At 57.0% G+C, this 55,858-nt stretch carries 52 protein-coding genes and 1 tRNA gene (1 of these 53 cut by a window edge); 29 read left to right on the forward strand and 24 right to left on the reverse strand.

Annotation, left to right across the window (positions count from 1 at the left end; genetic code table 11):
* Window positions 1-339: 339 nt before the first annotated feature.
* Window positions 340-2,541, reverse strand: a complete 2,202-nt coding sequence (gene katG, locus AC2FH2_RS18110) for a catalase/peroxidase HPI (RefSeq protein WP_496714252.1) — start codon at window positions 2,539-2,541, stop codon at window positions 340-342.
* Window positions 2,542-2,969: 428 nt separating this feature from the next.
* Here katG and AC2FH2_RS18115 point away from each other — a divergent pair, with 428 nt between their 5' ends.
* Complete coding sequence (locus AC2FH2_RS18115) at window positions 2,970-4,589, forward strand: GMC family oxidoreductase (RefSeq protein WP_496824713.1); 1,620 nt, start codon at window positions 2,970-2,972, stop codon at window positions 4,587-4,589.
* Between the two features lie 4 nt (window positions 4,590-4,593).
* On the opposite strand, the gene AC2FH2_RS18120 is transcribed toward AC2FH2_RS18115, so the two are convergent.
* Window positions 4,594-5,439, reverse strand: a complete 846-nt coding sequence (locus AC2FH2_RS18120; protein WP_496690498.1) for an SDR family oxidoreductase — start codon at window positions 5,437-5,439, stop codon at window positions 4,594-4,596.
* 89 nt (window positions 5,440-5,528) lie between these two features.
* Between AC2FH2_RS18120 and AC2FH2_RS18125 the strand changes: the two genes are divergently transcribed.
* Window positions 5,529-6,161, forward strand: a complete 633-nt coding sequence (locus AC2FH2_RS18125) for a class I SAM-dependent DNA methyltransferase (RefSeq protein ID WP_496824715.1) — start codon at window positions 5,529-5,531, stop codon at window positions 6,159-6,161.
* A gap of 6 nt (window positions 6,162-6,167) precedes the next feature.
* On the opposite strand, the gene AC2FH2_RS18130 is transcribed toward AC2FH2_RS18125, so the two are convergent.
* Genes AC2FH2_RS18130 through AC2FH2_RS18140 form a run of 3 tightly spaced genes read right to left on the reverse strand, consistent with a single transcriptional unit; the run spans window position 6,168 to window position 10,119 of the window.
* Window positions 6,168-6,947: a carnitinyl-CoA dehydratase gene (locus tag AC2FH2_RS18130; RefSeq protein ID WP_271952585.1), complete on the reverse strand. Its 780-nt coding sequence runs from the start codon at window positions 6,945-6,947 to the stop codon at window positions 6,168-6,170.
* Complete coding sequence (locus AC2FH2_RS18135) at window positions 6,944-8,962, reverse strand: acetate--CoA ligase family protein (protein WP_496824717.1); 2,019 nt, start codon at window positions 8,960-8,962, stop codon at window positions 6,944-6,946. The genes AC2FH2_RS18130 and AC2FH2_RS18135 overlap by 4 nt, the downstream gene beginning before the upstream one ends.
* Entirely contained in the window at window positions 8,959-10,119 is a 1,161-nt protein-coding gene (locus tag AC2FH2_RS18140) for an acyl-CoA dehydrogenase family protein (RefSeq protein ID WP_496690501.1), read from the reverse strand. The genes AC2FH2_RS18135 and AC2FH2_RS18140 overlap by 4 nt, the downstream gene beginning before the upstream one ends.
* Window positions 10,120-10,196: 77 nt before the next feature.
* Here AC2FH2_RS18140 and AC2FH2_RS18145 point away from each other — a divergent pair, with 77 nt between their 5' ends.
* On the forward strand, window positions 10,197-11,138 hold the full coding sequence (locus tag AC2FH2_RS18145) for a GlxA family transcriptional regulator (protein ID WP_496690502.1): 942 nt from the start codon (window positions 10,197-10,199) through the stop codon (window positions 11,136-11,138).
* Here the strand turns inward: AC2FH2_RS18145 and AC2FH2_RS18150 are convergent.
* Both AC2FH2_RS18150 and AC2FH2_RS18155 read right to left on the reverse strand, forming a co-directional pair.
* A complete protein-coding gene (locus AC2FH2_RS18150; protein ID WP_271952593.1) occupies window positions 11,135-12,124 on the reverse strand; it encodes a sterol desaturase family protein in 990 nt (329 codons plus the stop codon). The genes AC2FH2_RS18145 and AC2FH2_RS18150 overlap by 4 nt on opposite strands.
* A gap of 12 nt (window positions 12,125-12,136) precedes the next feature.
* The gene (locus AC2FH2_RS18155) at window positions 12,137-12,892 is read right to left on the reverse strand and encodes a class II aldolase and adducin N-terminal domain-containing protein (RefSeq protein ID WP_271952596.1); all 756 of its coding nucleotides are present in this window, start codon (window positions 12,890-12,892) and stop codon (window positions 12,137-12,139) included.
* Between the two features lie 116 nt (window positions 12,893-13,008).
* Between AC2FH2_RS18155 and AC2FH2_RS18160 the strand changes: the two genes are divergently transcribed.
* The 4 genes from AC2FH2_RS18160 (at window position 13,009) to AC2FH2_RS18175 (ending at window position 17,708) form a co-directional block, all read left to right on the forward strand.
* The gene (locus tag AC2FH2_RS18160) at window positions 13,009-13,884 is read left to right on the forward strand and encodes a LysR family transcriptional regulator (RefSeq protein ID WP_496693079.1); all 876 of its coding nucleotides are present in this window, start codon (window positions 13,009-13,011) and stop codon (window positions 13,882-13,884) included.
* A 143-nt stretch (window positions 13,885-14,027) separates the two neighbouring features.
* Window positions 14,028-15,830 (forward strand): adenine deaminase, encoded by a 1,803-nt coding sequence (gene ade / locus AC2FH2_RS18165; RefSeq protein WP_282027927.1) that lies wholly within the window; start codon window positions 14,028-14,030, stop codon window positions 15,828-15,830.
* Window positions 15,827-17,290, forward strand: a complete 1,464-nt coding sequence (locus tag AC2FH2_RS18170) for an AMP nucleosidase (protein WP_496679274.1) — start codon at window positions 15,827-15,829, stop codon at window positions 17,288-17,290. Before ade ends, AC2FH2_RS18170 begins: the two co-directional genes overlap by 4 nt.
* A gap of 130 nt (window positions 17,291-17,420) precedes the next feature.
* Entirely contained in the window at window positions 17,421-17,708 is a 288-nt protein-coding gene (locus AC2FH2_RS18175; RefSeq protein ID WP_142637567.1) for an HU family DNA-binding protein, read from the forward strand.
* A 492-nt stretch (window positions 17,709-18,200) separates the two neighbouring features.
* Here AC2FH2_RS18175 and AC2FH2_RS18180 read toward each other — a convergent pair whose 3' ends face one another.
* The gene (locus AC2FH2_RS18180; protein WP_496814509.1) at window positions 18,201-19,295 is read right to left on the reverse strand and encodes a tyrosine-type recombinase/integrase; all 1,095 of its coding nucleotides are present in this window, start codon (window positions 19,293-19,295) and stop codon (window positions 18,201-18,203) included.
* Between the two features lie 367 nt (window positions 19,296-19,662).
* Here AC2FH2_RS18180 and AC2FH2_RS18185 point away from each other — a divergent pair, with 367 nt between their 5' ends.
* The 3 genes from AC2FH2_RS18185 to AC2FH2_RS18195 are packed head-to-tail and all read left to right on the forward strand — an operon-like array spanning window position 19,663 to window position 21,290.
* On the forward strand, window positions 19,663-20,085 hold the full coding sequence (locus AC2FH2_RS18185) for a helix-turn-helix domain-containing protein (protein ID WP_496814507.1): 423 nt from the start codon (window positions 19,663-19,665) through the stop codon (window positions 20,083-20,085).
* Between the two features lie 4 nt (window positions 20,086-20,089).
* The gene (locus tag AC2FH2_RS18190; RefSeq protein WP_039966215.1) at window positions 20,090-20,386 is read left to right on the forward strand and encodes a hypothetical protein; all 297 of its coding nucleotides are present in this window, start codon (window positions 20,090-20,092) and stop codon (window positions 20,384-20,386) included.
* Between the two features lie 4 nt (window positions 20,387-20,390).
* Window positions 20,391-21,290, forward strand: a complete 900-nt coding sequence (locus tag AC2FH2_RS18195) for an HNH endonuclease (protein WP_496814504.1) — start codon at window positions 20,391-20,393, stop codon at window positions 21,288-21,290.
* A 523-nt stretch (window positions 21,291-21,813) separates the two neighbouring features.
* Here the strand turns inward: AC2FH2_RS18195 and AC2FH2_RS18200 are convergent.
* Window positions 21,814-22,734, reverse strand: coding sequence for a helix-turn-helix domain-containing protein (locus AC2FH2_RS18200; RefSeq protein WP_496814503.1), 921 nt, complete (start codon window positions 22,732-22,734; stop codon window positions 21,814-21,816).
* 146 nt (window positions 22,735-22,880) lie between these two features.
* On the opposite strand from AC2FH2_RS18200, the gene AC2FH2_RS18205 reads away from it, so the two are divergent.
* From AC2FH2_RS18205 to AC2FH2_RS18220, 4 genes are all read left to right on the forward strand, one after another.
* Window positions 22,881-23,843, forward strand: a complete 963-nt coding sequence (locus AC2FH2_RS18205; RefSeq protein WP_496814502.1) for an alpha/beta fold hydrolase — start codon at window positions 22,881-22,883, stop codon at window positions 23,841-23,843.
* Window positions 23,844-23,888: 45 nt separating this feature from the next.
* Window positions 23,889-25,436: an arylsulfatase gene (locus AC2FH2_RS18210; RefSeq protein WP_496814500.1), complete on the forward strand. Its 1,548-nt coding sequence runs from the start codon at window positions 23,889-23,891 to the stop codon at window positions 25,434-25,436.
* A gap of 90 nt (window positions 25,437-25,526) precedes the next feature.
* Complete coding sequence (locus AC2FH2_RS18215; RefSeq protein WP_145975742.1) at window positions 25,527-25,976, forward strand: hypothetical protein; 450 nt, start codon at window positions 25,527-25,529, stop codon at window positions 25,974-25,976.
* Window positions 25,969-27,204: an HlyD family secretion protein gene (locus AC2FH2_RS18220; RefSeq protein ID WP_496824721.1), complete on the forward strand. Its 1,236-nt coding sequence runs from the start codon at window positions 25,969-25,971 to the stop codon at window positions 27,202-27,204. Before AC2FH2_RS18215 ends, AC2FH2_RS18220 begins: the two co-directional genes overlap by 8 nt.
* 387 nt (window positions 27,205-27,591) lie before the next feature.
* Here the strand turns inward: AC2FH2_RS18220 and AC2FH2_RS18225 are convergent, their stop codons facing one another.
* Window positions 27,592-28,008 (reverse strand): MerR family transcriptional regulator, encoded by a 417-nt coding sequence (locus AC2FH2_RS18225; RefSeq protein ID WP_496814496.1) that lies wholly within the window; start codon window positions 28,006-28,008, stop codon window positions 27,592-27,594.
* A 70-nt stretch (window positions 28,009-28,078) separates the two neighbouring features.
* Between AC2FH2_RS18225 and AC2FH2_RS18230 the strand changes: the two genes are divergently transcribed.
* From AC2FH2_RS18230 to AC2FH2_RS18245, 4 genes are all read left to right on the forward strand, one after another.
* Window positions 28,079-28,849, forward strand: a complete 771-nt coding sequence (locus AC2FH2_RS18230; RefSeq protein ID WP_496814494.1) for a transglutaminase-like domain-containing protein — start codon at window positions 28,079-28,081, stop codon at window positions 28,847-28,849.
* Window positions 28,849-29,478, forward strand: coding sequence for a cation efflux transmembrane domain-containing protein (locus tag AC2FH2_RS18235; protein WP_496824723.1), 630 nt, complete (start codon window positions 28,849-28,851; stop codon window positions 29,476-29,478). The genes AC2FH2_RS18230 and AC2FH2_RS18235 overlap by 1 nt, the downstream gene beginning before the upstream one ends.
* 78 nt (window positions 29,479-29,556) lie before the next feature.
* Window positions 29,557-30,024, forward strand: coding sequence for a DUF411 domain-containing protein (locus tag AC2FH2_RS18240; protein ID WP_496814492.1), 468 nt, complete (start codon window positions 29,557-29,559; stop codon window positions 30,022-30,024).
* A 38-nt stretch (window positions 30,025-30,062) separates the two neighbouring features.
* The gene (locus AC2FH2_RS18245; protein WP_496814490.1) at window positions 30,063-30,611 is read left to right on the forward strand and encodes a c-type cytochrome; all 549 of its coding nucleotides are present in this window, start codon (window positions 30,063-30,065) and stop codon (window positions 30,609-30,611) included.
* Between the two features lie 302 nt (window positions 30,612-30,913).
* On the opposite strand, the gene AC2FH2_RS18250 is transcribed toward AC2FH2_RS18245, so the two are convergent.
* From AC2FH2_RS18250 to AC2FH2_RS18265, 4 genes are all read right to left on the reverse strand, one after another.
* Window positions 30,914-32,482: a relaxase family protein gene (locus AC2FH2_RS18250; protein ID WP_496814488.1), complete on the reverse strand. Its 1,569-nt coding sequence runs from the start codon at window positions 32,480-32,482 to the stop codon at window positions 30,914-30,916.
* Window positions 32,482-32,949 (reverse strand): plasmid mobilization protein, encoded by a 468-nt coding sequence (locus AC2FH2_RS18255; protein ID WP_496814486.1) that lies wholly within the window; start codon window positions 32,947-32,949, stop codon window positions 32,482-32,484. The genes AC2FH2_RS18250 and AC2FH2_RS18255 overlap by 1 nt, the downstream gene beginning before the upstream one ends.
* Window positions 32,946-33,803: a hypothetical protein gene (locus AC2FH2_RS18260; protein WP_496814484.1), complete on the reverse strand. Its 858-nt coding sequence runs from the start codon at window positions 33,801-33,803 to the stop codon at window positions 32,946-32,948. Before AC2FH2_RS18260 ends, AC2FH2_RS18255 begins: the two co-directional genes overlap by 4 nt.
* A 155-nt stretch (window positions 33,804-33,958) precedes the next feature.
* Window positions 33,959-34,035: transfer RNA gene (locus AC2FH2_RS18265), tRNA-Arg, on the reverse strand.
* A gap of 115 nt (window positions 34,036-34,150) precedes the next feature.
* Here AC2FH2_RS18265 and AC2FH2_RS18270 point away from each other — a divergent pair.
* Both AC2FH2_RS18270 and AC2FH2_RS18275 read left to right on the forward strand, forming a co-directional pair.
* Window positions 34,151-35,176: a LacI family DNA-binding transcriptional regulator gene (locus tag AC2FH2_RS18270; RefSeq protein WP_496690504.1), complete on the forward strand. Its 1,026-nt coding sequence runs from the start codon at window positions 34,151-34,153 to the stop codon at window positions 35,174-35,176.
* Window positions 35,177-35,179: 3 nt separating this feature from the next.
* Window positions 35,180-36,394 carry a winged helix-turn-helix domain-containing protein gene (locus tag AC2FH2_RS18275; RefSeq protein WP_496824725.1) on the forward strand — a complete coding sequence of 405 codons (1,215 nt, stop codon included), beginning with the start codon at window positions 35,180-35,182 and terminating at the stop codon, window positions 36,392-36,394.
* On the opposite strand, the gene AC2FH2_RS18280 is transcribed toward AC2FH2_RS18275, so the two are convergent.
* Together AC2FH2_RS18280 and hpaR are read right to left on the reverse strand one after the other, a co-directional pair.
* The gene (locus AC2FH2_RS18280; RefSeq protein WP_496824727.1) at window positions 36,387-37,085 is read right to left on the reverse strand and encodes a fumarylacetoacetate hydrolase family protein; all 699 of its coding nucleotides are present in this window, start codon (window positions 37,083-37,085) and stop codon (window positions 36,387-36,389) included. The two genes, AC2FH2_RS18275 and AC2FH2_RS18280, sit on opposite strands and share 8 nt — an antisense overlap.
* Window positions 37,086-37,701: 616 nt before the next feature.
* Entirely contained in the window at window positions 37,702-38,154 is a 453-nt protein-coding gene (gene hpaR / locus AC2FH2_RS18285; protein WP_496714264.1) for a homoprotocatechuate degradation operon regulator HpaR, read from the reverse strand.
* 228 nt (window positions 38,155-38,382) lie between these two features.
* Between hpaR and AC2FH2_RS18290 the strand changes: the two genes are divergently transcribed.
* Both AC2FH2_RS18290 and AC2FH2_RS18295 read left to right on the forward strand, forming a co-directional pair.
* A complete protein-coding gene (locus AC2FH2_RS18290; RefSeq protein ID WP_496714266.1) occupies window positions 38,383-39,795 on the forward strand; it encodes a pyridoxal phosphate-dependent decarboxylase family protein in 1,413 nt (470 codons plus the stop codon).
* Between the two features lie 9 nt (window positions 39,796-39,804).
* The gene (locus tag AC2FH2_RS18295) at window positions 39,805-40,572 is read left to right on the forward strand and encodes an HpcH/HpaI aldolase family protein (protein ID WP_496714268.1); all 768 of its coding nucleotides are present in this window, start codon (window positions 39,805-39,807) and stop codon (window positions 40,570-40,572) included.
* On the opposite strand, the gene AC2FH2_RS18300 is transcribed toward AC2FH2_RS18295, so the two are convergent.
* Window positions 40,569-41,711 carry a DUF3095 domain-containing protein gene (locus AC2FH2_RS18300; protein ID WP_496824729.1) on the reverse strand — a complete coding sequence of 381 codons (1,143 nt, stop codon included), beginning with the start codon at window positions 41,709-41,711 and terminating at the stop codon, window positions 40,569-40,571. The two genes, AC2FH2_RS18295 and AC2FH2_RS18300, sit on opposite strands and share 4 nt — an antisense overlap.
* Before the next feature lie 141 nt (window positions 41,712-41,852).
* Between AC2FH2_RS18300 and AC2FH2_RS18305 the strand changes: the two genes are divergently transcribed.
* The 4 genes from AC2FH2_RS18305 to AC2FH2_RS18320 all read left to right on the forward strand — a co-directional run bounded on the left by AC2FH2_RS18305 (window position 41,853) and on the right by AC2FH2_RS18320 (window position 46,737).
* The gene (locus tag AC2FH2_RS18305) at window positions 41,853-43,025 is read left to right on the forward strand and encodes an MFS transporter (protein ID WP_496694574.1); all 1,173 of its coding nucleotides are present in this window, start codon (window positions 41,853-41,855) and stop codon (window positions 43,023-43,025) included.
* Between the two features lie 23 nt (window positions 43,026-43,048).
* Window positions 43,049-44,083 (forward strand): glycosyltransferase family 4 protein, encoded by a 1,035-nt coding sequence (locus tag AC2FH2_RS18310; protein ID WP_142637552.1) that lies wholly within the window; start codon window positions 43,049-43,051, stop codon window positions 44,081-44,083.
* Between the two features lie 111 nt (window positions 44,084-44,194).
* Entirely contained in the window at window positions 44,195-45,217 is a 1,023-nt protein-coding gene (locus AC2FH2_RS18315; RefSeq protein WP_496690511.1) for an aspartate-semialdehyde dehydrogenase, read from the forward strand.
* 182 nt (window positions 45,218-45,399) lie between these two features.
* Window positions 45,400-46,737, forward strand: a complete 1,338-nt coding sequence (locus AC2FH2_RS18320; protein WP_496824731.1) for a metal-dependent hydrolase family protein — start codon at window positions 45,400-45,402, stop codon at window positions 46,735-46,737.
* 92 nt (window positions 46,738-46,829) lie between these two features.
* Here AC2FH2_RS18320 and AC2FH2_RS18325 read toward each other — a convergent pair whose 3' ends face one another.
* Together AC2FH2_RS18325 and AC2FH2_RS18330 are read right to left on the reverse strand one after the other, a co-directional pair.
* The gene (locus AC2FH2_RS18325; protein WP_496824733.1) at window positions 46,830-47,366 is read right to left on the reverse strand and encodes an SRPBCC family protein; all 537 of its coding nucleotides are present in this window, start codon (window positions 47,364-47,366) and stop codon (window positions 46,830-46,832) included.
* Between the two features lie 104 nt (window positions 47,367-47,470).
* Complete coding sequence (locus AC2FH2_RS18330) at window positions 47,471-48,121, reverse strand: carbonic anhydrase (protein ID WP_142637545.1); 651 nt, start codon at window positions 48,119-48,121, stop codon at window positions 47,471-47,473.
* A gap of 144 nt (window positions 48,122-48,265) precedes the next feature.
* On the opposite strand from AC2FH2_RS18330, the gene AC2FH2_RS18335 reads away from it, so the two are divergent.
* From AC2FH2_RS18335 to AC2FH2_RS18345, 3 genes are all read left to right on the forward strand, one after another.
* Window positions 48,266-48,655 carry a hypothetical protein gene (locus AC2FH2_RS18335; RefSeq protein ID WP_496690522.1) on the forward strand — a complete coding sequence of 130 codons (390 nt, stop codon included), beginning with the start codon at window positions 48,266-48,268 and terminating at the stop codon, window positions 48,653-48,655.
* A 63-nt stretch (window positions 48,656-48,718) separates the two neighbouring features.
* Complete coding sequence (locus AC2FH2_RS18340; protein WP_496824735.1) at window positions 48,719-50,101, forward strand: leucyl aminopeptidase family protein; 1,383 nt, start codon at window positions 48,719-48,721, stop codon at window positions 50,099-50,101.
* Window positions 50,098-50,835 carry a C40 family peptidase gene (locus tag AC2FH2_RS18345; RefSeq protein ID WP_496824737.1) on the forward strand — a complete coding sequence of 246 codons (738 nt, stop codon included), beginning with the start codon at window positions 50,098-50,100 and terminating at the stop codon, window positions 50,833-50,835. The genes AC2FH2_RS18340 and AC2FH2_RS18345 overlap by 4 nt, the downstream gene beginning before the upstream one ends.
* Here AC2FH2_RS18345 and AC2FH2_RS18350 read toward each other — a convergent pair.
* The 5 genes from AC2FH2_RS18350 to AC2FH2_RS18370 all read right to left on the reverse strand — a co-directional run.
* Complete coding sequence (locus tag AC2FH2_RS18350; protein ID WP_271950694.1) at window positions 50,832-51,182, reverse strand: DUF2794 domain-containing protein; 351 nt, start codon at window positions 51,180-51,182, stop codon at window positions 50,832-50,834. The genes AC2FH2_RS18345 and AC2FH2_RS18350 overlap by 4 nt on opposite strands.
* 71 nt (window positions 51,183-51,253) lie before the next feature.
* Complete coding sequence (locus AC2FH2_RS18355) at window positions 51,254-52,921, reverse strand: ABC transporter permease (RefSeq protein ID WP_271950692.1); 1,668 nt, start codon at window positions 52,919-52,921, stop codon at window positions 51,254-51,256.
* Window positions 52,922-53,040: 119 nt separating this feature from the next.
* Window positions 53,041-54,261 (reverse strand): phenylacetate--CoA ligase family protein, encoded by a 1,221-nt coding sequence (locus AC2FH2_RS18360; protein WP_496824739.1) that lies wholly within the window; start codon window positions 54,259-54,261, stop codon window positions 53,041-53,043.
* 19 nt (window positions 54,262-54,280) lie between these two features.
* A complete protein-coding gene (locus AC2FH2_RS18365; RefSeq protein WP_496824741.1) occupies window positions 54,281-55,114 on the reverse strand; it encodes an ABC transporter ATP-binding protein in 834 nt (277 codons plus the stop codon).
* Between the two features lie 108 nt (window positions 55,115-55,222).
* Window positions 55,223-55,858, reverse strand: the 3' end of a protein-coding gene (locus AC2FH2_RS18370; RefSeq protein ID WP_142637531.1) for an ABC transporter substrate-binding protein. It continues 648 nt past the right edge of the window; 636 of the gene's 1,284 nt are visible here — the last part of the coding sequence; its start codon lies off the right edge, out of view; it ends in the stop codon at window positions 55,223-55,225.

The raw sequence follows: 55,858 nt of genomic DNA on the forward strand, positions 1-55,858 counted from the left end.
GCGTCCGGCCGTCTCTCCAACCCGTCCCACCGTCTCTCCAGTGTGTCACAAGCGCCTCAGCAGCGCCGGTGAAGGGGTATTTACGGATTAGGTCTGGGACCTGCAACCCCCAATCTGAAAAAACTTTGCATTTCTTAACAGAAACTTCTCTATGTTAATAAAAACAAAATGTTAGCTTAATAATTCTCTCTTCCGAGTCGGTAACGGACCGCATGGAACAGCGGAAAGAACAGCCCCTGGGCGGAATCGTACCCATTGCTGGGTATGCGCCCGGAACCGGGGCAAGGAAACGCCGCCCGAGTCTCCTCGGACGGCGCAAATTCTGCGAAGGTCACAGGCTTACTTCAGATCGAACCTGTCTGCATTCATGACCTTGTTCCAGGCCGAGACGAAGTCGCAGACAAATTTGCCTTCTGCGCCTGCCTGACCGTAGACCTCGACCAGAGCCCGCAGCTGCGAGTTGGAGCCGAAGACCAGATCGACGCGGGTACCGGTCCACTTGACCTCACCGCTGGCGCGGTCCCGACCTTCATAGACGCCTTTGCCCGCGGGTTTCCATTCGGTGCCCATGTCCAGCAGGTTGGTGAAGAAGTCGGTGCTGAGCGTGCCGACGCGGTCGGTCAACACACCATGCTTGGTGTCACCAAAATTGGCGCCGATCACGCGCAGACCGCCAACCAGCGCGGTCATTTCAGGCGCCGACAGCGTCAGCAGCTGGGCTTTGTCGACCAGAAGCTCTTCGGGCGAAACCGAATAATCCGTCTTCTGATAGTTGCGGAAGCCGTCGGCCTCGGGCTCGAGCACGGCAAAGCTGTCCACATCGGTTTGATCTTGCGTCGCATCGGTACGGCCCGGGGTGAACGGAACCTCAACCTCCTGACCGCCGGCCTTGGCGGCCTGTTCGACACCCACATTACCGGCCAGAACGATCACGTCGGCCAGAGACACTTTCTTGCCCCCGGATTGTGCGCCGTTGAACACCGCCTGAACGCCCTCAAGCGCGGTCAGTGCCTTGGCCAGCTTCATCGGTTCGTTCGCGTCCCAGTCTTTCTGCGGAGCAAGACGGATACGTGCGCCATTGGCACCGCCGCGCTTGTCCGAGCCGCGGAAGGTCGAGGCCGAAGCCCATGCGGTCGAAACCAGCTCGGACACCGAGAGGCCAGTGGCCGCGATCTTAGCCTTCAGCTCGGCCACATCCGCGTCACCGATCAGCTCGTGATCCACGGCGGGGACATTGTCTTGCCACAGCAGTTCCTCGGCCGGAAATTCCTCGCCGATGTAATTCGAACGCGGGCCCATGTCGCGGTGGGTCAGTTTGAACCATGCGCGGGCGAAAGCGTCAGCGAATTCTTCCGGGTTCTCGTGAAAACGCTTTGAGATCGGACCATAGATCGGGTCCATGCGCATCGCCATGTCGGCGGTGGTCATCATGGTTTTGACCTTCTTCGACGCGTCATGCGCCGCCGGGGCCATGTCTTCTTCTTTGACATTCACCGGTTCCCAAATCCACGCGCCCGAGGGGCTTTTGGTCAGGTTCCAGTCATATCCGAACAGCAGGTCGAAATAGCCGTTATCCCATTGGATCGGATTTGCGGTCCAGGCGCCTTCGATCCCTGATGTCGTGGTATCGTCACCCTTGCCGGACCCAAACTTGTTGATCCAACCAAAGCCCATCTCTTCGATCGGGGCGGCTTCGGGTTCGGGGCCGACCAGATCGGGATCGCCCGCGCCATGCGCCTTGCCGAAAGTGTGACCACCAGCAACCAGAGCAACGGTTTCCTCGTCATTCATTGCCATCCGGCCAAAAGTGTCGCGGATGTCACGACCCGAAGCCAGAACGTTGGGCTCTCCGTCCGGACCTTCAGGGTTTACATAGATCAGGCCCATCTGCACTGCGGCCAGAGGGTTTTCCAGATCGCGCTCACCGGAATACCGGCTCTGCGGATTGTCGGTCGGGGCCAGCCATTCTGTCTCGGTTCCCCAATAGATGTCTTCTTCGGGGGCCCAGATATCGGCACGGCCGCCGGCAAAACCAAAGGTTTTGCCACCCATGGATTCGATGGCGCAGTTACCTGCCAGGATCATCAGATCAGCCCAGGAAATCTGGTTTCCGTATTTTTGCTTGATCGGCCACAGCAGACGACGCGCCTTGTCGAGGTTACCGTTGTCCGGCCAACTGTTGAGCGGCGCAAAACGCTGGTTCCCGGTCGAGGCCCCGCCACGGCCATCTGCCGTCCGGTAGGTGCCTGCACTATGCCAGGCCATCCGAATGAACAGACCGCCGTAATGGCCATAATCCGCCGGCCACCACTCCTGTGAATCGGTCATCAGCGCATATAGGTCTTCTTTCAGCGCCTTCATATCCAGCTTTTTGAACTCTTCGGCATAGTCGAAATCCGAACCCAGAGGGTTCGAAGCCGCTCCGTGCTGGTGCAGGATCGACAGGTTTAGCTGGTTCGGCCACCAATCCCGGTTGGAACGGGTTCCAGCGCCGTGCATCACAGGGCATCCGCCTGCTTTGGGGTTATCACTTCCGTCCATATCGGTCTCCAATCCTAGCTAATATCCGGCGATCTTGCGCAGTGAAATTCGTGGTAATCAAGAACACAGATTCAAGACACGTCTTCCCCATCCAAATACGCTGAGCATCTGGCAAGGGTATCGGTATTCCTGAAGTCCTGACCTAGTCAGAAATAGCAAATTGCATTCATGCATAAAAGTTTTGTTTAATGATGAAAACCATAGGAAATAATTATGAAGAGAACATCCCCGGATCCCGTGCAATCGGAGCAATTTTCAAATCCCTGAATAACCTTGGGTCACATATAGACCACAGCCCTTGTTTTTCATCCGTATGCGACCACTGTCTTTATGAACGACATGAGCGCGGGTTCTTTTGTTCGGATCCGCGCCTAATACAGATTGACCGGCGTATTTGACTGCCGGTTCCGAAAATTTTTGGAGTCTGAATGCAATTTGATTATGTAATTGTCGGCGCAGGATCCGCCGGTTCGGTTCTTGCCGGTCGCCTGAGCGAAGATCCTGGAATACGTGTCTGCCTTCTTGAAGCCGGAAACGGCGGCAACGGCATGCTTACCAGATTGCCCGCGGCAACAGTGGCCTCGCTGCCGGGGCGGCCGAAAATCAACAACTGGGCATTTGAAACCGCGGCCCAACCGGGGCTGAACGGCCGCAAAGGATATCAGCCGCGCGGCAAAACGGTGGGCGGGTCCAGCGCGATTAACGCAATGTTGTACGTCCGGGGTCAGCGTCAGGACTATGATGGCTGGGCTGAACTGGGCTGTGCCGGTTGGGACTGGGACAGCGTCCTTCCCTATTTCAAGATGTCCGAACATAACGAAGATGGCGCCGACGACCATCACGGCGACAGCGGCCCTCTGCACGTGTCAAACCAGAAAGAGCCGCGCCCGATCACGCGTGCCTTTATTGAAGCTGCCGAACAGATGCAGCACCGCCGAAGCCAGGACTTCAACCGGGGCGATAACGAGGGCGTTGGTCTGTATCAGGTCACACAGTTTCACGACCCGTCGAAGAATGGCGAGCGATGCTCGGCAGCGGCGGCCTATGTCTTTCCGGTCATGGACCGCCCGAACCTGACGGTCATTACCGACGCCCATGCCAAAGAGCTGACCTTTGAAGGAAAGCGGGCCACCGGCGTGGTGTACAGGAAAAAGGCCAAAGGTGCGGATATCACTGTCTCCGCCAGGCGCGAGGTTCTGGTTTGCGCCGGTGCACTTCAAACTCCGCAGTTGTTGCAGCTATCCGGGATTGGTGCCGCTGATGATCTGGTCAAACATGGGATCGAGGTGCGGCACGACCTGCCGGGCGTTGGCAAGAACCTGCAGGACCATCTGGATTTCACGCTGCTCTATAAAACCCGGGACACCAACACATTCGGCATCGGTGTCGCTGCCGCATTGAATTTGGCAGGGCATATTTGGCGCTGGCGTAAGACCGGTAAGTCGATGGCGGCCACGCCATTTGCCGAGGGCGCCGCGTTTCTGAAAACCTCCCCGGCTTTGGATCGCCCCGACATCCAGCTGCACTTTGTCATTTCCTTGGCCGATGATCATGCAAGGAAGCTGCATTATGGCTATGGGTTCGGCTGCCATGTGTGCAAATTGCGCCCCGAAAGCCGTGGCACGGTCGGGCTGCACAGCGCCGATCCCTTTGCCGCTCCGGCCATTGATCCGGCTTACCTGTCCGATGACCGCGATCTGGACACGCTGATCAAGGGCGCGCGTATAACCAAAGACATTCTGCACGCGCCGGCCTTCAGTAGATTCCGGCACAAAGCGATGTACGGCATAGATGACGCTCAAACCGATGCGGATTGGGAGCACCATATTCGCGCTCGCGCAGATACGATCTATCACCCGGTCGGAACCTGCAAAATGGGTGTGGATGCGATGGCCGTGGTTGACCCCGAACTGCGTGTGCGCGGGATCGAGGGGCTGCGCGTGGTCGATGCATCGGTCATGCCTACTCTGGTTTCGGGAAACACCAACGCCCCAACCATCATGATCGCCGAGAAAGCCGCGGACCTGATCAAAGCCACCGCCCGATAAGGGCTCAGCCGTCCTTCATCAGGGCCTGCAGTCCAGCGCGGTAATCCGGATACAAAAGCCGGATACCCAGTTCATCCTTGATCCGGTCATTCCTGACCCGCTTGTTTTCATTATAGAAACTTCGGGCCATCGGGGACATATCGGCCTGGTCGAACGGAACCGCAGCGGGCAGAGGCAGGCCTTGCAGTTCAGCCGCATAGGCGATGACATCCTGTGGCGGCACCGGCTCATCGTCACAGACATTGTAAATCGCACCTGGGTTCGGCGATGCCATCGACGCCGCAAGCACCTGCGCGATGTCCGCCACATGGATGCGCGAGAACACCTGCCCCGGTTTGATTATGCGGCGCATTCCCACCCGTTTAAGTTTGGAAAATGGGCCGCGCCCGGGGCCATATATCCCGGCAAGGCGAAAGATGTGGACGGGCAGGCCCGTAATGTCTTGCCATTGTGTCTCGGCCCGGACGCGCCACCTGCCGCGCTCGGCCATTGGTGAAGGAAGGGTCGCCTCGTCCACCCAACCGCCTTTGTGGTCCCCATAGACTGCGGTTGTGGAAAGGTATCCGACCCAATCGAACTGACCTGCGCGGTCAGCGATTTTGTCGCCAAGCGCCGCCAGCACCGGATCTCCGCCCGCATTCGGCGCGGTCGAAATCAACAGATGTGTTACCCCGTCCAAATCAACCGTCTGACCGGGCCAGATCACCGGTTCGGCACCGGATGCGCGGACCGCACCCGATTGCGCCGGATCGCGCGTAGTTCCGAATACGCGCCAACCCGCCGGTTCAATGTGCCGCGACAGGGCCTGCGCCGAATATCCGTGACCGAATGAAAAGAGTGTCTTAACCATATCCTTCTTGATGATCGCCAATGGTCCAAGATGCAAGCACCCGCTACTGGATACTTGATTCGAATCCCCACATACGCCTTTCATGAGTCATGAGTACAAAATCGCCAGACCTGCATGCAGCTTATGCGCTAGACAGCCCCGAGGACCACAAACGGCTTTATGCCGAATGGGCCGGCGACTATGATGACGGTTTTGCGGCGCGCGAGGACTATCAGTTGCATATCCACACCGCGCGCGCCTTTGTCTGCGCCGGGGGACAGGGTCCGGTTTTGGATGTCGGTGCAGGCACCGGGCTTTGCGGTGCGGTACTGGCCGGGTTGGGCGTTGGTCCGATCGACGCCACCGATATCAGCGCCGAGATGCTGGATCAGGCCCTGCGCAAAGACATCTACCGCGACGCGATTGAGGCTGACCTGAACCAGGGCATCCCGGTGCCGCGCGACAGCTATTCGGGCATTGTGTCCTCGGGCACATTTACCCATGGCCATCTCGGCCCCGAGGCCCTGCCTGCGCTGTTGAACGTGGCCCGGTCAGGCGCGCAATTCGCTCTGTCGATTAACGCGAAACACTACGAATCTCTGGGATTTGCTGACGCACTGCACCAGCTTGCCCATGGGCAGATACAAAACCTGTCCCTGCCCGAAGTTCGAATCTACGGCGACCTGGCTGCCGGACCCAACCGGGACGATACCGCCCTTATGGCAATGTTCGAGAAAATCTGAACCCGCTCAGCGCCCTTTCCAGACCGGGTCGCGTTTCTCGGCAAAGGCGCGCGCGCCTTCGAGGTTGTCTTCAGAACCATATAGAATGTCCACCGTCGGCAACTGCCGCCCGGTGATCCGGTTCATGGCATCCTGAAACTTGGAATCTTCGGCGTCGCGCACGATCTCTTTGATCGCCGCGTAAACCAGCGGGGGGCCGCTGGCCAGTAAACGGGCCAGTTCCCATGCCCGGTCTAAAAGCTGATCACCTGGGACGATCTCGTTGATCAGGCCCCACCCTTTTGCCTCAACCGGATCGAACCAGCGGCCAGTCAGCAGCAGTTCCATCGCGATATGGTAGGGGATGCGTTTTGGCAGCTTTACACTGGCCGCATCGGCCACGGTGCCCGACCGGATTTCGGGCAGGGCAAAGCTGGCATGCTCTGCAGCGATGATCATATCCGCACTCAGCGCCAGTTCCAGCCCGCCACCACAGGCAATCCCGTTCACCGCGGCGATGACAGGCTTGTTCATATCCCGCAATTCCTGCAGCCCGCCAAAACCGCCGACTCCATAATCTCCGTCCACGGCGTCTCCGTCCGCGGCGGCCTTCAGGTCCCACCCCGGGCAAAAGAACTTTTCGCCACCACCGGTCAGGATGGCCACGCGCAACTCAGGATCATCGCGGAATTCGCGGAACACTTCACCCATGATCCGGCTGGTGGCCAGATCAATGGCGTTTGCCTTGGGTCGGTCCAGAGTGACCTGCAGAATCGCGCCATCGCGCATGGTTTTAACCGGGTTCATATACGTGCCTTTCGGATCAGAGCATCCACGGCCACAGCGCCATCGGGATTGCAGATGAGTGGATTGATTTCAACTTCGCTGACATGGGCTGCATTGGCAATAACATAGGCTTGCACAGCCTCGGCTGCATTCAGGATCGCCTCGGTATCCGCCGCCGGTTTACCGCGATACCCCGCAAGCAACGGCGCACAGTTCAGCTTGCCCAGCGCCTGACGGACCACGTCCCGGGATGACGGGATCAGCACTGAAACACTGTCGCGCAGAATTTCGGTCAGCACGCCTCCAGCCCCTAGCGTCAGAACATAGCCATGGGCCGGATCACGGGTGACGCCGATCAATAACTCGGCAACACCGCCTTGGGCCATCTCTTCGATCAGAACTTCGTCGGTTCCAAGCTCGGTCGCAACCGCGCTCAGATCGTCCAAGCCGACGCCAAGGCGCACCGCACCGTGTTCGGATTTATGCGCAAGCCCGACGCCCTTGACCGCGAAAGGCGCGGTCAGATTCGATGCAGCATGCGCAGCCTTGTCCGGACGCGTCACTACGGATTGAGGAATCCGCAGACCATGATCTGCCAGCGCCCGTTTGGCCTCTGCTTCGGTCAAGACATGGTCTGCCTCAGCCTGCGAGGGCAACAGTACCGGATCAGCCGGTGCCGCAACCGGCCGCGCAGCGGCCTCAACCGCAGCCAAGGCTTCATGCAGACCGGCAAAGGGCACCACACCGCCGTCCAGCAGGCGCTGCGCCACATCCTCTGGCAAAAGTTCGGGTAGGGTCGCGGCAACGGCAAAAGGTCGCCCGGTTTGGGCGGCGCAGTTCAACGCCGCTTGGGTGGCACATTCCCAATCCGATGCGTCGGTGTGAGGATAGTCCACAATCGCAATGGTAATGGCCTGTTCCGGCCCGGTCATCGCCGACCACGCGCGGGTCATCGCTTCGGTATCGCGCCATATATAGGTGTGGTAGTCCAGCGGGTTCGCCAACGCCACCATGGGCCCCAAAGCTGCGCGCAGGTCAGCTTGCTGTACCTTGGTCAATGGCGGGAAATGCAGATCGCGTCCCTCGGACATATCTGCGGCTAGGCTGGCCTCACCGCCCGAGCAGCTGATGGTACCCAACCCGCTGCCGCGCAATCGCCCCGTAACATGCAACAGCTTGAGACATTCCAAAAAGCTGGGAATGTCGCCCAACCGTGCGATTCCCAACCGGTCCAAAAAAGCCTGCGCGCCCGCATCACCACCTGCCAAAGACGCCGTATGGGATATCGTCGCCGCCTGCGCATGGGAGGAGCGGCCCATTTTCAAAGCAACAACCGATACGCCCCGTCTGCGTGCCTTGTCGGCCAAAGCCTCCCATTTTCGCAGATCGCCAAACCCTTCGATATGAACACCGATAGCGGTGATCCGGTCGTCGTCCAGAAGTGTTGAGGCAACGTCAGCCTGATGTGTCTGCGCCTGATTCCCGCAGGTCAGCATGAACGCCAGCGGCAGGGCCCGGCGTTGCATGGTCATGTTGATTGCAATATTCGAACTTTGCGTCAGGATCGCTACGCCTCGTTCCACCGGTTGCATCCCGTGCTGATCCGGCCAGACTGCGACTTGATCCAGCCCGTTGACGAAACCATAGCAGTTGGGACCCAGAACAGGCATTTCGCCGGCGGCTGCAATCAACTGGTCCTGCAGATCGGCGCCCAGATCATCCTCGGCTCGCGCCTCGGTGAACCCCGACGCGAAACAAACCGCACCCCCTGCCCCGATCGCTGCCAGCGCCTGAACCGCCTCGATTGTTGCATGACGATTGATGCCCACAAAGGCCACATCCGGGGCCGTGGGCAAATCCTCGAGCCGCGCAAAGACGCGCTCTCCGGCCACCTCAGAGGCTTTGGGATGGACCGGCCAGATATCGCCCTGAAACCCGAACTTGCGTGCCTGTTGAATGACTGACGCGCACCAAGCCCCACCACCGATCACGGCAATGGAGCTGGGGTTCAACGCCCGTGCCAGCGCCGTTGTCATGCGCCAAGTGCCCGCAACAGCTCACGACTGATGATGTGACGCTGAATCTCGCTGGTACCGTCCCAGATGCGTTCGACGCGCGCATCGCGCCAGAACCGTTCCAGCGGGTAATCGTCCATCAGCCCCATGCCACCATGCACCTGAATCGCGGCGTCAGTCACCCGTGCCAGCATTTCGGACGCATAGAGCTTGGCCGAGGCAATCTCGCGGTTTGCAGGCAGCCCCTTGTCCAGCCGGTCGGCCGCTGCCAGCGTCAACAGGTCAGCGGCATCGATTTCGGTGATCATATCGGCGATCTGGAATGACACGCCCTGGAACTTGCCGATTTTCTGACCGAATTGTTCACGCGTGGCTGCATAGTCCAGCGCATAGTCAAAGGCGCGACGTGCGCGTCCGACCGACATGGTCGCCACGGTGATGCGGGTGGCATATAGCCAGGTATTCATCACCTCGAACCCGCCATCGACCTCGCCCAACACCTGACTGTCGGGCAGGCGACAATCGTCAAAATCCAGGACCATGTTCTTATAGCCCCGGTGGCTGACCGATTTATACCCGTCCCGGATGGTGAATCCCGGCGTGCCGCGATCCACAAGAAAGGCTGTGATCCGTTTCTTTGGACCTTTTGGCGTCTGATCTTCACCCGTCGCGATGAAAACGATGATGAAATCGGCATGCTCCGCGCCCGAGATGAAATGTTTGGTCCCGTTGACGACCCAATCTCCGCCGTCTCGAACTGCGGCACATTTCATACCACGCACATCCGAACCTGCACCTGGTTCGGTCATCGCCAGTGCATCCATCCTTTCGCCCCGAACTGCGGGCATCAGATAGCGTTCGACTTGCTCGCCCTCGCAGGCCATCAGGATGTTTTGCGGACGGCCAAAGAAGTGGTTCAAGGCCATCGATCCCCGGCCCAGTTCGCGCTCGACCAGTGCAAATTCCCGATGGTTCAGCCCGGCACATCCGACGCTTTCGGGAAAATTGCAGGCATAGAAACCCAATTCAATTGTCTTGCGCTTGATCTCATCCGCTATTTCCTGCGGAACCTCGCCGGTACGTTCAACCAGCTCTTCATGTGGATAGATCTCTTTCTCGACGAAACTGCGAACAGTCGCGGCGATCATCTCTTGCTCGTCGGTCAGGCCATATTGCATCTGCGGTCTCCACATCTAGGGCTTGCGATATCGTGGCCCGGGTTGCAAAGTTCATCGTGCAGAAATAGACGTTAACCATGCGAAGATGGACAAAATCGCCTGCCGCGATGCAGCAATTCGGGGTTCTGCTTTTTGATGGGTTTTCAAACCATTGCCTTGCCAACACCGTCGAACCCCTGCGCGCGGCCAATTCGCTGGCTGGACGAAAACTGTATGACTGGGAATTCCTGTCGCTGACAGAAGGGCCGGTCACATCATCCTCGGGGTTGCAGGTTACGCCGCACGCAAGACTGCAATCTGCCCGCGGCGGTACATTGATGGTGATGCCATCATATGGGTTTCGCGCGCATGGCGGCTGGCCGACGCTGACCGGATTGCGATCCGCCGCAAATCGCTATGACGTTCTGGCTGGGCTGGACACCGGAAGCTGGCTGCTGGCGCTGGCCGGACTGCTGGACGGGTATCGCGCCACCATCCATTGGGAAGAGCTGACCGGCTTTACCGAGCGGTTCCCCGAGATCGACGCCCGGCGCGAGCGGTATGTCTTAGACCGGAATCGCATTACCTGTTCCGGCGCCATGGCAGCTTTCGATCTTGTGTTGCATCTGATCGGTCATGACCACGGGCAGGCACTGGCACTGGAAGTCGCGCAGTTGTTCATGACCCGTGATTCAGCTCGGTCGCATTCCGGAGGGGCTGGGGCGACTACCGGCTATGTAAACAAGGCTCTGGCGCTGATGCAGGAGAATCTTGAAACTCCGCTGCCCATTACGGATATCGCCCGACAGGTCGGACGCTCGCACAAGGCATTGTCCACAAGGATGCAATCCGAACTGGGTGCGGGTCCGGCCCAGGTCTATCGCCGCTTGCGCCTGAATTTAGCGCGGAAGCTGGTGGCAGAAACCGACCTGACTGTCAGCGAGATCGCCCTGCGGGCCGGATACGATGATCCCAGCGCCCTGACCCGCGCCTTCCGAGCCGAATTCGGGATCACCCCCCGTGCCCTACGGGTCGGCTAGGTATACATCTGCTTTTTATAAGCCCGCGTGCGCGTCGTCGCCTCGGCTGAGCCGTCATGATAGGTGCCAAACCACTTGTCGAACGGGATCTCTGAGGTGCCATAGTTGCACTCGAAATACCGGTGATGCAGCTGGTGGAAAAAATCGCCTGCGCGGGCGGCCTCGGTCTCCCCGGCTTTCAGCTTTTCGAACCCGGAATGGGACAGAACCGGGCTGACCTGCTGGAAATAGGCGTGGAATAACAAATGTATCGGGTGCGACGGCACGATCAGGTGGATGAAATAGGTGGTGAAGTACAACAGGTTCTCAAACCAGTGATTTGATATCCCCGACCACGGCCCGATATTGACGTTGCGGTGATGCACGGCGTGGACATGTTTATAGAGCTTGGGGTGATGTTCCAGCCGATGCACCCAATAGAAATGCAGCCCCGACCACATGGGGATTAGCGACATCCAGATCACAAACCAGACCGGTGCGGCGGACCATGTGACCGTGGGGACATAGCCATTTGCCATCGCCCAATAGATCCCCCATTGGTAAATCGTGGCGACACTCATGGCGCTGCCCAGGGTCCACCAGATATTGTCCCAGACCTGATTGCGAAAGGTGAAGGTCCCGTTGTCCCGGGTCAGATCCCGGCGGTCGAACTTCTTGTACATGCCCTGCCCTTTGCGCATGTACAGCCACCAATGCAGCCCGCCCGCGACCAGAATCTGAGGCACCATGTTCAGCAACCAGATTCGGAACATCCAGCCGGGCTGGAAGGTCTTCATCGTCTCTAAACCCGGGAAAAACAGCACATAGGCCACCACCGCAAGCCCCAGGCACAGGGTCAGGGCAGTGACCTGAAGCCATGCACCACCATACCATTTCAACACTGCAGACAGGCGGGGCGGCCAGTTAAACAGCGGGTTCAAAGCCACAGGCCCATCGGGGTGGTAATTCCAGCGGGCGGCCTCGGGATTTTGGTCAGTGTCCGGCATCACGGTCTCTCGTCAGCTTGCGTAATCCGAGCCTTCGGCATCCAACAGGGCCTTGATCTCACGCAAATGTGCCTCGGCCTGATCGGGATATTCTTCCAGTTCCTGAGCTGTCTTTTCCGCAATCTCGTCTGACAAAACGCGCAGGGGTTGGCCCGTCTGTAAGGCACGGATATACGTTTCAGCAGCGCGTTCGAAATAGTAGAGTCTATTAAAGGCATCTGCCGGGTTACTGCCCAAAATCAAAACCCCATGATTACCCATGATCATGACTTTCTTTTTTGGGTCTGCCAGCATGGTTGCGCAACGTTCCCCCTCGCTTTCGAAAGCAAGTCCACCAAATTCGTGATCGACCACATAACGGTTGTAAAACGTAGTGGTGTTCTGATCGATCGGCGGCAATGTGCTGTCGGCCAACGAGGCCAGAACCGTGGCAAAGATGGAATGCACATGCATTACACAGCGGGCATGAGGACAGTGCCGGTGAATCGAACCATGCAGGCCCCAGGCAGTTGGGTCCGGTGCGCCGGGTTGGGTCATGACATCAGCGTCTTTGGCATCCAGAAATAGCAGGTTCGATGCTTTGACTCGTGCAAAATGCATCTGATTGGCGTTCATCAAGAATTGCGTGCCGTCCTGATTCACCGCCAAGCTAAAATGGTTTGCGACCCCTTCGTGCATATTCAGACGTTCAGCCCATCGAAATGTGGCCGCCAAATCCACACGTTCAGGCCAATGGTCAATATTGGGGCGCAAGCTGGCAACGCTCATTTCCGTCTCCTGTCAGCGGATTGCTTGATTGGAAAATCGTGCCCGCAGTAGAAAAAATTGACCAACGAAAAAATCGCGCCTATTTCATAAGCTGAACTAATGGCCAGGTTATGCCCATGCAAAAACAGCTGCCCCCGTTGGGTTGGCTTCGGACTTTCGAGGCCGCGGCCCGCCACCTGTCCTTTACCGCTGCAGCGCGCGACCTGAACATGACACAAAGTGCAGTCAGCCAGCAAATCAAGTCGCTTGAGGCCTATCTTGGCCAACCGCTTTTCCTGCGCCGTCCCCGCGCACTTGAATTGACCGGGGCCGGGATCAGCTATCTCCCTGTCGTGCGTGAGGCATTTCGCACATTACTGCGCGGAACGCGGGCCGTGACCGGGGCCCAGCAGAACGCAGTGCAGGTACAATGCAACATCACTTTTGCGGTCAACTGGCTGGCCCCCCGCCTTCCAATGTTTCAGGCCGAACACCCGTCTGTACAGCTGAACATATTCACCGAGTTGTGGGAGCCCCGGGAAATGGCGGAGGGGGCTGCGGTAGAAATTCGATTTTCGCTTAGACCTTCGGACACGGTGCGAACCGAACTGCTGCGATCCGATCATTATTATCCGGTTTGCGCGCCGGGCTATGAGGTGTCGCTGGATACACTACAGCGAACCCCCTTGTATGACTGCTCAAACCTGCTGTCGAACTGGCAGAATTGGATCGAAGATCAGGGGCTAATTTGGGAAAATCCTCCGATCACATATTCCACCACCTATCTGGTCAGCCTGTCGGTTGCGATGGCCGGGGGTGGCTTGTGCCTGACGCATGACACAATCGCGCGCGACTTGATTGATGAAGGTCGATTGGTTGCACCATTCGAATATCGCGCAGTTGTACCAGAGGCTTATTACCTGTTGCTGTCGCCTCAGGCAGAAGAGTCACCAGGAGCGATTGCCTTTGCCGAATGGGTCCGGCGCGAGATTGCGAAAACGTTCCCTGGCTAGGCCGTGGCTCTCCTGCCTAGCATAGCGGCTCTTACGGGACCTTCACGGGGCTAGGCACAACACCGCTGACGCGCTGCATGACGGAATCATGATAACTGCCGAGCAGGGGTTGCACCTTTCCGTGCGTTCGGGAAAGTTGGGCCATGGAATTCACACCTTTCCCAAGCTGGCCCGATACCGCCCCCCGTTTGATCGCTGTCGCCGCAGGGCGTCAAGCCGCTGACCTTGTTGTCCGCAGCGGGATCTGGGTTAACGTGCACAGCCGCGAAGCCCTGCCCGATCATGACATCGCGATTGTCGATGGACGTATCGCCTATGTTGGCCCCGATGCTTCGCACTGCGTCGGCCCGAACACCCGGATCATCGAGGCAGAGGGGCGGTATATGCTGCCCGGCCTGTGCGACGGGCATATGCATATCGAATCAGGAATGCTGACCCCGGCCGAATTTGCGGGGGCCGTTATCCCTCATGGCACGACAAGCATGTTCACTGACCCGCACGAAATAGCCAACGTCCTGGGGCTGGACGGCGTTCGTATGATGCATGACGAGGCACTGATGCAGCCCGTTAACATTTTCACCCAGATGCCCTCTTGCGCGCCATCGGCGCCGGGGCTTGAGACCACCGGTTATGAGATCACCGCCGAGGACGTTGCCGAAGCAATGAGCTGGCCGGGCATCATCGGGCTGGGTGAGATGATGAATTTCCCTGGGGTGATCAATGGTGATCCCGTGATGCTGGCCGAGATTGCCGCGACCCAACGGGCAGGGAAAACCGTTGGCGGGCACTATGCTTCGCCTGATTTAGGGCCTGATTTCGCAGCTTATGTCGCAGGCGGCCCTGCCGACGACCACGAAGGCACCTGCGAGGCCGATGCCATCGCGCGGGTGCGTCAAGGGATGCGGTCGATGATGCGATTGGGATCGGCCTGGTATGACGTGGAAACTCAGATCACCGCCATCACCGAGAAAGGGCTGGATCCGCGCAACTTCATCCTGTGCACGGATGATTGCCATTCTGGTACCCTGGTCAATGAAGGGCATATGAACCGCGTGGTGCGCCATGCGATTGCCTGCGGCTGTGATCCGTTGATCGCGTTGCAGATGGCGACCATCAACACAGCCACGCATTTCGGGTTGGAACGCGATATCGGCTCGATCACGCCCGGGCGCCGGGCGGATATCATCCTCAGCTCGGACCTGAAGGACCTGCCCATCGAGCTTGTCATAGCGCGCGGCCAAATCGTGGCTGAGGACGGCAAGATCACCGCGGACTGCCCGCATCTGAATTGGCCTGCTGCCGCTCGAAACACCGTGCATCTGGGCCATGCCCTGACCAGCGCGGATTTTCAGATCGAGGCCCCTAAGGGGGCGAACCGCGTTCAGGCCAATGTGATTGGTGTGGTCGAAAACCAGGCCCCGACCAAAGCGCTAAAGGCCGAACTGCCCATCATTGGCGGCCTGGTTGAAGCCGAGGGTGAGGTCTGCCAGATTGCGCTTGTCGAACGCCACCGCGCAACGGGCGGGGTCACAAATGCCTTTGTCTCGGGGTTTGGATATCAGGGGCGCATGGCAATGGCTTCGACCGTGGCCCATGACAGTCACCATATGATTGTTGTTGGGACCGACCGCGAACAGATGGCCCTTGCCGCAAATCGGCTGGCCGAGATCGGCGGTGGCATCACCATTTTCCGAGACGGTGAGGAACTGGCGCTGGTGGAATTGCCCATCGCTGGACTGATGTCTGATAGCCCGGCAGCCGAAGTGGCCGCCAAGGCCGAACAAATGGTTCGGGCGATGCAGGCCTGTGGCTGTAAACTGAACAACGCCTATATGCAGCACTCATTGCTGGCCCTGGTGGTGATCCCTGAATTGCGGATCTCGGATGTCGGGCTGGTGGATGTGCGCAAATTTGAAAAGATCGATCTTTTGGAACCCCTTGCATGACAATAATACGAGCACCTAAGGCCCCCGCGCCCGAGAACTTCACCGATCCCGCAGCCGCGGTCGCAAGGTTGGAAGAACTGTACGAGCAAGCCACCAGCTTCCTGTGCGAGAACTTTGCCAATGTGATCGAGCACGGAGCACCAACTGAACGCTTCAGAGCCTATTACCCGGAAATTCGCATCAAAACCTCCTCCTATGCGCGGGTCGACAGCCGGCTAAGTTTTGGTCACGTCTCGGAACCGGGCATCCACTCGACCACTGTAACGCGGCCAGATCTGTTCCGGTCCTATTTGACCCAACAGATTGCCCTGTTGATCAGAAACCATGACCAGCCGGTCACGATCGGGGCTTCGGATACACCCATTCCGGTTCATTTCGCCGTGGCCAACAATCCTGATCTGATCGTTCCGCATCAGGGCGCCGCCGGATTTACCCTGCGCGATGTATTCGACGTACCGGACCTGACAACCACCCATGACGACATCGTCAATGGCGTCCATGACCACGAGGAAGAAGACGGCCCGCTGTCTTTGTTTACTGCGCAAAGGGTCGACTATTCACTGGCCCGGCTGGCGCATTACACTGCGACTGATCCCAGTCATTTCCAGAACCATGTGCTGTTCACCAACTATCAGTTCTACGTCTCGGAATTCGAAAACTATGCACGCGCGCAGCTGGCTGAACCAGACAGTGGCTATACCAGCTTTGTCTCGACTGGAAATGTAGAGATCACCACCGAAGGCGGAGTGCTGGAACAACCCCTAAAGCTGCCGCAGATGCCGACCTATCACCTAAAGCGGGCGGATGGATCGGGTATCACGCTGGTCAACATCGGCGTCGGTCCGTCGAACGCCAAAACCGCGACCGATCATATCGCCGTGCTACGCCCGCATGCCTGGCTGATGGTTGGCCACTGCGCCGGGCTGCGCAACACACAGGCATTGGGCGATTTTGTTCTGGCCCATGCCTATCTGCGCGAAGACAAGGTTCTGGATGATGACCTGCCGGTCTGGGTGCCGATTCCGCCTTTGGCCGAGGTTCAGGTTGCGCTGGAACAGGCTGTAGCCGAGGTCACCGAGCTGGAAGGTTATGAGCTGAAACGGGTCATGCGCACAGGCACAGTTGCTTCGGTCGATAACCGCAACTGGGAACTGCGCGACCAGTCCGGCCCGGTACAGCGGCTCAGCCAATCACGGGCAATCGCGCTGGATATGGAAAGCGCGACCATTGCCGCCAACGGCTATCGGTTCCGTGTTCCCTATGGCACGTTGCTCTGTGTTTCAGACAAGCCGCTGCACGGCGAATTAAAGCTTCCTGGCATGGCCTCTGCCTTCTATACCACACAGGTTAGCCGCCATCTCGCGATCGGAATTCGTGCGATGGAGCACCTGAGGGGCATGCCGCTAGAGCGCCTGCACAGCCGGAAATTGCGTTCCTTTGATGAAACGGCCTTTCTCTGAAGCAAAAAAGCAACGAATTCCCCCTATTTTTAGGGTTTTCGACGCTACTATTCGTTGTGTTCACCTACAATATCCCGTTACAGTTACGCGGTGAGGCCCTATTTATCGGGCACGTTAAGGAGACCAAGAAATGGCAAAGCCTATGACAAAGACTCAGCTGGTTGCTGCTCTCGCTGAGGAAATGGGAACCGACAAGAAAGCTGCGAACACTGCGCTGGAGGCCATGACCGGCCTGATCACCCGCGAAGTGTCGGCGGGCGGCGCGGTGACCCTGCCTGGTGTCGGCAAAATCTACTGTCGCGAGCGCCCCGAGCGCATGGTGCGTAACCCTGCCACCGGCGAGCAGTTCAAGAAAGAAGCCGACAAAGTGGTCAAAATGACCATTGCGAAGGCGCTGAAGGACAGCGTGAACGGCTGATCCAGCTTTCACTGCAAAACGATCAAGGGCCGCCGCTTGGGGGCCCTTTTTCTTTTACCCCCCTATTGAAGCCAGTTTTTTGTAAGGCTTTGGGAGGCCGGCCGTGGTCAGCCTGGTGTTATGCAATCTGAGATCGGCGAAGAATAAATCTAGCGCCGCGCTCATTAGCTGGGTGCGCAACAGGACCGGTGGCCTAAGCTGGCGAATGCCACAAATTCGCGAGGCTGGCCCCGTCACAGAACAAGAACGGACAATATCCGGTCGACTTTCGGACCAGTAATTTGTTTTGCCGCACTCGCCCCAAAAAGAAATTCATTCTCGGCGATGGATATTTTGATTGGCTCATCCGAACCAATTTTTAGTCATGTGTCACCTTTCGAAGCGAGTGAACTGTCTAAAGTATGGAAAATAAATGATTTCATTAGATATCTTGGCGACCCCGGCAGGATTCGAACCTGCAACCTGCCCCTTAGGAGGGATGCGTTCATAGCGCTATTCCTTTTGTGATTTCTTACTGTTGGGTGTTTGTACAGCGTCATCCTGTACGTGGTTTGTACGAAAACGGGCCCTGATGTCGGCCTCGTCGGTCTCCGCGTGAGCATAGATTCGCATGGGCAAATTGGGGTCTGACCAGCGGCCAGCTTTGGCTGCAGTAACCGGATCGACGCCCTGACGGACGACCAATTCGGTGAAGAACCCGTGCCGCCCTGCTGGGTGGGCTGAAAGATACGGGATGCCCGCGCGCTTGCAGATCGTCTTCCAGCGCGTGTTGTAACCGGTGGAACTGCCATAGCCAAAAACGCGCGCCTTCATGAGCTTGCCGGTCTTGCGATTTTTGGGGCGTTTAGGCGGCAGTGCAAGCAGCTCGTCCATCATCTGAGGTGAGACGGTGATCCAACTTTCCGGATGGCCCTTCTGCGCTTTCACTCGGACTTTGTTCTCGTGCGGCCTTAGGTCATCAGGCTCCAACGAAACGGCCTGATCAATTCGCGCAGCCGTCTCAAACATAAAACGGACCAGCGCGGCGTTATACGGATCTGCGGCACGGCAAAACGCCTCGATCCATACCTTGTCAGCCGGTGTGCGCTCGACGCGGCTGAGTTTCCCGCGCCGCTTGTCCTGCGCGATCCGCTCGAACTTGTCGTAGGGCTTAACGCGGATCAGCGGCGTGCCTTCCAGCTCGTGCGCGTTGTTGATCACCGCACTCGCGGGCGTCACGATTTCGCGCCACCAAGTATCGGTCGATGCTTTAGGTTTCAGCTTTGGTCCAAGGCTCTTCAATAGCGCACCAGAAATCGCGCCTAGCGACAGATCGCCGATTGCTTCGACAATCGGGATCAACTGCTTCGCCGCTTTGGGGGACGCGTTGTAGAGCATGATTGCATCAGAGAACGTCTTGCTCGGTTCGTCGCCCACGACATAGCGACGGATCTGCCGTTCAGTCTCATGGTTTATCCAGTCCCGTGCGCCCTCTTCTGTAGATGCCTTAGTGCTTCGCCGGTATGGGCCGGCGATTGGCCTGCCGTTGTATTCAATCCACCCCTTGGCCCAGTAGACACGGCCCCTCTTGTAAATTTGGAGCGGCATGACTGGCCTCCTTCAAAAATCGTATCAATTTGCGCGGGCGTGATGAGCATAGTCCGCCCAAGGCGATAAAAGGCGCCGGTCTCATTGGCGCGTTCACGCAAAGTGCGTTCTGAAATATTGATCCCCATCCCGGCCATAACTTCGACCCACTGCGCGGGTGTTTTTCCAAGCCCCAGGATCTGAGAGCTTTCTGAATAGTTGGTCTCTGCCATTTCAGTTGTCCTTGTCCGCGTAAGTTGAATCGGCGACACGCATGGAATCGCTTGTTCTGCACCTTCTGACGTGGTCAGATGGATCAAACCGTAAATATGCGTCATTTTGTGCTATGTTTATACAAAATTGCGCACTCGTCAATTGGGAAACTTGCATGGTGCGAGATGATGCTGAATTGTTTGCAGAGATTGGCGCTCGCCTCGCGATCTGTCGCAATGAGATAGGCGTCTCGCAGGCCGCTATGGCTGAAGCTATTGGCGTGTCACATCGTGCCTATCACAGCTACGAAAAGGGCAAACGCGGCGTCCCGGTCGAGGCCCTCGTCAAGATGCAAAGCCGCTACGATGTTGACGTCGCTTGGCTACTGCTCGGCACCAAATCCATTCGGGCTGGACATGATTTCGAGGCCCTCAAGCACATCGAAAGCTTGCTGGATAAGCACCTCACCGATGAGGGCATAAAAATCAAAAGCGAAAAGCGCGGGGCCATTGTCGCGCGCTGGTATCAATCGCATGTCGAAGGTCGTGAAGTGACGGATGATGACGTGCACACATGGATCGAGTTGGTAAGGGAGTAATCTGGTGAACAAGGCAAGCAAACGCTGGAACATGTTGCGGCATTCGGTCTTGGAGCGCACTCGCCGTGAGGTGATCGAACCCTTTGGGCCGCTTTACCTGATCTTCCTGGGAACCAGCGTGTTCTACCTGATTGGCTTGGGTCGACTATCACTGGCACAACAGACCGCCGAATACTCGGTTTTGGCCACCATCATGATTTTCGCAATCGCTGCAGCGGGCTTGGCACTTCCATTTTTGACAGGCGCGGTGCTGACCCTACGCGCGGCCGATCGAAAATTGGAACGCCTACAACGCAGGTGATCCGATGGCTTTCGGCATCTTCATCCATCGCAGCGACTCGATCTACGACGACATTCCCTCTGAGCGGTATCAGTTTCCCAAGCAATACCTCTCTCGCGCCCAACAGTGCGAAGGGGATTGGATCGTCTACCTGGAGCCAAGCAAAGTCAAAGAGACCAAAGGTTACTTCGCTGTCGCCAAGGTCCAGGAGATCATTCCGGATCCTAGGAAGCAGGACATGTTCTTGGCGGTCATCGAGTCAGGAACGTATCTTGATTTCGGCGACCCTGTTTCATTCCGGGACGAGAATTCAATCATCGAAAGAGGATTGCTGAACGATCAAGGCAAGATATCCGGACGCGCGCAAGCCGCAGTAAGAACCCTTTCAGCTGAAGACTTTGCCCGAATAGTCGAACGTGGCCTTGGACGAGATGAGGACATCCTGCCTCGCGTGGGCGACACGATGCAGATGCCAGGGTTTCAAGATGCTCAAACACCTTTTCAACACATGCCCGCTCGAGAACGCGTCAACCAGCTGACCAATCGCGCGGTTCGCGATCGTAATTTCAGAAAGAACGTCCTGCGCGCCTACGGCGAGCGCTGCGCTATAACTGGTTTACGTCTCATCAACGGCGGTGGCCGAGCTGAAGTGGAAGCCGCTCATATCAGACCGATAGAGCATGACGGTCCCGACATCGTCAGCAACGGGCTCGCCCTGTCTGGAACTGCGCATTGGATGTTTGATCGCGGCCTCGTTGGGTTGGCTGACGACCTGACAATTCTGGTTTCCCGTCAGAGCAACGACATCGAAGCCGTGACGTCCATGATCAACTCGTCCGGCAAGATCTTGGTGCCGGACCGCCTCGCCAACCAGCCAAGGACTGAGTTTGTAACCTGGCACAGAGAGAACTGTTTCAAGCATTAACGATACTCAGTGCGGACCTTGGTGCAAAACGCAGCTAACGGCCGGAATGAGCCCACACCGGAAGTGCACGGGTTTTGACTTTCGCAGATACAGCGATGAAACAAGTATAGCCGTTGGCTACTAAGCAGCGCGAATAGCGGACGTTCATTCATTTGTCAGCATGATTTTATGCGCTGATGCCCGAGTTGCAGGCGAAATCGCCTGATGCGGTTTTGTCGAACCCGCCGCCGAACGCCCGATAAATTGCGGAACTAGTCGCGGCGGCGCAGAGCAAGGCGCTGCCAGACATACTTGGACCTGCCTTTTCTGTACAGGATAGCTGTCCCCAACGCCGGATAACCAACTATCCGGATTTCTGGTGTAACTTTAGTCAAAGAAGATCAGAAATGTCACCGCTCGTTTTCTAGGCATGGATCGCCTGGCCCAAAATTGATCGACAAATACCAAGCTTGGATGACTCAGTTATTCTCAGGGTGTCCTCATCCATGGGCAGCTTATCTGCAAAAACAATGCTCAAAGGCGGTCAATATTTGCGTATTCCAAGTGTTTCACTGGGCCTTTCTCCAAAGTAGTCGAAATACTTGCGGGAGAAGCTTCCTGGCCTTTTTACGCCGTGAGCCCGCAATACGTCTGACACCAGAACATCATGAGGGTTACTGTATGCCAGACATTTTTTTATATGGTTTATTCTAATCGCATTCAAAAATGCTATTGGTCCCATACCATAGTGCTTGTGAAAAGCATGCCTAAGAAGACGATCGCTGACATGAAATTCTTTGCACAGGCCCAAGGCGGTCAGAGGGGCAGAAATATTTGCATTCATGTATTCGATCACTGAGGCGACAAGTTTGTATTGCTTCTCGTTTGCAATCGTGTGCTCGGATTTGAACTGAGTTACTTGCAGCGCTTCGACCAGACAGCGTAGGATTCTTGCCTCGGTGTCCGCTTGTGACAAATGCGATATTGCGCCATGGCATAGCATTTGTATTTGCCGCTGAATAAGCATCGCACCTGCAGGGTTGGTGTGAAGAACTGTCCAAGTCTCGAGATCAATGTCCAATTCACCATAAGACAGAATTTGCATCGCGTTCTGGAGAACCCGCTTGCTGACAATCAGGGCTTCAATTTGGGCACAGCTTTCCGTGCAGTTATGATATTCAATACCAGTGCCTCTGATGAGAATGTCGCCACGCTCAAGCTGTCTGCCTTGCCAACGCGTTGCCTGAGAGCGTCTTGTGATAGGAATGATGGTGACGCTGTTTTCGTCAGCAGGCCCCTTTGTCAGGAGCGAACTGCTGGTCTCGGCGACAAACGCTCTCAAGTGAGGCATTTGCGCCACCTCGAGCTTACCCTCAAATGCCCCCTTGGACAGCAATGTGAACTCACCCCGCCAGCCAGGAATCGCATAGTGGAAGTCCTCAAAACGGCTGAGGCTCAGTGTCATGCGTTTCAGTTGGTTCAGATGATCACAGGCCTCCATCTTTCCGAATTTATTCCTCTCTGATGGCCCCTCACTTGCCGGATTCGTACAATGGATTGCGCGTCCTGCCTAGCCATAGGCAGTCTTGACCTCCAGCAGCGAGGCAGACGATGAAGTTCACATCAATACCCGGAGCAATCTTCAACGAATTCATAGCGTCAGGTTTGATGCTCATAACACCCGAGTATCGGGCGCTGAAAGCTGTTCAGAAAAGGTCCTTCGATAAAATGGACGCGTTGACCGATTACAAGATGAGCTTTCAGTTCATGACCATCAAGGGTCTTCGCCTCAGGTACTCGGCTGCAGGCAACGAAAGCGGTCCGGCAATACTCTTTCTGAGTCCGCTACCGCAGAGCATTCGTTGCTTCGAACAAATCTGGCCAAGTCTTGCCAAAAAGTTTCGGTTGATCGGGCTCGACCTTCCCGGCTTCGGCCGGAGCGAAGGCGGCTACGAGGTGATGAATACCGAAGCTCAAAGCGAGATCCTGGATCTGTTTGTTCGCGAGCTTGGAATCTCGGATTTTCATCTGGTTGGACCCGACGTTGGCATGCCGGTTGCGCTACACTACGCCATTCATCGTGATCATCGTTTGAAGAGTCTCGTTTTGGGGGACGGACCTTGCGTCACCCCATCGCATAATGGTTCAATCATCGACCGGGCCGTCACTTCACCATTGTGGCGCCTGATATTTAAGATTGGAGGGGCCGGGCCATTCGTGGTTGGAGCCAACAAGCTCGCCTATGTAAACTATACTCCTAGTGATGACGAGGTAGAGGACTATTTTGCGTCCTACCGCGGCAGGATACCCGCCGTCATGCAATGGTTCAAAGCCTATCCTGAAATCATCGACTCGATTGAGCCTTATCTTCCCGAAATTGATCTGCCGATCCAAATCTTTTGGGGAGAGGATGACAAACTCTTGCTCGTGGAAACGGCGCATAAATTTCAGGAGCGACTCAAAAACTCGAAACTTCGAGTTTTTGAGGAGTGCGGGCACTTCTCATATCAGGATAAGCGAGAAGATTTCGCTCAAATGATCAACGATTGGGTCGATGGTGGCCATGCTGAATAAGCGCTGCGCTGAAATGGCGAAGGCAAATAATGGACTTGGAGTGCTATGACTAAATCCCTGATTCGAAGCGTAATAGTTGCAACTCTGATGACAGGGGTCATGGGAGCTGCATTTGCCGAAGAGCGGAAGCCTAACATTCTAATCATCACCAGTGATGATACGGGAATCTGGGATCTCAGCTTCAATCACAGAGGTTCAAGAGGTTACAAAACACCGAACATTGATGGTTTGTTCGAAGACGGCATGGCCTTTACGGACTACTATGCCGAGCAATCTTGTACCGCAGGGCGCTCCGCCCTAATCACTGGTCAGGCCACAATTCGAACTGGCCTCGCAAAGGTGGGCCTGCCCGGCGACAAGAATGGAATGAACGAACAGAATCCGACGATAGCCGCGGCTTTGAAGGATCAGGGGTATATCACTGCGCAATTTGGAAAGAACCATCTGGGTGATCGCGATGAACACTTGCCAACAATGCACGGGTTCGACCGCTTTTTCGGAATATTGTACCACCTGAATGCGTACAACGAACTAGAAAACGAAGATTACCCCGGAAATCCAGTTTTCAAGGAAAATCTTGGTCCTCGAAATCCTGTCAGAAGTGTCGCAAACGGTGATGGCACGCAGACCATCGAGGATATGGGCCCGCTGGATCGGGAACGCATGAAGACCTTTGATGATGAGGTGCTTTCCGAGGGTTTCGATTTTCTTGAACTGGCAAAAGCGAGCGACCAACCGTTTTTCCTTTGGATGAACTCTACCAGAATGCACTACCCCACCTATGTGCCTGATGAGTGGAAAGGAGTTTCTGGACAAGGCAAATATGCCGACGGTTTGTTGCAGCATGATGCATGGGTCGGCTCTCTTTTGGGAAAACTGGATGATCTTGGTTTCTCGGAGAATACCATTGTCATCTACCATGCCGACAATGGCCCTCAGACAAGCCTATGGCCTGATGGCGGGATTACTCCCTATCGGAGCGAGAAGTTCACCAATTGGGAAGGTGCATACCGTGTTCCCGGAGCGGTACGATGGCCAGGCCGCATTCCCTCCGGAACGGTTTCCAACGAGATTATGTCCAATCTTGATTGGTTCCCAACACTGCTGGCAGCCGCAGGCGAAGTAGACATTGTTGAGAAGCTGAGGGAAGGCCATGAGCTAAATGGGAAACCATATCGTGTGCATCTGGATGGCTACAATCAATTGCCTCTGTTGACCGGCGAAACCGAGGAAGGTGCTCGACAGGAGTTCTTCTATTTTACTGACAACGGAGGTGTGGCGGCCATGCGTTTCCGTGATTGGAAGCTGGTCTTTAGCGAGCAACGAGGCACTGCCTTGGGCGCTTGGCAAGAGCCGATGATCCCGCTCAGCTTCCCAAAGCTCTACAACCTCAGAACAGACCCCTTCGAAACGGCAGACTTCAACAGCAACAGCTATGACCAGTGGGCATTTGACAGAACGTTTGTCGGCGCGATCGCTCAAGCCACGGCCAGGAACTTTTTCAGGAGTCTTTTGGAGTTTCCACCGCAACAGGCAGCGTCGTCGTTCAATCCAGAGGTCATCCTGCAGCGTATCCAGTCAAACAACAACTGACGCGAAAATCATGGGCGCGCTCAAATGGTTTGTAAATGCGCCTTATAGGCATCGCACGATCGCAGCAGATTCGAGACGGAGAAATAAAGTATGAGTACTCTTTCTGAGACACAAAGCATGCACCCGTTGGCCACGGGCCATTTGCCGTCGTTTTTTCCTTCAAGCGACGGAAGCGACTTATTGTTCATCCTGGTCGTGGTTGCAATCATTGGAATTTTCGTAGTCGCAGGTGCCGTGTACTTTACACTTCATTCCGTGCCGGAAAATATCGCACATGAAGCTGGCCATGCCCAGTTTCAAGTGGTGGGGATATTGGCACTGCTTGCATTGTTCACGCACAATAATCTGTTTTGGGTGATTGCCTTGGTCATTGCGGCTTTCAAGTTTCCCGACTTCTTGACCCCTATCAAATCCATAGCTCGGTCTCTCAATCCACTGAAATCGATTGCGTCATCTCTTGACGCAATTCAACTTTCTGTCGCTGCGCCCCGCGGTGAGAAAACTGCCCAGCCTAAAATGGAAAGTGACGGAAATGCTTGAGTTCCTGCTTTGCTCTTTAGTCACAATTTTCCCGGATTACCTTTTTCGCCGTTACTGGCAAGGAAAGAAATGGGGGCAGGAGATAAACCTCTTCTCGGTATGGTACGAGCTGAGATATGGCTTGACGACATGTCTGCTTCTTACGCTGGCCTTGATCACCGTAGTTTTCTACTATCACCCATCTGCCACGAATGTCCGTTCGTTCTTTCGAACGGTTACAATTCTCCCGGAAACCGGGGGACGGGTGTCTGAGGTTTTGGTCGAAAACGGGCAATCTGTAAAAGGTGGCCAGCTTCTTTTCCGCTTGGACAGCGCCAGCCAAGATGCGGCTGTTCTCGCGGCCAAAACAAGAATTCTGCAAACCGAAGCTTCGATCCCTGTAGCCGAGGCGAACTTGGCGGCTGCCGGTGCAACAGTAGAAATGGCGAAGGCCAATCTGGCGCAAGCAGAATATGACCTTGCCCAGGAAAGAGAACTTGCTGACAGGAATTCCGGCGCAGCTCTCGAACAGCGACTGGTGAGAGCGTCGAATCTGGCTTTGGTGAGGCAGAACGAGTTGGAAGCTGCCAAGGCCAATCAGCTGGCCGCTCAAGAGCGTTTGAAGGAACAAATACCTGCTGAATTGGAGGCGGCAAAAGCGACCCTGGAACAAGCGGAAGCAGAGCTCGCCAAAACTTACGTCTACGCAGGTGTGGATGGTTCAGTCGAGCAATTCACTTTGCAGGTCGGAGACTATGTCAATCCGATCTTGCGCCCTGCAGGGATCCTTATCCCTGAAAAGTTCTCCAGCAATAAGCGATTCCTAGCCAGTTTCGGCCAGATTTCCGCGCCTGTCATCAAGGTGGGAAGCTACGTCGAAATGTCCTGCCTTTCCAAACCTTTCACTGTAATTCCAATGGTGGTGGTCGATATTCAGGATGTTCTACCCTCGGGGCAGATTAGGCAGGAGGACCGTCTTCTTGATCCGCAGATTGGCCTGTTGCCGGGCAGCCTAACGGTTTTCCTAGAGCCTGTTTATCCTGGCAGTGTCGACGAAGTTTTGACCGGGTCCACGTGTCTGGCGAATGCCTACAGCAATCATCATGACGTTCTACACGAGGGTGACGTTGGTTCTGTCGAGCGGGTCTATCTACACGCCGTGGATACGCTGGGGTTGGTGCACGCGATTATTCTGAGAATTCAAGTATTTATGCTCCCGGTGTTTTCTTTGGTCTTGAGTGGCCATTGATTTGGAGCTCATTAGGGAAGTGATCGGAGACCATGGCGAGACATCCAGCGCTGGCGCAGCGAACGGCTGGCTCTGGCTTCGGCCGTTTTGACCATTTTGAACGACCGCTAATGGGAAATCATGCTGCGCCGCCACAACTGGCTCAGAAATTAGGCCGTCGTGCGGAAGTCAATTTCGCTGCATCAGCGAACGGCAGAAGAGTCCGCGTTGCAGTCATTCGAAACTGTCAAGTCCAGTGTCCGCAGTGCGGGACTTTTCCGACCTTCACTACATTAACACTGATGTCCGGTTTGAGGGGGATTGCTGCATCTATTGGTCTTACGCAACGGTTCCATGTCCACCGATCCAAGAAGGCAAGTCCTGCTGCTAAAAGAGGTCTTTGCCAGATCAATGTTCGCGGTCACAAAGCTTGTGATCAGCCAGTGACGCCAGCACGTAGCAATCCTTGGATATGCCATCACCGTCACACCCCTTGGACATTCGAACGAGTTCTTTCTCAAGGGCGCGCAACCGTTTGATTTTAATACGCACGTCCGTGAGCTGCGATGTCGCAATCTCAGTTGCTGATTGGCAAGAACGATTTGGGTGTTCCTGAAGTTCGATGAGGGACAGGATTGCTTCTATGGAAAAGCCTAAATCGCGGGCATGGCGAATAAAGCTTAGGCGCTCTAACCCCGCTTTATCGTATCGCCTTTGGTTGCCTTCAGTGCGCTCGGCTTCTGCCAAAAGTCCCAGCTCCTCATAGTAACGAATGGTCGGAACCTTAACTTTTGTGCGCTTGGAAAGCTCGCCGATAGAAAACATGAAGAAACCTCTTGAACCTCTAGTCACTAGAGATTGTATATGATGTGGGACGCCAGAACTAGAGTGATTCATGTCTCAGAAATACCTCGCCGAAACCCCCATGCTCGATTTTCGATCCAGTGCCATTCAAGGATTGATCGCTGAACGAGGATGGTCTTCGCTTGAACCCCACGCTCGCATTGGCGCGGCCTATGATTTCGTGCGCAACGAAATTCTCTTCGGATACAACAGCAACGATGCGCTGCCTGCCTCTCGCGTACTCGCCGATGGACATGGTCAATGCAACACGAAAGGCACGCTCCTGATGGCCCTACTCAGGGCGCTGGACATCCCCTGTCGGTTTCATGGCTTCACGATCGACAAAGGCTTGCAGCGTGGCGTTGTGCCGGAGTTGGTCTACCCAATCGCTCCGAGAGACATCCTCCATTCCTGGGTCGATGTCCTAACTGACGGCACTTGGATTAACCTCGAGGGTTTTATCCTTGACCACAGCGTCTTGAGCGCGCTTCAGGAGACCTTCCCGGATCGCACGTCTCTCTGCGCCTATGGCGCGGGGACAGATTGCCTTCAGGCCCCACGCGTCGAATGGACGGGCGCAAGCACTTACATCCAGAAGACAGGCATCAACCACGACTTCGGTGTCTTCGACAGCCCCGACGACTTCTATGCGGACCACAGCCAACTTTCGGGTTGGCGCGGTCTGTTCTATCGCCTTGTCGTCCGACACTGGATGAACCGGCGCGTGGCGCGCATCCGGCGCGGCCAAGTGCCGACCATACCCGGCGGCGAAGGCAATCTCAGTCCGGCACAAATGCCTCTCGAACTGAAGGAGGGTGTGTGATGGCAGGATGCTGCGGCAATGGCGCCAAGTTCGACGGCATGTCAGACGTGTACAAGCGGCGGCTCTGGATCGTCATCGCGCTGAACGCCACGATGTTCGTGGTCGAGATGACGGCGGGGCACTTGGCGAAGTCACAGGCGCTTCAGGCGGATGCTCTCGACTTCCTGGGAGACGCGCTCACCTATGGCATTTCGCTCGCCGTGATCGGAGCTTCGATCCGCGCTCGCACAAATGCGGCCTTGGCCAAGGGGATCAGCCTGTTCCTGATGGGCGCTTGGGTGTTCGGTTCAACTGTCTACCGCGTGTTCTACGTCGGTGTGCCGGAAGCCGAGATCATGGGCATTGTTGGTGCTCTGGCTTTGGCGACGAACCTTGCAAGCGTCTTCCTTTTGGTGAGCTACAAGGACGGGGATGCCAACGTCCGCTCGGTCTGGCTTTGCTCTCGAAACGATGCCATCGGCAATGTGGCGGTCATGATCGCCGCCTTGGGCGTCTGGGGCACGGCGTCAGGTTGGCCTGACCTCGTCGTAGCCGCTATCATGGCGAGCCTGTTTTTGTCGTCCTCGTTCCAGATCACTCGCCAGGCGCTCGCCGAGCGCCGCGAGGTCGTCGATCATCAGCATGCTTGAGCAAGATCACGACACATTGGCTCGGATACAGCCGCCAAGGGATGACAAGATCCAATACAGAGCAAAAGGACGACTCATATGCATATAACGCGCCGTCACATTATCACCGCCGCTGTAGGTCTTGCCAGCATTGCACCCTTCGCCGCGATTGCGCAGGGGACTCCGTCCATCCACGTTCTCAAGGACCCGAATTGCGGCTGTTGCCGGGTGTGGGTCGATATTCTTCGAGCGGAAGGCTTTCGTGTAACCGAGGAGCGCAGCTTTGGCACTCTGCTGGTTCGGCACAAGTTGGACAATGGCATCCCTCAAGACATGATGTCGTGCCACACGGGCGAGATCGATGGCTACATGATCGAGGGCCATGTGCCGGCTGCAGACATCCGTCGCCTTCTGGACGAACGTCCAGATGCAGTCGGTCTCGCCGTTCCAGGCATGCCCTATGGATCACCCGGAATGGGGCCGGAAGATAAGCGTGAAGCCTACGAAGTATTCTTGATCCGGCACGACGGTAGCACCGAAGTGTTCACGAGTTACGACGCAGCCTGAGGTGAAGTTCAACGATCAGAAACAATAGGGAGAAGACGATGAAGCAGAATGGATTACGCTATTTGGGTGTGGCCGCGTTGTGTGTCATCACTGCCACTGTGGCCCTCGCGCAGCAGCAGCGAGGCGACTGGTGGGGTCACGGGCCAATGGGACAGCGGCACATGTGGTCTGAACGCATGCCAGGCTGGGGGCACGGCAACATGGGTCCGGGCCAGCAACAGCGCATGCAACGACATTGGACTTACATGAACGAGGGCGTACCCGCAGCTTATCGGGGTGCTCGGAACACCATTCGTGCAACACCTGATGTTATCTCGGAAGGCCAGACGCTATACACAGCGAACTGCGCAAGTTGTCATGGAGCCGAGGGGCTCGGAGATGGCGAAGCCGGTCGTTCTCTCGCGCCTTCTCCCGCTCTCCTTAGATGGTTCGTTCAGATGCCGATGTCGGGAGACGAGTATCTGCTCTGGGCAATTTCTGAAGGTGGTGAGCGCTTCGGAACAGACATGCCACCCTTCAGGGAAACGCTGACTGAAGAAGAAATCTGGAAAATCATCGCTTACATGCGCGCAGGGTTCCCGCAGTAACGTCCATCGCGAACGCATTTTGAAGCTATTCGCAGTGCTTCCAAAAGTGTGCAATTTCGCCAATGCCGACATTCGCCGCACTACAGAAGATCTGTAAAGTGGGCTCTGACCTGCCGTTCGCTACACAATGCACCAAGGTCCGTTATGGGCTCTTTCAAGCTCTTCGCTGCATTCTACATGAACTTCCGGTTTATCCGCATGCCCACCCAGCAAAGAAATCGCAGACGTGTGGTGAATTGCTGCAGAACGAATCTAAGATTCCCGCTGCAGACCCTCGAACCACGCCAACATTTGCAGTTAGATCAAAGCGAGTGGCCCGCGCTGCGGTGGCTATCTCTCGCGTCTAACTCTCGTTCAGCCGCTTCTCGGCGTCTTTCGCTAGTTTCCAGCTGGTCTCTAATCCCGCTTGAAGCGTCTCGTAAGTCTGCTCCTCGCGCAGCAAGTCGGCCAATGTGGTTACGGACGTGAGATGTGATTTCATCAATAGCGCCACGCAGTGCGCCAAGCCATTCACCTTGCTTTCGATTCTGCTGGTCGAGCGTTTCTCCAAGGCGTGCAATTCCTTGGCTGAGCTCTCGCAGGCCGTCACCAACCGTTCGACGGATGCGAGCAATTCGCGCTCCAAAGCTGTCAGGGGTGTTATCGGTGGAATGGTCATCTAAGGCTCCTTGATCTCGATACAGATGATGGGCCGTTGCGCCATCGTGCAGGTCTTCAACTCCGTCCGGTCGGGGTCCAGCGTCACCCATGTCTGTCCCGCCTGTTCGATCCGCGTCATACCCATCTGCGTTAGCTCCGAGCGCGTGATCAAACCCGTCCAAAACCAACTCGCCATCAGCACTGTCGCGATCCAGGTTGAGACCATCCCCACGATCACCCAAGGTGAGATCGTCAACCAGCGCCTGATCGTCTCGCTCCGCCTCTCCAACTCGCTCTTGCTGTCGCTCAGAAAGAACCTGATATCGGTCTCGATTGTATGCAGCGCGCTGGTCGCAATGCTGCTGAAATCGCTCCTGAAGCTCTCCAGTTGAGATGCCATCAAGGCGGCGTGGTCGCTCCGGATCGTCTCCAGGTCCGCGTTCAATTTCTCGGCGAGGCGGTTCGGTTTGCCAGTCGTCATGGAAAATCTCTCCTTTCAATCGCCAGCGCTCACCGGTGTCGGGGTCTTTGGCGGTGATATAATTCTTGCTGGCACGGGGGATCTCGAAGCCCGCGTCGGTGAGTGCATCAATCATGCTGGCGCGGTCGGTGATGGTTCCGATGCTGATCTGATCGAGGATCCAATCGTGCAGCGCTTCGCGACCCTGCGCGCGCGTCGGCGCTTCAATCGTCGCCCTCACTTCGCGCGCGCGCTCCGGTTCTAAAGGGTCCGCCCAACCGTGGGTTTGGTTCAATAGATCGCGCAGGCTGGCAAAGGCGTTTTCATGCCCTGGCGGCGCGATGTTCAACGCCTTGCCGGTGCTGAGCTCAAGGCGTGGCGTGCAGAAGTGCAGCTCGACGTTGCCCTCATGCGAGTGGCGCACCCAAAGGCAGTCGTATTGATCCCTGTCCAGCCCAGCAAAGGCCAGAGCCTCAAATAGCTCAATGGCCTCTTGCTGGGCGGCGGGACTGGGATCGTCGCTGTCGGCAAAGCTGATCACACCTGCCGTGTAGCTCCATTTGTTGGGGCTCGCATCGATCAGGTCGCGGGTCTGATCGGGATTGCCGTGCAGCACCTCGGGCAGCGGGTCGCGGATCTTGGTTTGCGGCTGGCCGTTGTCATCACGGATCAGATTGCGGTTCTCGTCATAGGCCAGAACTTCACGCGCTGTCAGGTAATCTACGGGAGCTGCACCGCCACCAGTGCCGGTGGAGAAGAACGAGATGATCATTAGCCACCGCCTGTGTGCGCCGCCACGATCTGCGCCATCTGCCGCTCGATGACCACCAGTTGTGTCGCGACCTTGAGCGCATCGATCTGGCTCGCGCGGCCGGATTTGACCGCGCCGTTGATCCAGCGGGAGAGCTGATTGAGGTTGCCGCCGACACGGGCAATCGCAAAGGTCAGCTTCGGATCAACTCGGGGGACGGGCTTGCGCCGACGTGCCTCGGTCAGGCCCAAGGCCTCGCGCATCAGCGTGGCATTGGGCAGGCCAGCGGCGCGCGCCTTGGCTACAAGCGCTGCCTTTTCGGACGGTGTGCATCGAAAGATCACGCTCTCGGAAAGGCCCTCTTTGACGCCGCTTGCGCGCGTCTGGTTGGGGTTTGAAGGGGAGGCTTGCCGCCCCTCACAAGTCCCGCCGATGTAATCGGTGGGTAACCTTGCTCTCTGCTCTTTGTGGGGATCAGTTGCGTTCATGATCTCAGCCCTGCGGCCTCGATTTCGGCGGGGCTGACCAGGTTTGCAGCTAGCAAGGCGGTCACTTGGCCGGGCGTGATGTGACGGCACAGTGGATGGCGATCTGTGACCCATTCGGCCAAGCCTTTCAGCAACTCGGCCTCTTTGGCCTTGCCCGCTTCTCGTGCCTCCTCAACGTCGTGAAGATATTTCAACCAACGGCCAGAGGTGAACCAGTTGTCGGAGAAGCACACCTTGGATCGGGTGAAACCTTCGCTCTCACTCGCATAGGCCCGCACGGCTTCCTCGAGGTCTTTAGCATCCACACCATCGGCCAGCGCGTGGCGGATTTGTGAGAGGCAAACCGCTTTGCCGCGAATGCGATCTTCGGGATAGGCGGACAAAATCTTTTCTGAAATCTCATCCTCCACCGCCGCCTTCGCGTGCGAAGGATTTGGTTTTTGATATGGTTTATATCTGTTCTTATAGGATTTGCCCTCTGGGGCAGATGGCTTGCCCTCAGGGGCAAATGCATCATTTTCCCTTTCGGTCGGATCGATTTGCCCATTTGGGCAAATGGAGTTGCCCAGGGCATACCAACAGGTCCGGTCATATCGATCATCGCTGAAATTGCCTTTTATGATCAGCTCTGCGCTGACCAGCTTTTCGAGCGCTGTTCGGATCTGCTTCTCGGTCAGATAGGGGAACAACTCGCCAAAGGCCAAGATGGAATTGTAGGTCCAATACCGCCCGTCTCGCAGGTTGCGGCGGTTGGCTTGGTTCTTCTCGATCCAGAAGGTGATGTTCTGGAAAATCACCGCTGCGTTCAGGCCCACTCGCCCGGCGATTTCGGGATCAAAGCTATGACGGCTCATGATTGCCCCCCGAAGTACGCACAAACGTGCGAATTTTGTACAGGTTTTGTACGAGAAATCGGCCGTTTCAGCTGATTTCGGCCTGAAAGCTCACGGGACTTTTCGCACGCTTCCGCACAAAGCCCTGTAAATAAGCCATATTTTTCAGGTGTTTTTGGCGACCCCGGCAGGATTCGAACCTGCAACCTGCCCCTTAGGAGGGGGCTGCTCTATCCAGTTGAGCCACGGGGCCGCGCAAAACTCTCTGTAGCGTGGTTTTTTCGGGTTGTCATCGGCTTTGAAGGGCAGTTGTAAAATGCGTCCTGTTCACGCTACCATCGGACAAAACAACAACGCAGGTGCACCCCGTGACCACAGAAAACAAACGCCCACTCACCCTTCGTGATGTTTCTGAAGCGTCCGGAGTGTCTGAGATGACGGTCAGCCGGGTTCTGCGCAATCGGGGTGACGTGTCGGATGCGACCCGCACACGCGTTCTGGCCGCAGCAAAAGAACTGGGATACGTGCCGAACAAAATCGCTGGTGCGCTTGCCTCAAGCCGGGTGAACCTTGTGGCGGTGATCATCCCGTCGCTGTCGAACATGGTGTTCCCCGAGGTGCTGACCGGGATCAATCAGATTCTTGAGGATACCGAGCTACAGCCAGTGGTCGGCGTCACCGATTATTTGCCCGAAAAAGAGGAAAAAGTCCTGTACGAGATGCTCTCGTGGCGGCCCTCGGGCGTGATCATCGCCGGATTGGAACATACCGATGCCGCACGCGCCATGCTGGATTCGGCGGGGATTCCGGTGGTCGAGATCATGGACACCGATGGTAAGCCGGTGGACGCGATGGTCGGGATTTCCCATCGCCGCGCTGGGCGTGAGATGGCACAGGCGATCCTGAAAGCGGGCTATGAACATATCGGCTTTATGGGCACCAAAATGCCCCTGGATCACCGCGCCCGGAAACGGTTCGAAGGCTTTACCGAAGTGCTGGGCAAGCATGGGATCGAGATCGAAGACCGCGAGTTTTATTCCGGCGGCTCGGCCTTGGCCAAAGGCCGCGAGATGACTCAAGCCATGTTGGAACGCTCACCGGATCTGGATTTCCTGTATTATTCCAACGACATGATTGGTGCTGGTGGATTGCTGTATCTGTTGGACCAGGGGATAGACATTCCAGGCCAGATCGGTTTGGCAGGGTTCAACAATGTCGAACTGTTACAGGGCCTGCCGCGCAAGCTGGCCACAATGGATGCATGTCGACACGAGATTGGGCGCAAAGCAGCCGAGATAATCGCCGTTCAGCTTTCCGATCCCGCTTCCGAGGTCGAAAACCGCATAACTCTGACCCCCAAGATCAGTTATGGCGATACGCTGAAACGCCGCTGACCCATGGCGATGCAAAGGCTGAACAATCGGGCGGCCCGCGCCCTGTTCATGGACCGGCACGCGCTGGCAGAACAGCCGTCCGGGGCTGCGAAAGGGCCTGACCTGCTTGAATTGATCAGGCGTCTGGGATTTGTTCAGCTGGACAGTATCAACACGGTCGCCCGCGCCCATGACATGATCCTGTTTTCGCGCAGGCCCGCCTATCGCGCCAAAAACCTCAAGCATGTGTATGAACGTGACCGTGGGCTGTTCGAACATTGGACTCATGATGCCGCAGTCATTCCGATGGAGTTCTACCCCCATTGGCATCTACGGTTTCAGCGCGACGCTGACCTGCTGAAATCGCGCTGGAAAAACTGGCGTCGCGATGGGTTTGAGCAGCAATTTGAAACCGTATTGCAGCATATACGCGATCATGGGCCGGTTTCGTCATCGGATGTGGGAAAAGACGAAAAGAAAGGCTCCGGCGGATGGTGGGATTGGCACCCGTCGAAAACCGCGCTTGAATTCCTCTGGCGCTCGGGCGCGCTGACCGTGATCGGCAGGCAGGGGTTCCAGAAACGCTATGACCTGACCGAGCGGGTGATCGAGACGCATCTTTGCCCCGGCAATATGCCTTATGACGCCGAACATACCGTGGATTGGCTGTGCCATGCGGCACTTGACCGGCTGGGGTTTGCGACCTCGGGCGAATTGGCGGCGTTTTGGGATACGGTCAGCAGCGCAGAAGCCCGAAATTGGTGCAAAACCGCCTTGACCAAAGGCCGTGTCGAAGAGATCGAGATCGAATGTGCCAATGGTCAGGTCAGGAAACTGCTTGGACGCCCGGATGTTGCTGAACAAGCCGCGCAGATCCCCCCAGCGCCGGGTCGGATCAGAGTGCTGAGCCCGTTTGACCCCATGCTGCGGGACCGTGACCGTGCGCAGCGGCTGTTTGGGTTTCACTACCGGATCGAGGTTTTTGTTCCTGCCCCTAAACGCACCTATGGCTATTATGTTTTCCCGCTTCTCGAAGGCGACCGGCTGATTGGCCGGATCGACATGAAGGCCCATCGCGATCAGTCGGTGCTGCGGGTCAGCGCCCTGTGGCCAGAACGAACAGTACGGTGGTCAGATGCCCGCACGCGCCGCCTACAGGCCGAACTGGACCGGGTTCGTCGCTTTGCCGGGTTGGATGACATAGAATTTGCCGAGAATTGGCAAAAAGACCCTATTTAGGGTCTGATATACTCAATTTGACCGGCTGCAACCCGTCAACCTCACCTTCCAGTGAATCTCCGGGCTGGACCGGCCCGACACCGGCGGGCGTTCCGGTCAGGATCAGATCGCCCGGTTGCAGGTGGTAATAGCCGGACAGGTGGCTGATGATCTCATCGATCGACCAGATCAGCTCCTCCAAGGTTGCGTCCTGACGGATTTCGCCGTTAACGCGCAAAACGATGCGCTTTTGCGGATCAGGTTGCCAATCGCTCACGCGGGTCAGAGGGGCAAATACGGCTGCATTCTCGAAATCTTTTCCAAGATCCCAAGGGCGCTGTTTGTTGCGCTCGCGAATTTGCAGATCACGTCGGGTCATGTCCAGGGCGCAGCCAAAGCCAAACACCGCTTCCTGCACCTGAGGAGTATCAGCTTGAAAAACCGGCTTTCCGATTGCAACAGCCAGCTCCATCTCATGGTGGAAATTTTCGGTCCCCGGAGGATAAGCCGTCGTCACCCCAGACAGGACCGCGTTTGCAGCGGCCTTGGTGAAATAGAAAGGGGCCTCACGGTCGACCTCATGTCCCATTTCAGCCGCATGTGCGGCATAGTTCCTGCCCACACAAAAGATTCGCCCAACCGGGTATGTGTCGTCCTCGCCGGTAACCGGCAAAGCGATCGGATCAGGAATAGAGAACAGGCTACCCATCATCATGCCGCCATAACACAGGTTAGTTAAAGTGGATATTAAAGGGCATAAACCAGAGCAAGTCGCAATCCTTGGAAACCCGCACGCCGGTTTTTGCCGACAATTCGGGGATGATTCGGCACAGGCTTGCCCAAATCGAACCGGTAAGCCTGCGCGTGTTTCAAAATTCGCAGACATGGCTACTTATGGCGCTGGGCTTACTTTCAACATGCGACTGAAAACACTGCGACAGCTCATTCAGATTTTAGCCGTCAAACCTTGGAAAACTGCTGTATCGCGCTAGCTTATTGCTAACAGAAAGCGTTCAGCTCTGAGACGTCACCACTCACAAAGGCGGCGGACCACCAATCCTCCGCCTTCTTGCGAAGACACCCGCGTGGACGGCAGAAATCGCTGAAATCCGGGTGCGAGTATTCAGAGGACCACGGCCAAACACCCATCCCCCTGGGTAAGTTTGCGCCTGAGAAACCCCGATTTTCGGGGTCTGATGTTCTCTGAAACGTTGCCGGATCGTTTGAACACCCCTCGTATCCGGCTGTAGGCCAGGCACATGGTCCACTCGGGCCTGGCCACTCCGCCAGAGAGGTCACAAAGGCCCTCTGGCGGGGCCCACACACTGTTAGTCCCGAGAATCTGATTGTAATTTCAACTCGTGCAGATCGTTGAGAAGATCCAGCAACGCCTCATGCCGCTCTGGTCCCAGCGTGTTGCGGATTTCTTCAGCCAAAAGCAACGTATAGTCGATGTTATCCCGGATAATCCCTGCCCCTTTGACCGTGATCTCAACAATCTGCCTGCGCTTGTCGACCGGATGGCTTTTCCGCGCGACAAGGCCCTTGGCCTCAAGCTTTTGCAGAATGCGGGTCAGGCTGGGCAAAAGCAGACAGGCACGGTCAGCAATATGCGTGGGCTCTTGAGGGCCTTCCTCTTCCAGCACCCGCAGAACTCGCCATTGCTGTTCGGTTACGCCCGCTTCGACAAGCATTCTACGGATAGGCCCCATAACCCGTTCCCTCGCGCGCAGCAGCGCAATAGGCAAAGACCGGGACGTCAATGGAATTTCATGAGCCATGTTAAATTCTGGCCGAATTCGGTTCATTCTTCAACTGACCTTTCCGTGTTTGGAATTCTAGGCATTTATCGCTTATTAGAGCCTAAATTATTCCATTTCTCTCTGCGGAAACATGTTCAGATAAATCTCAGACCACTGGATTCCTGCAAAGGGCGTTGACGTTTCAACCCGGATATTCATCACTGGCACAGGATCGAAAGCGGTGTTCAGAGAAGATTGGAAGATAAAATGAACTGGGATGAATTCTCGGATTGGGGCGCCAAGATTGCTGAGTGGGCACAGGATTACCATCTGACTGTCGGCGACAATCCGGTTCGGGCCAGAACGGAACCCGGTGATATTCTTAACGCCTTACCCGCGCGCCCTCCCGAGCGCTCCCAGGCGATGGAGGAAATCTTTCACGATTTCGAACAGATCGTGATGCCTGGGATTACCCATTGGCAACATCCTCGCTTTTTTGCCTATTTTAATGCAAACGCCTCGGCCCCGTCGGTTCTGGCCGAGTTTCTAACCAGCGCCATCGCTCCGCAATGCATGTTGTGGCAGACATCCCCCGCCGCGACCGAGATGGAGACGCGGATGATGGATTGGTTGCGGCAGGCCCTGGATCTGCCCACGGGCTTTGCAGGTGTCATTCAGGATTCCGCCTCGTCCGCGACCCTGGCCGCTGTGCTGACCATGCGGGAAAAGGCGCTGAATTGGCAGGGCAACCAACATGGGTTGTTCGGACAGAAACCGCTGCGCGTATATTGCTCGGCCGAAGTCCATACCTCGGTTGATCGCGCCATATGGGTTGCGGGGATCGGGCAGGAAAATCTGGTGCGGGTGCCCATACAAGGCGACTGGCGCGGGATGGACCCACAGGCGCTGGAAACAGCAATCCAAGCCGATTTAGACTCTGGTTATCAACCAACCGGCGTGATCCTCTGCGTCGGCGGCACCGGAACCGGCGCGACCGATCCGGTAGAGGAATGTCTGAAGATTGCGCAAAAATACGGGCTATATTCGCATGTCGATGCAGCTTGGGCTGGCTCGGCCATGATATGCCCCGAATACCGCCATTACTGGGAGGGAGTCGAGCAAGCCGACAGCATCGTGTTCAACCCGCATAAATGGCTGGGTGTTCAGTTCGATTGCTGCGCCCATTTTCTGAAGGACCCCGATGATCTGGTACGGACACTCGCGATCAGCCCGGAATTCCTGAAGACCCACGGCAAGGACGGGATCATAAATTATTCTGAATGGTCGGTACCGCTGGGCCGCAGGTTCCGAGCCCTGAAACTGTGGTTCGTCATCCGCGCCTATGGTCTGGAAGGGCTACGTGAAAGGTTGCGCAATCATATAACATGGTCAGTGGCTCTGCATGACCGGCTGAAAGCTGAATCCGATTTCGAAATCACCACTAACCCTATGTGGTCATTGTGGACATTCCGCTATGCCCCCCCTGGATCAACCGATCTGGACGATCTGAACCTACGGCTGGTCAATGCGATCAATGATGATGGCCGCATTTACTTGACTCAAACCCGCGTTGATGGCGACTTGGTGATCCGCTTTCAGGCCGGTCAGTTTGAGACCACGCAGGCAGACGTCCAAATGGCATTTGACGTGATCACTGAAATCGCCCGCTCGCTAAACTAGAGGTTCCACATGTCCGCACCCGTCAACACGTTCAAACAAGCCCTGAAAAACGGCGACCATCTGATTGGTTGTTGGTCCAGCTTTGCTGAGGCGGTAACAGCCGAGATCATGGGCACTGCCGGATTCGACTGGCTGGTGATCGACGGTGAGCACGCGCCGAATGATATCCGGTCCATCCGGGATCAGCTGATCGCGCTGGCCGCCAGTCCGACACATCCCGTCGTGCGAATCCCGGTGGGCGACACCGCATTGATCAAGATGGTGCTGGACGCAGGTGCTCAGACAATCCTGGTACCGATGGTGGAAAGTGCTGAACAGGCGCGCGATCTGGTACGTGCCTGCCGCTATCCGCCCCAAGGTGTGCGGGGCGTCGGCGCGATGGCCTCACGCGCAACGCAATACGGAACGGTTCAGGACTACATTCAGACCGCAGACGATCAGATATGTCTGCTGTTACAGGTGGAAAACCGCGCCGGTATCGCCGCATTGGATGCCATTGCACAGGTAAAAGGCGTGGATGGCGTGTTTATCGGTCCGTCTGACCTGTCCACTGACATGGGTTTTCAGGGAAACAGCGCCGCGCCCGAGGTCCAGGCGGTGATCGCCGACGCGATGAAGCGCATCGTTGCAGCAGGCAAAGCCCCGGGCATTCTTGGTGTCACGGATGAGGCATCGCAGGCCTATAAGGACATGGGCGCCCAGTTCCAGGCGGTGGGGATCGACGTGATGCTGCTGACACAGGCGGCGCGTGCCCTGGCCGCAAGGTGGAAGGCCTAAGCCCGCATCGCCGAGGCCGCCTGAGCATACCCGCCCGAGGCACCATCGACGAAATGTACGTGATCGTCACGGGTGGCCGAGGGGACAAAGCAGGTCATCATCGCCTCGTCCTGTGCATGCAAGCCATAGTGGATGCTGCCCTGTTTCCGAGCCTGTTCAAGAACGGTCTGAATTTGCTTCAAGGTTGCCGGGTCACAATCCAGCGTCATTTTAAGACCGTCATCGAATTTGCGGAAATCCGCATTGCGACTGACCGTGCGCTTGTAGTGACCAGGCTCGAAATTACCCAATCGCTTTCCAGATTTGAACAGCAGTGCGATCATCAAATTCTGCGCCAACAGCTTGAGTTTCTGTACCAACAGATTGCGACCCGCACGGGAAACATGGGCGTCCAGCGCCAAACCAGGCGGAGGCCAGCGGATCGGAGGGCCGCTTTCCGGCATCGGGTGGCCGGACCGGTCCAATCCTTCAGCGGCCACTAGAACAGCCCTTGACAGGTCGGCGAAATCGGTCTCGGTAGCGCGGGCAGTTGGCTGAACCACCACCGAGACAATCTGACCATTCTGCGCCTTGCTGTTGGACCAGCGGCAGGACAGCCCGGTCAAATCCGGCAGCGCACCGGGGGCTGCGTACGGAACCTCAAACCGGCCTGCTTTCATCTCGGCCTCGGCCCAGGCCAGACCACCGCCCGAGAACATCGCATAATCCACCCCCTCGGATGGCGCGTAACGCGCAACCCGAAGATCCTTGCCCGCCTGCCGGATTTCGGCGACGGGCACGACGGCCCCGCGCAGTGCGATCTCGAACTCTTCTTCCGCCCAGCGCCGCAAATCGGCCAGAACGCTACGTGCTGCCTCTGCCGCGCTTGCCGGTACGGCGAACCCGGCACCATCACCCCCAAAGACATAGGGAAATTCTTGCCCGCGAAGCGCATTGATCATGGCCGAGATCACCGCGGCCCCAACCATGTTCACGGCCTTGTATCGTCCCCGCTCTATCTGACCGGTGGAATCCACGACATCTGCGACACCAAGAACCCATTCCGTCGGCACCGCGGTAAAGCGTTCAGGATCGGTCAGATTGTTAAAGTCCCGCAACAGCGGAAGGCTGTCATAAAATGCGGCCTGTGCATCTTTCATTGGTTCCTCGACAATATGAATAGACCTTCAGATAGCCCAAATTTGCTCGATGTCCGCTGAAAACATCATAGCACACGCGCTTGTACATATCACGGGGACATGCCAAGCATTTGCTGGCGGGTTGGGCGAAAGAGGCGTCTCATGAAAACCGGACTGGTGGTTCTGTGTCTGGGCTATGTGCTCAGCCAATTTTTTCGTGCCTTTCTTGCCGTGCTCAGCGTCGATCTGGGGCGTGACATCGGGGCAAGGCCCGAAGATCTGGCCTTTGCTTCGGGGCTTTGGTTTCTGGTCTTTGCCGCCATGCAACTGCCAGTGGGTTGGGCGCTGGACCGGATCGGGCCGCGTTTGACGGCTGCGGTTTTGTTGCTGGCAGGCGGCGCGGGCGGCGCTACGTTGTTTGCAGTGGCCAGCACCCCGTTTCATATCGCAATCGCGATGGGGCTGATCGGAGTCGGGTGCTCGCCCGTTCTGATGGCATCCTATTACATCTTTGCCCGCGAATACCCGCCCGCCCGCTTTGCCACGCTAGCAGCCATCATGCTGGGCGTTGGGTCGGTCGGCAATCTTGTGGCCTCCTACCCCACAGCACTTGCGGTCGAACTGATGGGCTGGCGCGCCACAATGGCTACACTGGCCATCGTCTCGGCCATTATCGCAGCGGGCATCTGGATCAGCGTTCACGACCCCAAACCGGTTGAGACCGAGCATCGCGGGTCAGTGCTGGACCTGCTGAAAGAACCTGCCCTGTGGGCCATCCTGCCGCTGATGCTGGTGGCCTACGCCCCCGCGGCTGCGACACGAGGCCTGTGGGCAGGTCCATATCTGAACGACGTTTTCGCCCTCAGCACTACGCAGATCGGAACCGCGACGCTGGTCATGGGGGCGGCTATGATTGCCGGCACCTTTGCCTATGGGCCACTGGACCGGCTTTTGGGCACACGGAAATGGGTGATCTTTGGCGGCAATGCCTTGGGCGCGGCGGCGCTGGGGCTGTTGTGCCTGTGGATCGACATGGCAGTCTGGGTGTCAGTAAGTCTGATGGCGGTGATCGGTTTCATGGGCGCCAGCTTTCCGGTCATCATGGCCCATGGCCGCGCCTTCGTGCCGCCGCATCTGGTCGGGCGTGGCATGACCCTGTTGAATCTGTTCGGCATCGGCGGAGTGGGACTGGCGCAATTTGTCACCGGCCGCGTCCATGCCGCGACAGTGGACATCAGTCCAACCGCGCCCTACACAGCGATATTCGGCTTTTTTGCAGTCACGCTTGCCATTGGATGCGTGATTTACCTATTCAGCCGCGACAGCGTTGACTGACGCTGGAACCATCGGGAGAGCCCATGTCCGACCCTGTTGTCATCGCACCCAACCTCAAACGCAGGCTGTCCGGCGTGACCGCGACGATTGCGCGGCTGGTGCCTTTGCAGGTGCAATGGATCGACATCGCCGCCACCGGACCGGGCCTTCCAGCCGACCTGCCCCATATCCCGCTGGGCCGCCTGCCCTTTCTGTCGCGCAAGACCACGCGCGTCTGGCATGCGCGCCGCAATACCGAGATGCTGTTGGGCCTGTTCCTGCGCAATGTCTTTCGTCTGCGCCTGAAACTGCTATTCACCAGCGCCTCGCAGCGGTCGCATACGGGCTATACCAAATGGCTGATCGACCAGATGGACGCGGTGGTTGCCACCTCGCGCAAAACCGCCGGATATCTTGAGCGGGACGCGCAGGTCATCATGCATGGCATCAACCTGCAGAATTTCACCCCGCCCGCGGACAAAGCCGCCCTGCGGGGCAAACTTGGCCTGCCCAGTGGTCTGCTGCTTGGGTGCTATGGCCGTATCCGGCACCAGAAAGGCACCGATGCTTTCGTCGATGCGATGATCGACCTTTGTGGCCGTTTCGAAGACGTCCATGGCATCGTCATGGGCCGCGCGACCGAAAAACACACCGGCTTTCTGGCCGAGCTGAAAGACAAGGTCGCCAAGGCGGGCCTGTCTGACCGCATCCTATTCAAACCCGAGGTCACGGTGGATCAGATCGCCGAGTGGTACCAGGTGCTGGACTTGTTCATCGCGCCGCAACGCTGGGAAGGCTTTGGTCTGACCCCGCTCGAGGCGATGGCCTGCGGCGTGCCTGTGGTGGCAACCGATGTCGGTGCCTTTGCAGAGATCGTGACCGACCCCTCACTGGGCCAAGTGGTCGAACCGGGGAACATTCCCGCCTTGGCTGATGCCGCCGCTGAAATGCTGTCGAACTCCGAGTCGCTGGCGCTATCCGGCAGCGCCGCCCGCGTCCATGTGGAACAGAATTTCGACATCTACGGCGAGGCAAAGACCTTGGTGGCGCTCTATGAACGGCTTCTAACCGACGCCTGAGGCGATGCACCGCGTCAAATCGGTGTCATTGGGGGAAATATCCCGTGAAACCTCTTTTTTCTTTGCTGCAACGCGGCTATGAACGCGCGTCCTTAACTTTGGAGACATGAAATGGGCTATCGCGTCGTAGTCGTCGGCGCCACAGGTAATGTGGGCCGCGAAATGCTGAACATTCTGGCAGAACGCCAGTTCCCCATCGATGAACTTGCCGTGCTGGCAAGCCGTCGGTCGCTGGGAACCGAAGTAAGCTTTGGCGACAAGACACTCACGACCAAAGACCTGGACACGTTTGATTTCACCGGCTGGGACATGGCACTGTTTGCTGTGGGATCCGAGGCGACCAAGGTCTACGCCCCCAAGGCGGCGGCGGCTGGCTGCGTGGTGATCGACAACTCGTCCCTGTATCGCTATGACCCTGCAATTCCGCTGATCGTGCCGGAATGTAACCCTGAGGCGATCCACGACTATAAGAACAAGAACATCATCGCCAACCCCAACTGCTCGACCGCGCAGATGGTTGTCGCGCTGAAACCGCTGCATGACCGCGCCAAGATCAAGCGCGTCGTCGTGTCGACCTACCAGTCGGTTTCCGGCGCGGGCAAAGAAGGGATGGATGAGCTGTGGGATCAGACCAAAGCCATCTACAACCCCACCACCGAAGTTCCGCCGAACAAGTTCCAGAAGCAGATCGCCTTCAACGTCATTCCGCAGATCGACGTCTTCATGGAAGACGGCTCGACCAAGGAAGAGTGGAAGATGGTTGTCGAGACCAAAAAGATCGTCGACCCGTCGATCAAGGTCACAGCCACCTGCGTCCGCGTACCGGTATTCGTCGGCCACTCTGAGGCCGTGAATATCGAGTTCGAGGAATTCTTAGACGAAGACGAAGCCCGCGATATCTTGCGCGAAGCTCCGGGTATCATGGTGATCGACAAGCGTGAGGACGGTGGTTACGTCTCGCCGATCGAATGCGCGGGTGATTTCGCCACCTTCATCAGCCGCATCCGTCAAGATTCAACCATCGAGAACGGCCTGAACCTGTGGTGCGTCAGTGACAACCTGCGCAAGGGCGCAGCGCTGAACGCGGTACAAATCGCCGAATTGCTGGGCCGTGAGGTCCTGAAGAAGGGGTGAGCGATACGCACAACCCTTAGCATTGATTAAGTAAACCCCGCTGCATGGTCAGCGGGGTTTTTTATTTTATTGAACGTCGGCAAGGCGGACAAAACTGCCATTGGAGAAAAGCGAGGTAATGCTTGAAAAATCTTGCTTCCGCTGGGATGGTTTATCCGACAGAATTTTCTGAGGAATTTCGAATGCATTTTCCCAAACTTGCCGCAGTTTCGTCGATTGCTCTTGCAATAACCAGTTCGCAAGCGCTCTCCCAGGATGGGGGACCGATACTGTTCACAAACGTCAACGTGTTTGATGGTGTGAATGAGGAAATGATTGCAAATGCCAATGTCGTTGTAACCGACAATCTGATAACAGATGTGTCCTCAGAACCCCTCACCGTCGCCAATGGTATCGTCATCGACGGCGGCGGGCGCACGTTGATGCCGGGCCTGATCGACGTACACTGGCACACGCTTTACTGCTGCAATCCGCAGAGCGTGGTTGTGACCGGCGATATTCTTGAGGTCGCGGTGCGGGGTGCCATCGGGTCCGAAGGCACATTAATGCGCGGCTTCACTACGGTGCGCGACGTTGGCGGCAATTCATTTGCCATAAAACGGATGATTGACGCAGGCGAGATCGAAGGCCCTCGTATCTTGCCGTCCGGCCCGCCCGTGACACAAACCGGCGGCCACTTTGACTATCGCCCCTACCAAGCGGTTCCGACGAACGGCGCGGATTCGCAATGGTACTGGTACAGCGTTGGTTTGATGGCGCAGGCTGATGGTGTTCCGGAAGTGGTCAAACGCGCGCGTGAGATCATGCGCATGGGCGCGACCCAGCTTAAGATTTCCACCGGCGGCGGGGTGTCATCTACCTATGACCCTCTGGATGTACGCCAATACACCAAGGCCGAAATCGAGGCATTCGTAGAGGTGGCTGACACCTACAACACCTATGTTGCATCTCATGTCTTCACGGACGAGGCAGTGGAGATAGCCGTTGCCGCTGGCGTTAAGTCCATCGAGCATGGCTTCTTGATGAGCCGCGAAACGATGGAACTGATGCGCGACAACGACGTGTGGTTGTCAGTGCAGCCTCTTCTGGATGACGAGGATGGCTTTTCTTTCGACGACCCTGTTAGCCAGCAGAAATGGATCGACGTCACCAACGGTACAGATTTCACCTACAAAACGGCGAAAGAAGTTGGCGTGAAAGTCGCTTTCGGCACCGACATCCTGTTCGATCCCAAACTGGCCGAACGTCAAGGCGCGTTCCTTGCCAAGTTGCAGCGCTGGTACACGCCATACGAGGTGCTGAAAATGGCGACTTCAACCAATGCTGAACTGCTCAAACTCTCAGGCCCGCGCCACCCCTATCAACAAGGCGATTTGGGTGTAATCGCAAAGGGCGCTTATGCCGACTTAATCCTTGTGGACGGCAATCCGCTGCAAGATATCGACCTGATCGCAGACCCGCATGAGAATTTCGATCTGATCATGAAAGACGGCAAAGTCTACAAGAACACGCTGGACTGAGTTCCAGATGAAGTCCTTTGCTCAAAGCCAGCTTTGTAACGACTGCTCGGGGCTCAAAGCCGCCATCCGAATACACCTCGGGGTCCTCTAAATCACCCCTGCCCTTCGACCAGCGCTTTCAGATTATCCAACCCGCGCTGGTAATCTCCGCCAACCCATTTATCCATCATCAGCCCCATCCAGCGGGACATGGGATTCATACCCAATTCGGATTCAAATCCCCAGGTCACTCTGGTGCCGCTGCCCTCCGGCTGCAGTTCAAACATGGCAATAGCAGTGCCCATTGGACCAAAATCCAAGGCGGTTCTGACCATCTGGTTTTCAACGCTTTCGGTAATCTCTTGCGAACCGGTGCCGACCTGCCGGTGATCCGACGACCAGTTCAGCACATTCCCGACCCCAGAATCAGGCCCGCCATAGGTCAGCTTCGTCTCGGGATCACGAGATAACCATGGCGACCATTTCTCGGTCTCTTGCATGGAGTTGACATAAGGAAAGATGACCTCGGGCGAGGCATCAATCGTGATGCTACGCGAAACCTCTGCTTTGCCTGGCAATATAAAGGACACCCCTACCAGAACCAGAATCAAGACTAACAAAGTGACAAGAACACGTTTGATCAATCGCATGGAATGCTCCGAATCCCTAAAATGACATCCCAAACTTATCAAAAAAACAGCGCGGAATCAGTAGTCTGATCCGCGCTGCCTGAAATTGTCGAAAATCCGCCGGGTCAGACGACCACGAATTTCTTTTCGCCGGGATCATAACACTGAAGGCCACCTTCACCGATATCTGTCCACAAACCATGCAGGCTGAGCGAGCCGCTCTCTACCGCCGCGGAGATGAAGGGGAAGGTCATCAGGTTTTCGAGCGAAGCAACAACCGCCTGCCGTTCGAACTGGCGCGCTTGGTCGGTGCTGTCTTCAATATCGGCAACCAGATCATATTTTGGTTTGAGGATATCCATCCAGCGACCAACAAAGCTTTCTTTGGCTTCCAGCAGTGGTGCCTGGCCCTTGCACATGTCGATACAGCCCTGCACACCACCGCATTGGGAATGGCCCAGCACGATCAGATGCGCCACTTTCAGCGCGGTCACCGCGTATTCGATGGCAGCACTGGTGCCGTGATGATCACCGTCGGGCGCATAAGGCGGAACCAGGTTTGCAATATTGCGGTGAATAAAGAACTCACCCTGATCCGCCCCAAAAATCGAGGTGACATGAACCCGGCTGTCGCAACAGGAAATCACCATGGCCCGCGGACGCTGCCCTTCGGTGGCCAGACGGCGATACCAGACCTGGTTTTCCGAATATGTGGTGGCTTTCCAGCCATGATACCGATTGACCAGATAGTTTGGCAGAGGTTTGGCGAATTCCATTCTTGTGTCCCTGTTCATGTCTCGGTGGACTGCTGTAACCTGAATTCGAAGAAAATTCGAGCCATTATCCTGCCCCATGGCAAGGTTTTGCAAAGGAATTGCGCACCACATTCGGGCTATGCCGTGGGGGCGTATAGAATTGGGGTGAATGTGGTGGAAAAGATCGTCACGCTTGAACACAAAGAAACAGTGCGGCTGGATTCGGATCGTCTGAATGGGCTGTATCGACAACTGGGTGAGAAAAACGCGTTGGACGTGCTGTGTCGCACGGTCGAGGAATTGGCGGTGCGCCTGTCGAATTGCGAGCGGTTCTGGAGACAGCGTGACTGGGCCGGGCTGCGCAAATGTGCGCGATCCATTGTGGCCATTGCAGAACAGATCGGAATGATGGCGCTGGCCTGTGTGGCGAATGATGTGGCGCAGAATGTGGACGCGGGCGACTCGGTCGCCGCCGGGGCCACGCTGTCGCGGCTGATCAGGGTGGGTGAGAAATCGCTGACCGTGATCTGGGATCAGCAAGATCTTTCGGTCTGACAGGGCTTGCGGACGGTCCATGGACGGCTAGGTTGGGCATAAGCCACAACAGTCGAGATTTCCATGACCCTGTTTTTCGCTCCATCGTCGGACGCATCTGTCCCCCTTCACGTCATTGCCCAGCCGGATCTGGACGATTGGCTGGCGGGTCAGCCCGAAGCCGTGACGACCTGGGCCAAGATCAGTGGATTTACCGGTGCACTGGGTCAGGTCTTACTGATTCCCGGCGCTGACGGTGCGATACAGTCTGCTCTGGCGGGGTATGGCACAACCATAGGCCGGGCCCGCAAACGTTTTCCTTTGGCCGCCGCCGCCGAAGCCCTGCCCGAAGGCACATATCACATCGCATCGGGCATAGACCAAGCGGATCTCGAAACCGAATGCCTGGGGTGGTTGCTGACCGGTTATGCCTTTGACCGCTATGCCAGCCAATCCCCGGCCAGGGCCCGATTGGTTGCACCCGATGGTATCGACGCAGCCCGGCTTGAAATTCTGGCCGGGGCCGAGGCCTTGACCCGCGATCTGGTCAATACACCGGCCTCTGATATGGGGCCGGAACAGCTTCATAGCGCAGCCGAAGCCTTGGCACAGGAATTCGGCGCCTCTTTCGAGGTTGTTCTGGGCGACGCCCTGCTAGAGCAGAACTTCCCCATGATCCACACGGTTGGCCGCGCCGCCGCACAAGCGCCCCGTCTGATCGAGATGAACTGGGGCGTGACAGGCCCAAAGCTGACCCTTGTCGGCAAGGGCGTCTGCTTTGACACTGGAGGGCTAAACCTGAAACCCGGCGCCTCGATGGGGCTGATGAAGAAAGATATGGGCGGGGCCGCAAATGTATTGGGGCTGGCCCGGATGATCATGGCCCTAAAGCTGCCCGTGCAGCTGCGCGTGCTGATCCCGGCGGTAGAGAATTCCGTTGCGGGCAACGCCTTCCGGCCCGGCGACATCCTGACCTCGCGCAAGGGGCTGACCGTTGAGATCAACAATACCGATGCCGAAGGGCGCTTGGTTCTGGCCGATGCATTGGCGCTGGCGGATGAGGGCGAACCGGATTTGGTGATCTCGATGGCGACACTGACCGGGGCGGCACGTGTGGCGGTGGGCGCCGATCTTGCACCATTCTATACCGACAACGATGCCGCGGCTGATGCCTTGAACCGCGCCGCAGGCAGAGCAGCCGATCCGGTCTGGCGCATGCCATTCCATAACCCCTATGAGGGTCTGATTGAACCCGGCATTGCCGACCTGGATAACGCACCGGCGGGTGGTTTTGCAGGCTCGATTACTGCCGCCTTGTTCTTGCGCAGATTTGTTGGTGACAGTCCCTATATGCATTTCGACATCTTCTCGTGGCAACGCAGCAAAGAACCCGGACGCAGCAAGGGCGGATTCGGTCAGGGGCCCCGCGCCCTTCTGACGGCCCTGCCTGAGATTTTGGGCATATGACCCTGCACCGCATCATACAGCCGGTCATCGACCTGATGCGTGATCCCGACGGGCCCCGCGATCGCCAGCTGTTGTATGGGGATAGCGTTCGCACAGATGAAGAGCGTGACGGCTGGAGCCGGATCACCGCGAATAAGGATGGCTATGCGGGCTGGGTCCGGTCAGACTGTCTGGCTCCCGAATTGCCTGCCACCCATTGGATCACCGCGCCCTCAACCCATGCTTATGAGCAGCCCGCGATGAAATCCCGGGACCGAACCTCGTTAAGCTTTGGCAGCAAGGTTCAGGCCCTGTCCGAACAGAATGGATTTCTTGAGACGGAACTAGGCTTTATCCCGGCCATACACGCCAAACAGATCAACGTAACCCTGACCGATCCGGTCGCCGTGGCCGAGCTGTTTCTGGGAACGCCCTATCTTTGGGGCGGCAACAGCCGGTTCGGACTTGATTGTTCAGGTCTGGTTCAGGCCGGAATGCTGGCTTGTGGGCTGCCCTGCCCCGGTGATAGTGGCGACCAGGAGCGTGATCTGGGTCAGGCGCTGACCCCTGGCACACCCGCTCAGCGCGGTGATCTGTTGTTCTGGAAAGGGCATGTGGCCTGGGTCTACGGCGACAATATGCTGCTGCACGCAAATGCGTTCCACATGGACGTGACCTTTGAGCCGATGGATGTTGCAATCACGCGCATTCTGGAACAGGGCGATGGGCCCGTGACCGCCCATAAAAGGCTCTAATCCAAGTCGACCGACCGTATCAGCTTGCGTTCCAATACCCGCAGAACCGTGCGCAGATCATGACCGCGTTTCAGGATGCGACCATCCATACCGACCACCGAATACATCCCTTGTCGTGCCCGCAGACGCGGATCCTTTTCAACCCGATAGATCGGATGTTCTGCTGTGCGCCTGAAAATGGAAAACACCGCCATATCACACAGGTTCGAAATCCCGTAGTCGCGCCATTCTCCGGCGGCGACCATCCGGCCATAGACAGAAAGGATTTGGGACATCTCGTGCCGATCGAACGCGACGGGCATCTGGGTCGAGTTTGCAGAATACCGGCTGGGAGGCTGCATGTTCATGGTTCAAGCCTTGCCGGAAAACGCGTTCGAATCAAGCCCATCCGCAAATAGGTGTGGTTTTTTGGTCAAGTCTAACGCTGTCGCCCGACTTGCCGACAGATCAGGATCACCGGCAGCAACCCCACTGCCAATATGACCAGCGAGGGCACAGCAGCGCCCTCTAACCGCTCGTCTGATGCCAGCCTATAGGCCTGCACCGCCAGCGTATCGAAATTGAAAGGCCGCATGATCAGGGTCGCAGGAAGCTCTTTCATCACGTCCACAAAGACGATCAACAGCGCTGTCAGCAGAGATGGCGTCAGAATCGGCAAATGCACCCGGCGCAACGTCCCCAGCGGTGTCTGCCCCAAAGACCGCGAGGCCGCATCCATATTGGCATGCACCGTGCTCTGCCCTCCCTCATATGCGCTGAGCGCGGCGGCCAGAAACCGCACCATATAAGCGGCTACCAACAGCCAGATCGAACCGGTAACAAGCAACCCGGTCGACAGGTCGAAATTCTGCCGCATCCATGCATCCAGTGCGTTATCGAAACTGGCAAAAGGCACCATCAGCCCGACGGCGATCACACCGCCTGGAACCGCATAGCCCAGCCGCGCCATGTACCCGGCACCAGAGGACACCCTCCCCGGCCGCAATCGCTGAAAGAACCCAACGCTGATGGCCGCAAAAACCGTGACAACCGCCGCCACACCGGCCAGCGTCAGCGAATTCTGAATGAACCCGAGATAGCGCCGTGACAGAAGGTTCTGTTCGGACTCCATCCCCATCTGAACCAGAATGAACACCGGCAACAGAAATCCGAACAGCACCGGTATGGCACACAGGGCAAAAGCCGCGCCCGCTTGCCAGCCCTTCAGCCGGGCGGATGGCAGCGAGGCGTGGCTTTTGCCTGCCTGATAGTATTTGGCCTTCCCGCGCTGCATCCGTTCTGCCACGGCCATGACCAGCGCAAAGCCCAGAAGGCAGAGCGCCAGCTGCGCCGCACCCACCCGATCACCGATCGAAAACCAACTGGTATAGATGCCCGTGGCAAATGTCTGCACCCCGAAATAGGCCACGGTGCCGAAATCGGCGATGGTTTCCATGATGGCAAGCAGCACGCCACCCGCAATCGCGGGACGCGCCATTGGCAGCGACACGTGCCAAAAGGCCAGCCACGGACTTTTGCCCAACGCGCGCGCTGCCAGAAAGGCCGTTGCGCTCTGCTGCAGAAAGGCGGCGCGGGCCAGAAGATAGACATAAGGATACAAGACCAAGATCAACATCACCGCCGCACCCTCGGTCGACCGAATCTCGGGGAACCAATAGTCGCGCGGGCCCCAGCCCGTTACCTGACGCAGGGTGGTCTGGACAATGCCCGGGTGATCAAGAATGAATGTATAGGCATAGGCCAGCACATAGGCCGGAAAGGCCAGCGGCAGCACCAACGCAATTTCCAGAATGCGCACGCCAGGGAACCGCGTCATCGTCACGAGCCAAGCTGCGCCCACGCCGATGGAAAACGTGCCCGTGGCCACCAGCACGACCAGTATCAGCGTCGTCATAGCATAGCCGGGCAGAACAGTTTCCAGGAGATGCGAAACCGTATCCGTGCCGCCCGTCGTAGCGGCCAGAACAACCGCAAGCATCGGCAACAGACAGGCTGCCGCCACAAGGCAGGCCACTACGCCGACGAGGCGTGTACCTACAGCGCCGCGGTTGCGCCGTCCGTGCTCAGAGATTTCGATATCGGCCATGATCCCGGCTTTAACTGGCTAAGGCGCAGAGTCCGTCTTTAATCGACCAAAACGCTCGGAAACACCAGTGGGCAGCGAAACAAATCTGCGACACATACTGCCGCAGAGTTGCACAGCCTTCATTCGTAGACGCGCTGATCCTCGATCACCAAACCATCTTTCGGCAGCGATCCCGGCGCCACGACTTCGATCGCGCCTTTCAGCTTCAGCACCTCGACGACGGATTTCGCATAAACCAAGTCATTTCCGCCGGCGCTTTCGATCTGAACCGTCATCGTGTCCATCTCACCCTGGCGGGCGGCAATGACGCGCGCCTTGACGATTTCATCATGCTTGTCGACCAGCGCCGCGACCTGTTCAGGGCGCACGAACATACCCTTGATCTTGGTTGTCTGATCCGCGCGTCCCATCCAGCCCTTGATGCGCATGTTGGTACGACCGCAAGGTGACTGACCAGGTTGAACCGCCGACAGATCACCGGTGGCAAACCGGATCAGCGGATAATCGGGGTTCAGTGAGGTCACGACAACCTCACCCACTTCACCCGGCGCGACCGGGTTTCCGGTTCCGGGGGTGACGATCTCGACGATGACATGCTCATCAATGATCATCCCGTCCATCGCCGGGCTTTCATAAGCGATGCTGCCCAGATCGGCGGTGGCATAGCATTGCAGACAGGCGATACCGCGATTGGCGTATTCCTGACGCAAAGACGGGAACAAAGCACCGCCACCAACAACGGCAGTCACGAAATCCAGTGCCACGCCCATCTCATCGGCCTTGTCCAAAATGACCTTGAGGTAATCCGGTGTGCCCGCATAAGCGGTGCAGCCGACATCGCGCGCGGCTGTTACCTGCAGTTCGGTTTGGCCGGTGCCGGCAGGCAGCACCGCAGCACCCACCGCCCGCGCGCCGCTTTCGAAGATCATGCCCGCCGGGGTCAGGTGATAGCCAAAGCAATTCTGAACGATGTCTCCGGGCCCGACACCTGCTGCGTGCAGGAACCGCCCCATCCGCCACCAGTCGTGATCGGTGCTGCCGGGCTCATAGATCGGGCCGGGCGACTGGAAAACATGATGGAAATGCCGGGCCGGTTTGACGGTAAACCCGCCAAAGGGCGGGCGCGACGCCTGCGCCTTAGCCATATCGGACTTGCGCAGAACTGGCAGCTTCACAAGGTCGTCCAGCGACTTTACAGCTGCCGTATCAACATCCGCCATATGCGCTGCAAACCCCGGAGCCGAGTTCGCGCGCCTGATCTGTACCTGCAACGCCTCAGCCTGTTCAGAAGCGCGCTGGTCGGCCGAGCGGGTGTCTAGCGCATCGTAGAATTTCGTCATCGCCAAATCCTCCATCCGCCTACAGCCACCTCTTGCGGCGGCGGTATGAGCGCACATCGCGGAAGCTTTTGCGGCCGTCATCCGACATGCCCAGATAGAATTCCTTAACATCGGGGTTTTCGCGCAGCTCGGCAGCTGGACCATCCATCACCACGCGGCCGGATTCAAGAATATAGCCGTAATGTGCGAACCTGAGCGCCACATTGGTGTTCTGCTCGGCCAGCAGAAACGAGACACCCTCTTTTTCGTTCAGATCTTGGACGATGCTGAAAATCTCTTCGACAAGCTGCGGGGCCAGTCCCATGGACGGCTCATCCAGCAGGATCGTCTCGGGCCGCGACATCAGCGCCCGACCCATCGCAACCATCTGTTGCTCTCCGCCCGACGTGTAACCCGCCTGGCTGCGGCGGCGTTCCTTCAGACGTGGGAAATAGGTGTAAACAAGGTCCAGATCCTGTTGGATCGCGGCCTTACCATCTTTGCGGGTATAGGCGCCGGTCAGCAGGTTTTCCTCGACCGTCAAATGTTCGAAACAATGGCGACCCTCCATCACCTGGATGACGCCTTTTTGCACCAGATCGGCAGGCTCACTTTCATGCACGCTGGTCCCGCGATACTTGATTGATCCCTTGGTGACTTCGCCCCGTTCCGAATGCAGCAGGTTCGACACAGCCTTGAGTGTGGTGGTCTTGCCTGCCCCGTTGCCGCCCAGCAGGGCCGTAATGCCCCCTTTGGGCACCGTTAGGCTGACGCCTTTCAGCACAAGGATCACATGATTGTAGATCACCTCGATATTGTTGACCTCAAGCAGGGTTTCCGCCTGCACGTCAGTGGTTTGTGCCGCATCCAGCATCAGCGCGTGTCCTCATGCCTGTCCCGAGAGGGACCGTTGGGATAGAGCGGCGGCTACCCGCCGCTCTGGTCAGTTTCGCGGCCCCGGATCAAGACCGGGGCCAGCCACTTATTCACACCCAGGTGTGATGTTGTTTTCCGCTGCATAGGCTGCAGAATCTTCTTCGATCAACGTGTTGATCACATCTGCATCGGTCGGCTGGAAGTCCTGAACCGGGTTCCAGGTTCCGGCCGCAGCATCCCACTGCACAACGCCGACAAGGCCGGGTCCGCCGTGATTTTCGCACGAGACCGAGAATTCAGGCCCGAAACCGGTCATGCCCAGCGCTTCCATCTTGGCGTTGGTCATTTCCAGCGCCTCCATACCATCGCGCATCATGGATGCATCGATATCAGCGGTATTGTGGATTCCCTGTGCAGTCTTCACAGCTTCAGCGGCCAGCATGGCGGCATAGAGACCGCGGTTATACTGAACCGAGCCAAGCTGATCGCCCGCACCCGCCGCTTTGCCTGCATCCACCACGTATTTCTGCAGATCTTCATAGACCGGATAGTCCATGCCCAGCCCGGTAAAGGTCAGTGCCTTATAGCCGTTTGCCTTGTCGCCCGCGGGCTGCACGTCAAATTCAGCGCCAGACCACCAGACACCGATGAAGTTTTCCATCGGGAAGCGGATGTTCGCAGCTTCCTGCACCGCGACCTGGTTCATCACGCCCCAGCCCCACATGATTACATAATCAGGCTT

Source organism: Ruegeria sp. YTSA105 (assembly GCF_059610225.1).

What these genes read in the sequence shown, in the direction of transcription:
- katG (WP_496714252.1), bottom strand. Translation starts at nt 2,541, where the DNA reads ATGGACGGAAGTGATAACCCCAAAGCAGGCGGATGCCCTGTGATGCAC.
- AC2FH2_RS18115 (WP_496824713.1), top strand. Translation starts at nt 2,970, where the DNA reads ATGCAATTTGATTATGTAATTGTCGGCGCAGGATCCGCCGGTTCGGTT.
- AC2FH2_RS18120 (WP_496690498.1), bottom strand. Translation starts at nt 5,439, where the DNA reads ATGGTTAAGACACTCTTTTCATTCGGTCACGGATATTCGGCGCAGGCC.
- AC2FH2_RS18125 (WP_496824715.1), top strand. Translation starts at nt 5,529, where the DNA reads ATGAGTACAAAATCGCCAGACCTGCATGCAGCTTATGCGCTAGACAGC.
- AC2FH2_RS18130 (WP_271952585.1), bottom strand. Translation starts at nt 6,947, where the DNA reads ATGAACCCGGTTAAAACCATGCGCGATGGCGCGATTCTGCAGGTCACT.
- AC2FH2_RS18135 (WP_496824717.1), bottom strand. Translation starts at nt 8,962, where the DNA reads ATGACAACGGCGCTGGCACGGGCGTTGAACCCCAGCTCCATTGCCGTG.
- AC2FH2_RS18140 (WP_496690501.1), bottom strand. Translation starts at nt 10,119, where the DNA reads ATGCAATATGGCCTGACCGACGAGCAAGAGATGATCGCCGCGACTGTT.
- AC2FH2_RS18145 (WP_496690502.1), top strand. Translation starts at nt 10,197, where the DNA reads ATGCGAAGATGGACAAAATCGCCTGCCGCGATGCAGCAATTCGGGGTT.
- AC2FH2_RS18150 (WP_271952593.1), bottom strand. Translation starts at nt 12,124, where the DNA reads ATGCCGGACACTGACCAAAATCCCGAGGCCGCCCGCTGGAATTACCAC.
- AC2FH2_RS18155 (WP_271952596.1), bottom strand. Translation starts at nt 12,892, where the DNA reads ATGAGCGTTGCCAGCTTGCGCCCCAATATTGACCATTGGCCTGAACGT.
- AC2FH2_RS18160 (WP_496693079.1), top strand. Translation starts at nt 13,009, where the DNA reads ATGCAAAAACAGCTGCCCCCGTTGGGTTGGCTTCGGACTTTCGAGGCC.
- ade (WP_282027927.1), top strand. Translation starts at nt 14,028, where the DNA reads ATGGAATTCACACCTTTCCCAAGCTGGCCCGATACCGCCCCCCGTTTG.
- AC2FH2_RS18170 (WP_496679274.1), top strand. Translation starts at nt 15,827, where the DNA reads ATGACAATAATACGAGCACCTAAGGCCCCCGCGCCCGAGAACTTCACC.
- AC2FH2_RS18175 (WP_142637567.1), top strand. Translation starts at nt 17,421, where the DNA reads ATGGCAAAGCCTATGACAAAGACTCAGCTGGTTGCTGCTCTCGCTGAG.
- AC2FH2_RS18180 (WP_496814509.1), bottom strand. Translation starts at nt 19,295, where the DNA reads ATGCCGCTCCAAATTTACAAGAGGGGCCGTGTCTACTGGGCCAAGGGG.
- AC2FH2_RS18185 (WP_496814507.1), top strand. Translation starts at nt 19,663, where the DNA reads ATGGTGCGAGATGATGCTGAATTGTTTGCAGAGATTGGCGCTCGCCTC.
- AC2FH2_RS18195 (WP_496814504.1), top strand. Translation starts at nt 20,391, where the DNA reads ATGGCTTTCGGCATCTTCATCCATCGCAGCGACTCGATCTACGACGAC.
- AC2FH2_RS18200 (WP_496814503.1), bottom strand. Translation starts at nt 22,734, where the DNA reads ATGACACTGAGCCTCAGCCGTTTTGAGGACTTCCACTATGCGATTCCT.
- AC2FH2_RS18205 (WP_496814502.1), top strand. Translation starts at nt 22,881, where the DNA reads ATGAAGTTCACATCAATACCCGGAGCAATCTTCAACGAATTCATAGCG.
- AC2FH2_RS18210 (WP_496814500.1), top strand. Translation starts at nt 23,889, where the DNA reads ATGACTAAATCCCTGATTCGAAGCGTAATAGTTGCAACTCTGATGACA.
- AC2FH2_RS18215 (WP_145975742.1), top strand. Translation starts at nt 25,527, where the DNA reads ATGAGTACTCTTTCTGAGACACAAAGCATGCACCCGTTGGCCACGGGC.
- AC2FH2_RS18220 (WP_496824721.1), top strand. Translation starts at nt 25,969, where the DNA reads ATGCTTGAGTTCCTGCTTTGCTCTTTAGTCACAATTTTCCCGGATTAC.
- AC2FH2_RS18225 (WP_496814496.1), bottom strand. Translation starts at nt 28,008, where the DNA reads ATGTTTTCTATCGGCGAGCTTTCCAAGCGCACAAAAGTTAAGGTTCCG.
- AC2FH2_RS18230 (WP_496814494.1), top strand. Translation starts at nt 28,079, where the DNA reads ATGTCTCAGAAATACCTCGCCGAAACCCCCATGCTCGATTTTCGATCC.
- AC2FH2_RS18235 (WP_496824723.1), top strand. Translation starts at nt 28,849, where the DNA reads ATGGCAGGATGCTGCGGCAATGGCGCCAAGTTCGACGGCATGTCAGAC.
- AC2FH2_RS18240 (WP_496814492.1), top strand. Translation starts at nt 29,557, where the DNA reads ATGCATATAACGCGCCGTCACATTATCACCGCCGCTGTAGGTCTTGCC.
- AC2FH2_RS18245 (WP_496814490.1), top strand. Translation starts at nt 30,063, where the DNA reads ATGAAGCAGAATGGATTACGCTATTTGGGTGTGGCCGCGTTGTGTGTC.
- AC2FH2_RS18250 (WP_496814488.1), bottom strand. Translation starts at nt 32,482, where the DNA reads ATGATCATCTCGTTCTTCTCCACCGGCACTGGTGGCGGTGCAGCTCCC.
- AC2FH2_RS18255 (WP_496814486.1), bottom strand. Translation starts at nt 32,949, where the DNA reads ATGAACGCAACTGATCCCCACAAAGAGCAGAGAGCAAGGTTACCCACC.
- AC2FH2_RS18260 (WP_496814484.1), bottom strand. Translation starts at nt 33,803, where the DNA reads ATGAGCCGTCATAGCTTTGATCCCGAAATCGCCGGGCGAGTGGGCCTG.
- AC2FH2_RS18275 (WP_496824725.1), top strand. Translation starts at nt 35,180, where the DNA reads ATGGCGATGCAAAGGCTGAACAATCGGGCGGCCCGCGCCCTGTTCATG.
- AC2FH2_RS18280 (WP_496824727.1), bottom strand. Translation starts at nt 37,085, where the DNA reads ATGATGGGTAGCCTGTTCTCTATTCCTGATCCGATCGCTTTGCCGGTT.
- hpaR (WP_496714264.1), bottom strand. Translation starts at nt 38,154, where the DNA reads ATGGCTCATGAAATTCCATTGACGTCCCGGTCTTTGCCTATTGCGCTG.
- AC2FH2_RS18290 (WP_496714266.1), top strand. Translation starts at nt 38,383, where the DNA reads ATGAACTGGGATGAATTCTCGGATTGGGGCGCCAAGATTGCTGAGTGG.
- AC2FH2_RS18295 (WP_496714268.1), top strand. Translation starts at nt 39,805, where the DNA reads ATGTCCGCACCCGTCAACACGTTCAAACAAGCCCTGAAAAACGGCGAC.
- AC2FH2_RS18300 (WP_496824729.1), bottom strand. Translation starts at nt 41,711, where the DNA reads ATGAAAGATGCACAGGCCGCATTTTATGACAGCCTTCCGCTGTTGCGG.
- AC2FH2_RS18305 (WP_496694574.1), top strand. Translation starts at nt 41,853, where the DNA reads ATGAAAACCGGACTGGTGGTTCTGTGTCTGGGCTATGTGCTCAGCCAA.
- AC2FH2_RS18310 (WP_142637552.1), top strand. Translation starts at nt 43,049, where the DNA reads ATGTCCGACCCTGTTGTCATCGCACCCAACCTCAAACGCAGGCTGTCC.
- AC2FH2_RS18315 (WP_496690511.1), top strand. Translation starts at nt 44,195, where the DNA reads ATGGGCTATCGCGTCGTAGTCGTCGGCGCCACAGGTAATGTGGGCCGC.
- AC2FH2_RS18320 (WP_496824731.1), top strand. Translation starts at nt 45,400, where the DNA reads ATGCATTTTCCCAAACTTGCCGCAGTTTCGTCGATTGCTCTTGCAATA.
- AC2FH2_RS18325 (WP_496824733.1), bottom strand. Translation starts at nt 47,366, where the DNA reads ATGCGATTGATCAAACGTGTTCTTGTCACTTTGTTAGTCTTGATTCTG.
- AC2FH2_RS18330 (WP_142637545.1), bottom strand. Translation starts at nt 48,121, where the DNA reads ATGGAATTCGCCAAACCTCTGCCAAACTATCTGGTCAATCGGTATCAT.
- AC2FH2_RS18340 (WP_496824735.1), top strand. Translation starts at nt 48,719, where the DNA reads ATGACCCTGTTTTTCGCTCCATCGTCGGACGCATCTGTCCCCCTTCAC.
- AC2FH2_RS18345 (WP_496824737.1), top strand. Translation starts at nt 50,098, where the DNA reads ATGACCCTGCACCGCATCATACAGCCGGTCATCGACCTGATGCGTGAT.
- AC2FH2_RS18350 (WP_271950694.1), bottom strand. Translation starts at nt 51,182, where the DNA reads ATGAACATGCAGCCTCCCAGCCGGTATTCTGCAAACTCGACCCAGATG.
- AC2FH2_RS18355 (WP_271950692.1), bottom strand. Translation starts at nt 52,921, where the DNA reads ATGGCCGATATCGAAATCTCTGAGCACGGACGGCGCAACCGCGGCGCT.
- AC2FH2_RS18360 (WP_496824739.1), bottom strand. Translation starts at nt 54,261, where the DNA reads ATGACGAAATTCTACGATGCGCTAGACACCCGCTCGGCCGACCAGCGC.
- AC2FH2_RS18365 (WP_496824741.1), bottom strand. Translation starts at nt 55,114, where the DNA reads ATGCTGGATGCGGCACAAACCACTGACGTGCAGGCGGAAACCCTGCTT.